Source organism: Flexivirga meconopsidis, from assembly GCF_026162425.1.
Taxonomy (GTDB): domain Bacteria; phylum Actinomycetota; class Actinomycetes; order Actinomycetales; family Dermatophilaceae; genus Flexivirga; species Flexivirga meconopsidis.
Genome location: NZ_JAOBQJ010000003.1, coordinates 1 through 57,499, shown reverse-complemented (window position 1 = coordinate 57,499; position 57,499 = coordinate 1). Strand labels below are relative to the sequence as shown.

The window sequence follows — 57,499 nt, the reverse complement described above, 5'->3', positions numbered from 1 at the left end:
GATCTCGTCGATCAGCGAGCCCTCGTGGTTGCTCTGGAAGAACTCGATGCCGACGCCGAGCTCGCCCGCGACCTGCTCGCACCGGTCCTGCGCCTCGGTGAGACCGGCTGCGCCATACAACTGCGGCTCGCGGGTGCCGAGCAGGTTGAGGTTGGGGCCGTTGAGGACGGTGAAGACCGGGCGCGTCATACCGGCAATTATGCGGCCGGGCCCTCGTCGCGCACGTCGTGCACCGCCGCGACCGCGTCCCGCAGCCGACCGATCCAGTCGTCCTCGTGCTGTCCGACCAGGCGCACGCACCAGGCCAGCGCCTCCGAGCGCGACCGAGCGACGCCCGCGTCGACCAAGGTGTCGAGCACCCGTCGCTCGGGCTGCCGCAGCCGGGTCATCACCGGCACCGCGAGGTTGGTGAACACCTCGCGGGTGTCACCGCACTGCGCACCCCAGGCCACCTTGCCGCCGAACTTGTGCTGCGCCTCGTCGGCGATGCGCATCCGCTCGCCACGGGTGTCCTCGCGCCAGCGCTTGATGCGGCCCGCCTCGGCTGCCCGGGCGGCAGCCTCGTCGCCGTCGACCTTCGGCGCGGCCAGGGTGCCGACGACGATGATCTCCTCGCGGTCGACGGTCACCTCCGGCGCACCTTCGAACCACTCGTCGGGCAGTCGCCCGGCGAACCAACCCTCGATTTCGCTCATGAATTGATTACACGCTTACATGATTACGTCGTCAAGGGTCAGACGCCGCGCAGGTCGAGGGCCAGCTCGGCGGGCGCACCTGCGGCCAACCGCACCGGGATGCCCCAGTCCTGCTGGTAGAGGTGGCACGCGGCATGCTCGGGCAGCTCGCCGGTGACCGGGTCACCGTCGCAGGCCGCGGCGCGCACCGAGATGTGCAGCACGCCGCCAGCGGCTTCCGGGGCGAGTGCGAGCGTCCGGGTCAGACCCGGCGCGGTGCCCTCGCCCGCGGCGAGCAGGTCCGGCGGGCTGGCCGAGATCATCAACTGCGTCGGGTCGCCATATCGGTAATCGAGCTTCTGCCCGGTCGGCGGAGCGAAATTGACTGTCAAATCAAGCCTTCCGGGTGCCAGCTCAGTCTCGGGCCGCCGAGTCTGGCGAGCATCGCCGGCGACCACCTGCGCATCCGCGGGTATGGCGACCCGGGTCACTCGATGCGCGGCCGACTCCACGACGAGCAGTCGCGCGGCGTCGCCGTCCTGCTCCACCAGCACGTCGCTCGGCTCGGCGAGACCCGTTGCGAGAGTGCTCATCTCGCCGGTAGCCGGGTCGTAACGGCGGACCGCGCCGTTGTAGGTGTCGGCGACCGCGACCGAACCGTCCGGCAGCTCGGTGACGCCGAGAGGGTGTTGCATCAGGGCGTCCGCGGCCGGACCGTCGACATGGCCGAAGTCGAAGAGGCCCTTGCCGACATACGTCTGCAGCCGGAAACCGCTGTCGTCCAAGGCGATCGACCGCAGCGCGGAGGTCTCGGAGTCGGCGATCCAGACCCGCGAGCCGTCGGCTGCGGTGGCCAGTCCGGACGGTTGCGCGAGCAGCGCGTCCTGCGCCGGCCCGTCCAGCAGGCCCTCACCGCTGGTGCCGGCCAGCACCGCGACCGAGTTGTCGGCCGTGTCCTGCGCGAGGTGCAACGCCCACAGCTGATGGGTGCCCGCCATGGCGATCACCACCCGGTCGATCCACCAGGCCAGATCCCATGGTGTCGAGAGCGGTTGCTTGAGGGCCGGTCCACTGCCGGAGCGCTCGCGTAACTGCTCGCCGGTGCCGGCCTGCACCCGAATCTCCCCGTCTGACAACCGGATCGAGGCGACCCGATGGTTGACACTGTCGGCGACGAGCACGTCGTAGCCAACCCGAGCAGCAGCCTCGTCGGGCAGCACCAGCAGCCCTTGTGGTTCGTTGAAGACCTCCGGTCCGCCGAACCGAGCCCGCTCGGTCTCCAGGTCGGCCTCCAGCTGCACCACCTGATGATGAGCCGTGTCGGACACCAGGTAGCTGCCGTCGCCGACGGCGGCGATCTTGCCGGGGAAGCGCAACGCGGTCTGCGCGGCGGCCGGCGGCACGTAAGGGCCGTCACCCGATCGGAGCGTGCCCTTGGCGCGGTGTTCTTCCAGGAGTTCGCGGATCAGCACCGTGAGCCCGTGCGCATGCCCTTCACCGGACAGTTGCGCCACGACATACCCCTCGGGGTCGATGACCACCAGCGTCGGCCAGGCCCGGGCCGTGTAGGCCCGCCAGGTCCTCAGCTCCGGGTCGTCGAGCACCGGGTGATGCACGGCGTAGCGCTCGACCGCGGCCACCAACGCGTCCGGATCGGCCTCGTGCTCGAACTTCGGCGAGTGCACCCCAATCAGCACGAGCTGGTCGGCGAATTCGCTTTCCAGCGAACGAAGTTCGTCCAGCACGTGCAGACAGTTGACGCAGCAGAAGGTCCAGAAGTCGAGCACCACCACCTTGCCGCGCAGGTCGGCAAGGCTGACCGTGCGGTCGCCGGTGTTCAGCCAGCCCCGACCGGCGAGTTCGGGTGCGCGCACCTTGGGGAAAGTCATAACTGGTGATTATTCGCTGCGTGGGACGTCGGTCGCGCGGCGGGGGCGGATCACCAGCATCGCGATCACCACCCCCAGCAGCACGACGGCGACGCTGACCGTGAAGGTCTGATGCATCGCATCGACAAACGCCTGCCGGGCCAGACCTGCGCCGGAATCGTGCCCGCGCATGCCGCGGGCGAGCAGGCTGCCGAGGCACGCCACACCGAGTGCGGCGCCGGTCTGCAGCATCGTGTCGTTGAGTGCCGACCCGACCCCTGCCTGGTCCGCAGGGATCGCACCGGTCAGCAGAGTCATTGCCGCGGGCTGCGCCATACCGGCCCCGACACCGAAACCGACGAAAGCGGGCGCGAGCGCCACGTAGGACGAGGCGACGCCAACCGTCAGCAGCAGCGCGAATGCCGCCGCAACGATCACGAGCCCGAGCGACAAGACTCCGCGTTGACCGATGCGAGCACCGAGCGAAGTCGCGATCGGTTGGACGAGGAGCATCGCCACCACCAGGGGCAGCAGCGAGATCGCAGCCTGCGCGGGCCGGTAGCCAAGGACGGACTGCAGATACTGCGTGAGCACCAGAAGGAATCCACCGAAGGTAAACATCACCAGCACGATTGCGAAGCAAGAGCCGCTGAAGTCCCGGTTTCGGAACAAGCTCAGCGGGACCATCGGGTGCTTGATCACGGACTCCCAGACGAGAAAGAGCACGAGCGCGACCAACCCGGCGAGCAACACCAGCCGCACCGGAGTGGTGAAACCCCGTGGGAGCTCGATGATCGCCCACACCAGACAACCGGTCCAGATCACCGATAACAGTGCGCCAACGGGGTCGAATTCGCCGACCGGTCCCCGTGATTCGGTCAACAAGAACAGTGCGGCCGCCAGGGCCAGGGCAGCGAGCGGCACATTCAGCAGGAAGATCGACCCCCACCAGAAATGCTCCAGGAGCAGGCCACCGACAACCGGGCCACCGACCAGGCCGAGCACCGACATGACCGCGAAGCTCGACATCGCCTTCCGGCGCTCCTGCTCGTCCGGGAAGTAGACAATGAGGATCGACATGGTGCTCGGCATCATCAACGCACCACCGAGACCCATCACAAACCGGGCCGCAATCAGCAATTCCGCCGAATCAACCCAGGCACCGGCCGCTGATGCAGCCGCGAAGAGCAAGAGTCCGATGATCAGCAACCGTTTACGGCCGAACCGGTCGGACAAGCTGCCCGCCAGCAACAGCAGCCCGGCGAACGGCACCATGTACGCAGTCAGCATCAACTGCAGTTGCTGATTGCTCGCGTCCAGGTCGGCCGCCAGGGTGGGCAGCGCAACGTTGAGGACCATGTTGTCCATCTGCAGCAGCAGCATCGCCAGACACATCGCAATGAGCACCCACCATCGGGCGCGGGTGGGCGGAGCAGCGGTCGGCACTTGAGTCGTCGAGGTCGTCATGCCGAGCACTGTGAATCCTTGCCGCAGCGTCAAGGTCAAGGCCAACGGCCGCCGCTGGACGTTGCCCCAACGTCAAGGTTCGATAGTGGGGATGGAAGGAGGCGCCATGCTCACCATTGGCCAGGTCGCCCGGCACCTCGCCATCACGACACGAACGATCCGCCACTACCACCGAATCGGGTTGCTCCCCGAGCCGGCACGCGACGCTTCCGGATACCGGCGGTATGACGCAAGCGCGGTCGTCGAGCTGATCAGGATCAAGACGCTCGCCGACTCCGGGGTGCCACTGTCGCGGATCCCCGAAGTGCTCGGCGCGGTTCCGCACGATTTCGCCGAGCAGGTCGACGAGATCGATCGACGGCTCACCGAGCAGATTCGGCTGCTCGAGCAACGCCGGAGGCGGCTGCGCGCCCTGCGAGCGGGTGACCGGTCCTACCTGAGCGACCAGCTGAGCGACTACCTCGAGGCGCTCCGCGCGCACGACATCAGCGATGCGACGGTGACCCTCGAGCGGGACAGCTGGTTGTTATGGACGACTGTCGCACCCGAGGCCGTGTCCTCGTGGCTGGCTCAGAAGCTGCATGCCCTCGACGACACTCGCTTCGTCGAGCTCTACCGCACATTCGACGCCGCAATCCACGGGGACACCGCGGCGAGGGATCGACTGTGGGAGGAGACAAGCAGCCGTGGTGCCGCCGCCTACCGGTCCGCCGACTGGGAGGAGCTGGCGAGCTCGCATCCGGTGGCTGTTCGCTTGACCCGCGAACTCTTCGAGCAGCACTACGCACCCCTCGGACTGCCGATCGAAGTCACCGGGTTCACCGCCCCGACGAACGCGGACGCAGCCGAGGCGCCTACGTCGGTAGTGCAACCACCGATGTGACCTTCCCCACGCGCTACTGCGCTGAACGGCGCCAATTGGCGGGCAGCGCAATCGTGGCGTGACCCCCGTCATACGCCTTTTCAGGTAGCCGCAGACGATCGTCCAGGACATTTGTCAGGGTCGACCTTGTCGGATGTCAGGGGCATCCGATCTCCGCGGGACCAACCCCTTACCGGACTGGCACCGCCGTGCACCGACACACGTCATGAGGAGGACTCTGCATGTCCGCAACACCCACCAATCCGAGCCGTCGCACCGTCGCCAAGGGCGCCGCTTGGACCGTCCCGGTCGTCGCCACCGCGCTTGCCGCACCCGCCGCGAGCGCCTCGACCGCCGGCCAGGACGTCGTGGTCAGCTCCAGCTGCTACGGCCTGACCATCCTGGGCGTCGGCGCGTCGTTCCCGCAATTCACGATCACCGCGGTCGGCGCGCCGATCGAGGCCGGCTCGACCTTCACCCTGACCGGCAGCGGCCTGGCCAACCTGACCCTGGGCGGGCCGACCGGCTTCTTCGACTTCAAGCTGCTGAACGGCGGCGCGATGCAGATCACCCTCAACCAGACCATCCCGGCCGGCGGCAGCCAGACCGTGCGGGTGACCGGCATCATCTCCAAGCAGGTGCTGAAGACCTACACGCTGAGCGCCACCAACATCATCGGCAACGCCAACTCGGTCAAGAGCAACGACACCGCGTCGGCGAACCTCACCGGGGTCAGCGTGCTCGGTCTCATCGTCGGCTACTGCGGCACCCAGGCCGCGGTCGCGGCTGCGCACCAGAGCAACCTGCAGAAGGTGGCGCAGATGTCCCCCGAGCAGCGCGCGAAGATCTCGGCCGCCGCCGCGAAGTGACGCCCGCCGCGTGCTGACCATCGGCCGGCCGACGCTCCTGGCGTCGGCCGGCCGAGCCGTCGCTCAGGCCGCCGGCGGGGAATAGCCCTGCGGTGCCTGCGGACCCACGCCTGGAGGCGCGATCCCGGAGCGGATCAGCTTGGCGATCTGGTCGATGCGTTCCTCCGAGGCGTTCCAGCCCTTGACCCGCTCGGTGTAGACCACCTCGCCCTGATCGTGTACTTCGATCGTCCACGGCTCACCGTGCAGCGCACGGACGAGCAGGACCACCGGCAGCAACACCAACAGCAGCAGGAACTCGCCGAAGAACACCACCAGGACGAGGATCACCGGCACGGCGACCACCGCGACGATGACCATCGAGATCGGGTCGTCACCGAGGTCCGGGACCCAGTCCAAGCCTTCGAGGCCGCCCTCCTTGCGCCGCCATGGCAGCCAGCGCCGTTTGACCTTGTAGGTCGTGCCCCACGGGCTCGCAGCCTTCTCCATCGCGTTGCTCCCCTCCGGTCCACGTGCTGCGGCACTGTATGGCGCAGGTGTTCCCCGGCGCGGGCGTCCGCGGCCAGGTTGTGGACAACCCCGCCGGCTGCGGGCTGCGCCGCCATACGATCTGCCGGTGGCGCAGTATCTGTCCTTCGTCGCGCTGGCCGTGGTGCTGGCGCTCGCCCCCGGCCCCGACTCCCTGCTGACCCTGCGCAGCACGCTGCTCGGCGGCCGCCGTCGCGGCGCCTGGACGATCGCCGGGATCACCGTGGCCAACATCGTGCAGGGCACGCTGGCCGCGTCCGGGCTGGGCGCGATCCTCGTGCACGCCGAGACGCTCTTCCGGGTCATCAAATGGGCCGGCGCGGCATACCTCGCCTATCTGGGTTTCCTCGCGATCCGTGCGGCGTGGCGGATGCGGTCGGTCGACGGGGTGGACGCGGCGCAGGCTGCCCGGCCGCGTCGCCCGTGGGCGGCGGCTCGGCAGGGCTTCCTGTGCAACATCACCAACCCGAAAGTGCTGGCCTTCAACATCGCGGTGCTGCCACAGTTCGTCGGCGAAAACGCTTCTGCCGCAACGCTGCTCACCTATGCGTTCACGCTGGCTGCGGTCGGCACGGTGGTGCTGGTCGCCCTCGTCGCGATCGCCGGCGTCGCCTCGCGGGTGCTGCAACGGCTGACCGTGCGGCGCAGCATCGAGGGCGCGACCGGCGCGGTGATGCTCGGTTTCGCGACCGCGCTGGCGGTCGAATCCAGCTGAGGTCGGCGCCAGCGACCGGGGCAAAGTAAGACCGGCGCAAAGTCCGACCGGCGCAAAAGTCACCGAATAGGTGGGCGACGCGCCGTGCGGGCCCGGATACTCGGCGCGTCAGCCACCTTTTCGGTGAGAAACGCCCGGTCCCAAACGCCCGCCCCCACGGACACAGGCACGTTTTCGGTGAGAAACGCCCGGTCCCAAACGCCCGCCCCCGCGGACACAGGCACCTTTTCGGTGAGAAACGCCCGGTCCCAAATGCCCGCCCCCGCGTAGGGCGCCGCCGGCCTCCTGACTCAGAGCCGGCGATCCGCGAGCACCGGGAAGTCGGCGCGGAACTGCCCGATCGACGTCACGTCGTAGTCCACACGCAGCATCTCCTGCTCGTCGCCCGCCTCGGCGAGCACCTCGCCGGTCGGTGCGACGACCGCGCTGTGGCCGCCCATCTGGGTGCCCGCGTGCGTGCCGGCGGTGTTGCAGCCGAGCACCAGGCACTGGTTCTCCACCGCACGCGCCCGCAGCAGCAGCTGCCAGGCGTCGACCCGCGCCATCGGCCACGCAGCAGGTATGACGAAGGCCGTCGCACCCTGGTCCAGTTGCGCCCGATAGAGCTCGGGGAAGCGCAGGTCGTAACACGTCGACAGCCCGGCGCGCAGCCCCTCCGCATCGAGAAAGACCAGGTCGGTGCCGGCCTCCATCAGCTTCGGCTCGCCGCCGGCGAAACCGAACCGGTGGATCTTGCGGTAGGTCGCGAGCAACTCGCCGGAGGGTGAGAACACCAGCGAGGTGTTCCACAACGACTTGCCCTCCGGGCCGGCCTCACCGGATGCCGGGTGTTCGGCGATCGACCCGCCGTGCAGCCAGACCTTGGTGTCCGCCGCCGCAGCCGCGAGCGCCTGCGCCACCTCGCCGGCGACGTCCTGCGACCGCTGCGGCCACTCCCGGTAGGCGAAGCCGCCCGCCGACCACAACTCAGGCAGCACCACCAGGTCCGCGCCGGCCTGCTCGCGGATCAGCCCGACGACCCGGCGGGTGCGTGCGGTGAGCGACTCGTTGTCGTCATACGCGAGTTGGATAAGGCAGATGCGCATCAGTCCTCCTTGTTGCCGGCGCCCTGGCGGGCACGCGAAGAGAGGTATTCGTTGTAGGCGCGAAGCTCGGCATCGCCGTCCCGGTCGGCCCGGCGCTCGGCCCGGCGACCCTCGGCCTCGTCCTGGCGGTACCACTCGTAGGCGATCAGCATCGCGAGCACGAAGCTGGGCAGCTCACCGGCACCCCAGGTGACCGTGCCGCCACGCTGCTGGTCGAGGATCGGGTCGGCCACCCAGGACAGGTCGAGCACCGAGAAGAAGTCGGGCGCGAGCAGCGTGGTGCCGGTCATCAGCGCCACCCCGAAGAAGGCGTGGAACGCGATCGTGACCAGCAGCACCAGCATGCGCAGCGGCGGCGACCATCGCGGCGGCCCGGGGTCGATGCCGACGAGCGAGTAGGCGTAGACGTAACCGCTGAGCAGGAAGTGCACGACCATCAGCACGTGCCCGGTGTGGGTGGTGAGCGACTGGTCGAACCACGGCGAGTAGTAGAAGCCGATCAGCGTGCCGAGCATGAAGACCGCCGCCACGATCGGGTTGGCGAAGACCGCGAAGACCCGGGAATGCACGACCGCAAGGATCAGCTCGCGCAGCCCGAGCGTGCCGTCGTGCCGCCGCGGCAGCGCACGCAGGGCCAGCGTGATCACCCCGCCGCGCACCAGCAGGATCGGCACGAACATCGCGATGCCCATGTGCATCAGCATGTGCGCCGAGAACATCACCCGGCCGTAGATCGCCGGGGCGCCGTCGATCAAGTAGAGGAACACCAGCCAGCCGGCCACCCAGCAGATCGTCCGGGCGATCGGCCAGCGGTCGCCGCGGCGGTGCAGGCGCCATACCCAATGCAGGTAGACGCCGATCGCGACGACCGCGAGCGTGGTGAAAAGCCACTCCACGCTCCACTGGGTGAACCAACGCGCGAGGTCCGGTCGCGGCGGGGTCGGGTAGCCGGTGAGCGAGAACACCCGGTCGGTGGTCTTGAGCTCGGACTCCCCACCCACCGGAGGTTCGGAGCGCGAGAGCGCGGCACCGAGCCCGACCGCAACGCCCATGACCAGCGCCTCGACGAGGGCGAGTCGCACGAACGCCGACCGGGCCGGGGTCGAGCCGCCGTCGGCGCGCAGCCGGTCGACCACCCGCTGCCGCTGGAACCAGCCAAAGACCCCGAGCCCGAGCAGCGCAACAATTTTGGCGAGTATGACGACGCCGTATTTACTGTCCAGCCCGCCGAATCCGCCCAGCCGGATCCACGCGTTGAGCAGCCCGGACAGCCCGACGGCGACGTAGCACCAGGTGGCAATTACCGAGAAGCGCGCGATCACGTCGGCGGCACCCTTGCCGAGCCGGGACCACATCAGGGTCAGCGCGAGCAGGCCGCCGACCCAGATCGCGACGCCGATCAGGTGGAAGAGCAGGGAGTTGACCGCCGCGTCGTGGTCGGTGCTGGTGGCCGCGTGGCCGATGAGCGCCATCGGGAAGAGCGCGACGACCGAGACGAAGAACAACCACGCCTGACCGCCTCGGCCCACCCCGGCGAAGGCGACGGCGGCGATGACGAGCGCGGCGATCGCGGTGATCGCCGGCGCCCGCAGCAGCTCGAGCTGCCACGTGGAGTCCCAGGCCCCGGACCAGTAACCAGCCGCTCCGAGGTGCACCCCGGAGATGTCGGAGTAGCTGAGCAGCACGCCGGCGATCCCGGCGAGGCCCCAAATGAGCGCGGCCCAGCCGGCATACCGGCCGGTGCGGAAACGCCGTGCCGACCGCTTTCCCTCCGGCATCAGCAGCCCGCCGAGCAGCAGCAACCCGATCGTGGTCGCGGCGGCGAACTGGAACACCGTGGTGGTCAGTGGGATGCCCCACCGCACCACGGCGCCGGGGTCGAGCAGTTGCAGCGGCTTGGTCGCGCCGGTGAACTGCAGCGTGACGGCGCACGCGGCGAGCCCCGTCACGACCGCGGCGGCGATGGCGAGCGGCCGAGAGTGCGGGGCTGCGGCGGGCTTGTCGGTCACGGCATGAGCGTATGTCGTGCGGGCGTGAATGCCGACTTTGGTTTGCCGGCCGTCCACACCGGTTACGTTGGGCGTATGCCGACGCGCTCGCTCCCGCCCGAGGGTCTCTCCGAACTCGTCGAGGCCTACGCCAACACCGCACAAGCCGTGCTCGACCTCGGATTCACCTGCCGCCCGGAGGATTTCGACAAGCCGACTCAGGCGCCGGGATGGACGGTGAAGGACCAGATTTCGCACGTCGTCGGGGTCGAGAGTGCGCTCGCCGGCAACCCGGATCCCGCGGTGGAGGTGCCCGACCACCCCTGGCTGCGGCACGACATGGGCCGCGCCATCGAGCAGTCGGTGCAGTTGCGGCGGGACCGGCCGGGCAGCGAGGTGGTGGCCGAGTGGAAGCACCTACTGCCCCGGCGGCTGCGCGCGCTGCGCGACCCGGAGCTCACGCTGGAGACCGAGATCGCCGGGCCGCTCGGCGGCACGACCACCCTCGGCGACCTGCTGGGGCTGCGCATCATCGACATCTGGGTGCACGAGCAGGACCTGCGCGAGGCGCTCGACCGGCCAGGCAACCTCGACTCCCCGGCCGCGGCCGAATTCGTCGCCAGAGTCCTACGTGGCTTCCCGCGCCGCGCCGCGCTCGCCGGACTGGAACCGGGCACCTCGGTGATCATCGAGAGCACCGGTCCCGTCCTTGCCCGGGAAGGGGTGCGGGTCACGCCCAAGGGCGACGGCTCCCTCTGGGGCGAGCCGCTCTTCTCCGGGCAGGCACACGTGGACGAGACCGACGAGAGCACCGGCGAGGTGATCGTCGTGCCACCTGGCTCGATCACCACCATTCGCCTAACCACCGAGGCGCTGACCCGCCGCGGCGCCGGACGGGTGGCGACCGCGCAGTTGCGCTACTCGGTCGAGGGTGACGAGACGATTGCCGCCAAGGTGCTGGACGAGCTCGCGATCACGCCCTGAGCCGCTGCGGCCGTCGATTTGGTGCATCGAGCACCGATACATATAGTTGTGTGCCGCAAGCAAATTCTGCTTGACTGGGCTGCTCCCTCTCTTACGGGTGTTCGTCAGCCGTTACCCGCCTCGCACGAAGGATCTGCAGCATGCCCATCGACCACGATGTCGCGATGGAGCTGTCGACCGAACTCATCCACATGGTGAAGAAGGTCGAGTCGCTGCGAGCGCACTCCCCGCGAGTGCACGCCGGGGCGGAGCCCTCGTCATACCCGCTGATCTTCGCGCTGACGAAGGGCCCGGCACGGGTGTCGGCGCTGGCCGAGCTGATCCACTCCGACGTGTCGACGGTGAGCCGGCAGGTGACCAACCTGGTCTCCCACGGGTTGGTCGCCAAGGTCTCCGACCCGGACGACCGCCGGGCGCAACGGGTGGCCCTCACCCCCGCCGGCGAGTCGCTCGTCGAGCGCCTGCAGGTCGGGCGCGGCATGTGGTTCCAGACCCTGCTGGAGAGCTGGGACAACGACGAGGCCCGCGACTTCGCAGCGCACCTGCGGCGGTTCGTCGACCAACTCGGCGCAGAACTGGGCCGGCTGCGCGCCGCCGGCGGCGAGCTCCCGGAATACCCACCAATCCCCGACTCCCGAAAGGATGTTTCGTGACCACCCAGACGGCGGCCGCCAAGGCCCCCACGGACGGTGAATACAGTCACCGGCAGATCCTGACAATCCTGTCAGGTCTGATGCTCGGCATGTTCCTGGCCGCGCTCGACCAGACGATCGTCAGCACGGCGATCCGGACGATCTCCGATGACCTGCACGGCCTGTCCGTGCAGGCATGGGTGACCACGGCCTACCTGATCACCTCGACGATCGCGACCCCGATCTACGGCAAGCTCGGCGACCTCTACGGCCGCAAGAAGCTCTTCCTCTTCGCGATCACCGTCTTCATCATCGGGTCGGCGCTGTGTTCGTTCGCCACCTCGATGTACATGCTCGCGGCGTTCCGCGCCATCCAGGGCATCGGCGCCGGCGGCCTGATGACGCTGGTGCTGGCGATCATCGGTGACCTGGTGCCGCCGCGTGAGCGCGCGAAGTACACCGGTTACTTCATGGCGACCTTCGGCACCTCCTCGGTGCTCGGCCCGGTCATCGGCGGCATCCTCGCCGAGACCAACACCTTCCTCGGGATCACCGGCTGGCGCTGGGTGTTCCTCGTGAACGTGCCGATCGGCATCATCGCGCTCTTCGTGGTCTCCGCGACCCTGCACCTGCCGCACAACCGCCGCGAGGCGCGCATCGACTGGTGGGGTGCCGCCGCGCTCGTGGTCTGCCTGGTGCCGCTGCTGACCGTCGCCGAGCAGGGTCGCTCCTGGGGCTGGGGCTCCGGCCGGGCGCTGCTGTGCTACGTGATCGGTGCGATCGGCCTGATTGCCTTCGTGCTCGTCGAGCGGATGATGAAGCAGGACGCGCTGATCCCGTTGCGCATCTTCCGGCTGCGCGCCGCCTCGGTGACCATCGTCGCCAGCGTGATCGTCGGCATGGGCATGTTCGGTGGCATCACTGTGCTGCCGCTCTACATGCAGATCGTGCACGGCGCCTCGCCGATCCAGTCCGGTCTGATGATGCTGCCGATGGTCGGCGGCCTGATGCTGGCCGCGATCATCTCCGGTCAGATCACCGCCCGCACCGGCAAGATCCGCATCTTCCCGATCATCGGCACGCTGGTCGCGACGATCGGCCTGCTGCTGCTGTGGCGGATCAGCGCGGACACCGCCCTGCCGCTGGTCATGGTCTTCATGTTCATCGTCGGCCTCGGCCTCGGTAACTGCATGCAGCCGCTGACGCTCATCGTGCAAAACGCCGTGCCGCCGCGCGAGATCGGCGTTGCCACCTCGGCGGCGACCTTCTTCCGCCAGGTCGGCGGCACGCTCGGCGTCGCGATCTTCCTGTCGATCCTGTTCAGCACGGTCGGCGACAAGATCAAGGATGCGCTGACCGCGGCGACCAAGGCCGACCCGTCGCTCGCCTCGCCGGAGAACCGCAAGATCATCGGCACGATCTCCTCGCAGGTCGAGGACAACTCCGACGTGCTGCAGCAGTACTCCGACAAGCTCACGCACCCGTTCAAGGTCGGCTTCGCCGACTCGATGGACATGATCTTCCTCTGCGCGGCAGTGGTGATGTTCATCGGCTTCCTGGTGCTGCAGCTCATGCCGCAGGTGGAGCTGCGGGCCCAGTCGGCGCAGGCCGCGGCCGCGTCGGAGTCGGCGGCCAACGCCGGGGCACCCGCCGCCACCGACGAGCCGGTCGCCGCTGGTGTGGCGGCCGCCGCCGGCCGGCACGAGGCCGCGGAGGACGCAGTCGCCGACGACGTCGACGAGACGCGGACCCCACGGCACGCCGCCGAGTAGCGGGCTGCGTCATACGAGCAAGGAGGGAGGTGTCGGACCGACACCTCCCTCCTTCAGGTATGACGGGGGCCGCGCATCAGTCGCCCCGCCGGCGGGTCTCGACCAACTCACGCATCCGCCGGGCACGGTTGCGGGCGCTGACCGACTTGTCCGGCACGTCGACAATCGCGAACGCGGGCGCCGGGCGCTCAGTCTTGTTCGGCCCGGGGACGGCACGCTGCTCGCCGACGCTCGGGTGGCGGCGCGACCACCACTCGTAGACCGCGAGGATCACCGCGAGTGTGACCAGGCTGAGCCAGAACTGCGAGCGGGTCTTGTCCATGAAGGCCATCGCCAGGATCACCACGGCCATGAGCGCGATCGTCAGGTAGCTCAGCCACGGGAAGAGCCACATCCGCAGGACCGGGCCGCCCGGCAGCTCCCGGTCGAGCCGACGGCGCAGCGCGACCTGGGACACCGCGATCGCCAGGTAGACGAACAGCGCGACCGCGCCGTAGGAGTTGACCAGGAAGTTGAAGACCTTGTCGGGCGAGACGTAGGCGGCAATCACCGAGACGTAGCCGACGAGCGTGCCGGCGAAGATCGCCCGGCGCGGGACACCGCTCTTGGACAGCTTGGTGAAGGCGAGCGGAGCGTCGTTGTTGCGGGTGAGCGCGAACAGCATCCGGGAGGAGGTGTAGAGCGCGGAGTTGAGGCAGCTCAGCACGGCGGTGAGCACGATGAGGTTCATGATCGTGCTCACCGCCGGGATGCCGAGCACGCCGAGCACCGCGGCATACGGGCTGACGCCGACATTTTCGGCGTTCCACGCCTGCACGGTGACCACGACGAAGATCGAACCGACATAGAAGGTGACGACCCGCACGATGATCGACCGCATCGCCTTGTGGATCGCCTGGGCCGGGTTCTCCGACTCGGCCGCGGCGATGGTGACGATCTCGGCGCCGGTGTAGAACGCCACGCACGGGACGACCGCGGCCAGCACCGCGCCCCAACCCATCGGCGCGAAGCCGCCGTGGTCGACCAGGTTGGAAAGGCCCGGGGTCGAGTCCGGCCAGAGGCCGGTGATCCACAGGATGCCGGCGAGCAGGAAGAGCGTGATCGCGACGACTTTGATCGAGGAGAACCAGTATTCGAATTCGCCGTAGGAGCGCGCGCTGACCATGTTGGTGGCGGTGAGCAGCAGCATCAGCCCCAGACTGAGCACCCAGAGCGGCACGCTCGGCACCCAGAGCTGCAGGATGCGCCCGCCGGCGACAGCCTCGACGGCCACGACGATCACGAAGAAGTACCAATACATCCAGCCGACCGCGAATCCGCCTCTGCGGCCTAGGCATTCGCGAGCGTAGACATAAAAAGAGCCGAGCGCCGGCTTGTTGACGGCCATCTCGGCGAGCATCCGCATGATCAGCACGGTGATCAGGCCGGCAATCAGGAACGACACGACCGCGGCCGGGCCGGCGTCCTCGATGACCACGCCACTGCCGACGAACAGACCCGCTCCGATCACCCCACCCAGGGCGATGAGGTTCATGTGGCGTTGTTTCAGGCCCTTACCCAGACCACTGTCCGTGGTCGTGTCATCAAGGTCACCCATAGGTCTTGCCTCCGTCTCCCGCCGACACCGTCTGCACCCAAAGATTGGTGAATATGTTTGCGGTTATTGGTGATTCGATTCAGCCATTAGACCGGCACCACGGCGGGGGCGGGAGTACCAACGAGCGCACCGATGGTGGTACCAGTTATGAGCCAGATCACATCCAGGACACCAGTGTCCGCCCACAAGCCGCGAAAGGCCCGCCCCGCGCCGGTATGACGCAAGGCGAGCCCCTCACTCCCCCGCCCCCGATGAGGTGGGAGCGCCGACACCTCACACGTAGTCGGCGTACTTCTTCAGCAGTCGCACCGGCTTGGACAGGGCATCCCGGCGGAACGGGTCGCCGAGCTCCCGGGTGCACATGATCTCGATGACCGTGGTGACGCCGTCCTCCAGCTGGGCCTTGACCGCCGCCTGCAGCGCCGGCCCGACGTCCTCGAGCTTGTCGACGGTGACGCCCTGCGCCCCCATCGATCGGGCGACCTCGGCGAAGCTCGGGTTGTCCAGCTCGCCGGCGACGAATCGCCGGTTGTAGAAGTCGACCTGGTTCTTCTTCTCCGCGCCCCACTGCCGGTTGTGGAAGACGATCGAGGTGACCGGGATGTGGTGCCGCACCGCGGTCATGATCTCGACCATGCTCATCGACCAGGCGCCGTCCCCGGCATACGAGATCGCGGGCCGGTCCATCGCGGCGGCCTTGGCGCCGATGATCGTCGGCAGGGCGTAACCGCAGTTGCCGAAGCTCATCGGGGCGAAGAACGACCGCGGCTCCTCAAAGCGCAGGTAGGAGTTGGCGACCGAGTTGATGTTGCCGATGTCGGTCGACACCATCGCGTGCGGCGGCATTGCCTTCTCAAGCTCACGCAGCACCTGGCGCGGGTGCAGCCAGTTGCCCTCCTCACCCTTCGCCTCCTCGATCATGTCGAGACTGAAGTCGTCGCGCTCGTGGGTCCACTCGTCGAGTTCCCGCTCCCAGTCAGCCTTTTCGGTCGCGATGCGGTCGGCCCGCTCGGCGCGGGTGGCGTCGCCGGCCAGTGTGCGGTCGGCCAGTCGCTCGATGAGCGCCTCGGCTGCGGCCTTGGCGTCGCCGCAGATGCCGACCGAGATCTTCTTGACCAGGCCGAGCATCTTGTGATCGGCATCGACCTGGATGATCTTGGCGTCCTTGGGCCAGTAGTCCATGCCGTGCTGCGGCAGGGTGCCGAACGGCCCGAGGCGGGAGCCGAGCGCCAGCACGACATCAGCCTGGCTGATCAGCTTCATCGCCGCCTTCGATCCCTGGTAGCCGAGGGGACCGCACCACAGCGGGTGGCTGGCCGGGAACGAGTCATTGTGCAGGTAGGAGTTGACCACCGGCGCGCCCAGACGCTCGGCGAGCGCCTTGCACTCCTCGACACCGTCGGCCATCACAACGCCGCCGCCGGACACGATCACCGGGAACTTCGCGGAGGCGAGCAGATCGGCCGCCTCGTCGAGCGAGCGCGCGCCGCCGGGGCCGCGGTCGAGCACCTGCGGCTGCGGGATCTCGCACTCGAGCTCGCCGTAGAAGTAGTCGCGGGGGATGTTCAGCTGGGTCGGGCCGATCTCGGAATGCGCCCGGTCGAAGCAGCGGGCGGTGATCTCCGCCATCCGCTTGGGGTTGTTGACGTGCCCCTGGTATTTGGTGAACTCGGCGAACATCGGCAGCTGGTTGGCCTCCTGGAAGCCACCCAGGCCCTGCCCCATCGTGCCGGTCTCCGGGGTGACGATGACGACCGGGCTGTGTGCCCAGAACGCGGCCGCGATCGCGGTGACACAGTTGCTGATGCCGGGGCCGTTCTGCCCGATGCAGACGCCGTGCCGGCCGCTGACCCGGGCGTAACCGTCGGCCATGTGTGCGGCGCCCTGCTCGTGGACGACGGGGACGAGACGGATGCCGGCCGGCGCAAAGATGTCCATCGCGTCCATGAAGGCCGAGCCCATGATCCCGAAGATCGTGTCCACCCCATTGGCGGCCATCGTCTCGACGAATGCCTCCGACGGCGTCATGCGTTGTACGCCGAACGCCTCGCCGCGGCCGGCGACCTGCGTCTCCAGCACCTGCTCCTCGATGTTTTCTGCCAGGTCGGTCATCGCCTCGACTCCTTCATGCTGATCGCCGATATGGTCCCGAAAAATGGAACCTCACGGTCGGTATTACTGAACACATTGGACAGTAGGAGGCGCCATCGTTTAGTGTCAAGGAAATCCCGTTTTTCGGACCATCACGTGCCGGTTTCCGGATCTCCCGACTGCCGGCACAACTCGGAGGTATGACGTGAGCAGCCCCGCCACCGACGCCAATCCCGTTCTGGCAACACAGCATTCGCTCACCGGCGAGACCCCGGCGCTGCGGTTGTTCGCACTGCTGGAGCTGATCGGCGGCAAGGATCATTTCGTCACGCTGCAGGGCCTGGTCGACGAGACCGGCCTGCCGAAGGCGACCGTGCACCGGATGCTGCAACAGCTCGAAACCGCCGGCCTCGTCGTACGCCAGGCCGACGGCCGGCACTACGGCACCGGCGCACGGCTGCGCAATTTCGCCGAGACGCTGATGCTCAACACCGTGCAGTTCGGCGCCCGGCACGCGGTGCTGCGCCATCTGGTGGACCAGACGGGTGAGACCTGCAACATCACCGCGCTGTCCGGCGACGAGGTGGTCTATCTCGACCGGGTCGAGACCGACGCCCCGTTGCGTTTCCTGCTGCACCCCGGATCACGGGTGCCGATGCACGCCTCCGCAAGCGGTAAGCGCATCCTTGCCCAGCTGGACCCCGATCAACGGCAACGGCTGCTCGGTCACGTCCCGCTGCAGCGCTACACCCCCAACACGATCACCGACCTCGCCGAGTTCGGCGCCGAGCTGGACCGCATCGCCGCACAGGGTTACGCGATCGACAACGAGGAGTACCTGCCCGGACTGGTGTGCGTCGCCGTGCTAGTGCCCGGCGGTCGGGAGCGGTCCAACCTGTGCGTCGCCGCCCAGGCACCGGTGCTGCGCGTCGCCCCCGACGCCGCCGCGGAGCAACTGCTGCCGCCACTGCGCAAGGCCGCCGAGGCACTCCGCGAGATCGAACGCGAGGGCAACAGATGAATGACGCACCCGAAACAGCCCAGGTGCGAGAGCTTTTCGGCATCGACACCTCGATGCGGGTGCCGGTGGCAACGCCGCCACCGGAGCTGGCCGAGCACGTGCCCCAGATCGATCCGGCATACGTCTTCGACCCCGATGTCACCCTGGCGATCCTCTCCGGCTTCGCACACAACCGGCGGGTGCTGGTGCAGGGCATGCACGGCACCGGCAAGTCGACGCACGTCGAGCAGGTCGCGGCGCGGCTCGGCTGGCCGTGCGTGCGGGTCAATCTCGACGGACACCTGTCCCGGCTCGACTTCGTCGGGCGCGACACGGTGGTGCTGCGCGACGGCGTGCAGGTGACCGAGTTCGCCGAGGGCATCCTGCCGTGGGCACTGCAGCGGCCGGTCGCGCTCCTGCTCGACGAGTATGACGCGGGCCGTCCCGAAGTGATGTTCGTGCTGCAGCGGGTGCTGGAGCGCGAAGGAAGTCTCACCCTGCTCGACCAGAGCCGGGTGCTGCATCCACACCCCGGCTTCCGGCTCTTCGGCACAGCCAACACCGTCGGGCTCGGCAACACCAGCGGGCTCTACCACGGGGTGCAACGCCTCAATCACGCTCAGCTCGACCGGTGGTCGGTCGTCGCCGCGCTCGACTACCTGCCCGCCGAGCGCGAGGCCGAGATCGTCGTGGGCCAGGTGCCGGGCCTGGTCGGTCGCGACGAATTGGTCAGCGGCATGGTGCAATTCGCCGCGCTGACCCGCTCCGCCTTCGCCGCCGGCGACCTGTCGACACTGATGTCGCCGCGGACCGTGATCGCCTGGGGTGAGAACGTCGAGATCTTCGGCGACGTCGCGCGGTCCCTCCGGTTGTCCTTCACCAACAAGTGCGCAGAGGACGAGCGAGCCCTGGTCGCGCAGCTCTTCCAGCGGTGTTTCGACGCCGATCTCGACGACGTGCTGCCAGCGACGGCATGACGGCGACGACCGGAGCAGGCGGGTCGTCACCCGACACGACAGCCGCTGCCGCGCGCGCCATGTCTCGGGTGCCACGGCTGGTCCGGCGCGGCGAGGTGCTGGTCACCGGCACCGGCAGCCCGGTGTCGGCCGCGCACGTGGCGACCGCGCCCGTCACCGACCCGAGGCTCGGGCCCGGTGTCGCCGATGCGGTCGCCGCCCGGCTACGCCACAGCAGCGCGCAGGTGCACGAGGAGTTGCTGCCGGCCGACCCGCTCGCCGCCGTCGTCGTCGAACTCGCCGAACAGCTGCGTTGCGAATCCCTCACTCCCGCAACACTTCCCGGCACCGTGCGCAACCTCAACGGATTGTTCGACGCCTGGCTCGACACCGCCCACGCGGCGGGCGCAGCCGACACCGAGCTCGGGCTGCACGTGCTCACGGTCGCGGTGCTGTTGCGATCGCGGCTGCTCGCCATACCGATCCCGGCGGCGCTGGAGGACGAGATCGAGGGGACGCGCTTCGCCCTTGCCGGCGAGATCGGCGCGCCATTGCGCTCGCTGCGCCGGTTGCGGCACGACCAGCGCGCGTTCGCGAAGCGGGCGCGGCTGATCGGTGCGGTCCTCGCCGCGCGATTCCCCGCCCCGCCGACCAAGCAGACCGGCGACCTGGTGCGGCAGTTGGGTTTCGTGCCGTTGGTCCAGCAGCAGCCGCCGCCCGCCGGCGACGAACCTGGCGGCGCGGCCGGCGAAACCGGCTGGGGGCGCCAGGTATTGGCCGACTACCGCGTGTTCACCACCGCGTACGACCGGGTCACGGACGCGACCACGATCGGTCGGGCCTACCAACGTGCCCGCTGGCAGGCCGAACTCGACAGGCGGCCCCGGCCGGTGGCACCGCAACGCATCGCCCGTGTGGTGACCGGCCGGCTGTCGGCGCCCACCGTCGATGACTGGCGCGGTGGAGCGGAAGAGGGCCTGCTGGATGCCGGTCGGCTCGGCGGTTTCATCGCCTCGGGCAGCACGGAAGGCATCTTCCGCACCCGGCACACCGTCGCGCGCCCTGACGCCGCCGTCACCCTGCTGCTGGACTGCTCTGGGTCGATGCGCACTCACGGCCGCGTTGTCGCGACGCTCGTCGACACCATCGGGCGCGGCCTCGATCTGGCCGGAATCCCGTTGACAGTGCTCGGTTTCAGCACCGTCGACTGGCACGGTGGAGCCGCAGCGCGTGACTGGAAGCTGGCTGGTGCGCCGGAGCATCCAGGCCGGCTGGGCGGCGTGCATCACCTCGTCCTGGTGCCGCCCGGCGCTTCGTGGGCCCGTGGACGCAGCGGCCTCACCGCGTTGCTGCGCCCGGAGCTCTTCGCCGAGGGCGTCGACGGCGAGGCGCTGCAGTGGGCGGCCGGTGTCGCCGCGCAGCAGGACGCGCGCCGGCGGACGCTCGTGGTGATCTCAGACGGTGGACCGATGTCGACGGCGACCCGGGACGCGGAGGGTTCGGCATACCTCGATGCCCACCTGACGGCTGTCGCGGACCGGATCGAGCAGGCCGGCGAGGTGCGGCTCGGCGCGATCGGCATCGGCGCCGACTTGAGTCCCTTCTATCGACGCACCCGGGTGGTCGACGAGGATGACGACCTACCTACCGGGCTGGTGCACGCGATGCTCGACCTCGTTCTCAGCTGACGGCGGCGACCTGCGCCCGCACGCTTGCCTGCAGCGCGCTGATCAGCGCCACGTTGACGACGTCCTCGGCGCTGCAGCCGCGGGACAGGTCGTTCATCGGGGCGCGAAGCCCCTGCAGGATCGGGCCGTATGCCGCTGCGCCGCCTATGCGTTCGGCGATCTTGTAGCCGATGTTGCCCGCAGCCAGGTTGGGAAAGACGAAGACGTTGGCGTGGCCGGCGACGCGGGATCCGGGGGCCTTGCTGGCTCCGACGGCGGGCGCGAACGCGGCGTCGAACTGCAGCTCGCCGTCGACGCGCAGGTCCGGCTCGCGGCCGCGGATCGCGGTCGTCGCGTCCCGCACCGTGCGGACGCTGGCGTGGTCGGCGCTGCCGCTGGTGCTGAAGGACAACATCGCGACGGCCGGCTCCTCCGCAGCAAGCGCGCGGAAGGTGCCGGCAGTGCCGATCGCGATCTCCGTCAGGCCCGCCACGTCGGGTTCGGGCACGACCGCACAGTCGCCGAATGCGACGAGTCGGCCGGTGGGCAGCCGCATCAGGAAGCAACTGGATAGCAGCGAATTGCCAGCCGTAAGACCGATGCCGGTGAGCGCGGCGCGGATCACGTCGCCCGACGCGTGGATCGCACCGGCAACGGCCGCGTCTGCTTCGCCGACCCCGACCGAGGCCGCCGCGAGCAGCAGCGGATCGGTCGAAGCGGCTCGCCTGCGGTCACCCGTCCACTTCTTACGGGCGGCGATCGCATCGAGACGGTCGGCCACCTCGCTGGTCTCGCACTCGTAGACCGACCGGCACTCCAGCGCACGCGGGAGGTCAGCTCGCCACGGACCGATCAGCAGCGGGCGGACGCCGTGCTCCAGGAGCTGGGTGGCCGCTCGCCGAACGCGCGGGTCATCACCTTCGGGCAGGAGCACCGTCGCCGGACCCGGTCGAAGCGACGCGAGCCGCTTGGACCAGGTCCGGCTCAGTGAGTCGGTCATTGTCGGTCCCTATCCGCCGATGACCTCGGCGATGGGCGTCCACGCCATACCGTGTGCCTGCGCGACCGCCTCGTTGGTGACCCGGCCCTCGAAGGTGTTCAGGCCACCGGCCAGGGCAGCGTCGGTGCGCATCGCCTGCTGCCAGCCCTGGTCGGCGAGCGCGACGGCGTAGGGCAGGGTGACATTGGTCAGTGCGTAGGTTGAGGTATTCGCGACGGCACCAGGCATATTCGCCACGCAATAGAACGTCGACTGGTGCACCTGGAAGGTCGGCTCGGCGTGCGTCGTCGGGCGGGAGTCCTCGAAGCAACCGCCCTGGTCGATCGCGATGTCGACCAGCACGCTGCCCGGACGCATCCGGCTCACCATCTCGTTGGTGACCAGTCGCGGAGCGCGTGCGCCGGCGACCAGCACCGCGCCGATGACCAGGTCGGCCTCGGTGACCGCCTTGTCGATGTCGAACCGGTTGGCGGCGAGCGTCTTGACCCGGCCGTTGTAGCGGCGGTCCAGAGCGCGCAGCTTGTCGACGTTGGTGTCGAAGACGGTGACGTCGGCCCACATGCCGACCGCCATCGCGATCGCGTTCATGCCGGACACGCCGGCTCCCAGCACGACGACCTTGGCGGGGCGGACTCCGGACACCCCGCCGAGCAGCACGCCGCGTCCACCCTGTGCCTTCATCAGGTGGTGCGCGCCCTCCTGCGGCGCCAGGCAGCCGGCTACCTCGCTCATCGGGTAGAGCAGCGGCAGTGCGCCGTTCCTCAACTGCACTGTCTCGTATGCGATTCCGGTGGTGCCGGCCGACACCAGCGCGTCGGTGCACTCCCCGCTGGCTGCGAGGTGCAGGTAGGTGAAGAGCGTCAGGTCCTTACGCAGCAGGTGGTATTCCGATGCGATCGGCTCCTTGACCTTCAGTACCATCTCGGCGATGCCCCAGGTCTCCTCGGCGGTCGGCACGAGCTGGGCACCCGCCGCTTCGAACTCGGTATCGGTGATCGACGATCCCTCACCGGCACCTTGCTGGACGTAGACGCTGTGTCCGTGCTCGGTCAGCTCATGGACGCCGGCTGGCGTTGCGGCAACTCGATATTCGTGGTTCTTCACCTCAGCGGGGACGCCGATGCGCATGGTTTTCTCGCTTTCTGGTCGATCAGATGTGGAAGATTCAGGACCGCACGTAGCTGTCGGTGGCGGTGAGCACGGAGTCGACGCACCGGAAGAGGTGATCGAGCACCTCGCGGTCGGCGATCAGCGGCGGGGAGAGCATCAGCATGGTCGCGCCGCGGTCGTCCGGGCGGGTGATCAGACCGACGTCACGCATGGCGGCTGGCATCACCTCGCGCACCAACGCACCCGCCTGGTCCGTGGTCAGCTCCCGGCCCGACTCCCGGTCACCGGTCAGCTCGAGTGCATAGAAGTACCCCGTGCCGCGCCACTCGGCGAGCGTCGGGTGTGCCTGCACCAACTGGTCGAGTTGTTGCTGGAAGTACGGCTCGTTGTCCCGCACTCCCGCCAGCACCTGCTCCTCGTCGAGCGCGTTGAGGTTGGTGAGGGCGACCGCGGTCGAGACCGGGTGACCGCCCCAGGTCGCACCGTGGGTGAACATGCCGGCCGACGGTGAGTCGAGCAGTGCCTGGGCGAGCGGTTCCCGGATCAGCACGCCACCGAGTGGTGCGTAGCCGGACGTCGACCCCTTCGCGAAGGTGATCAGGTCGGGCGTCACGCCATACTTGGCGGATCCGAACCACTCCCCGAGCCGGCCGTAGGCGCAGATCACCTCGTCCGCAACCAGCAGGATGCCGTATCTGTCTGCGATTGCTCGCAGTTCGCGCCAGTAGCCATCCGGCGGCACGAGCGCACCGCGGGAGTTCTGCACCGGCTCGGCGAAGATCGCGGCGATGGTGTGCGGGCCCTCCTCCTCGATGATGTCCACCAGCGCGCGCAGCGACGGCAGGTCGGCGGCGGTGCCGCCCTCCGGCACCTGCTCTCCGAGGGTGTTGGGGAAGTGCCGCACACCGGGCATGAGCGGCCCGAACGGCTCCTTGTACTTCGGGATCGCAGTGACGGCAAGGGCGCCGAGCGTCGTGCCGTGGTAGGCCATCTCGCGGGACAGGATCTTGGTGCGCTCCGGCTGCCCCTGGCTGCGCCAGTACTGCCGGGCGAACTTCACCGCCGACTCGACTGCCTCGGAGCCGGAGTTGACGAAGAAGACGGTATTCAAGTCACCCGGCGCATGACCGGCGATCGTCGCCGCGGCCTCGGCCGCCATCGGGTGTGCCGCGGACCAATTGGTCCAGTAGGCAAGGGTTTCCATCTGCTTGGCGGCTGCAGCAGGTATGTCGCTGCGACCGTGGCCGATGTTGACGCAGAAGAGACCGGCAAGGCCGTCGAGGAACTTGCGGCCCGAGTCGTCATACAGATAGCAGCCCTGGCCACGTTCGATGATGGGCAGGCTGTTGTCGCGCCACACCTGGCCACGGGTGAAGTGTGGGAACAGGTGGCTTTGCGCGAGCGCGCGGGTGTCAGCCATGACGACCTCCGTTGGACGCTTTTCGATTTGCGGTGCACCCACCACGATGGGGCGGGAGACTGGACCACAGAAGTCCCAGATCTGGTCCGGTTGCAGGACCCAGCAGGCGAGAGTTCGAATTCGCGGAACCTGCCCTCGCCGGACCGACCGGGTTGGTTTCATGGCCGAGGCCCGGGTCCGCGCGAAGGAGGTGATCAGGATGGCGCTCACGCTGTTGCAGCTCGACCGGGACAGCGCCGAACCGCTTTACCGCCAGGCCCGTCGCGCTCTCGAAAACGCAGTGACTACTGGGCTTTTCGACCTTGATCAACCTCTGCCCAGCTCGCGCGCGCTCGCCGATGAGCTGGGCGTCTCCCGCAACACGATCAAACTCGCCTACGAGGAGTTGATCGCCGAGGGCATCGTCATCAGTCACGAGCGCAAGGGGCTCTTCGTCAATCCCGACGTGCAGTCGGCGCTGATCAACGCGCCTGACCGCACGCCTGGCATCGACTGGTCGCGCCGCACGCGTGGCTTCCCGGACGCCCGGCTGCCGCACATCGAAAAGGTCGCCGACTGGTCGAGTTACCCCTATCCGTTCCTTGCCGGGCAGGTGGACGTGCGCAGTTTCCCGGTGCGCGCGTGGCAACGAGCGCTGCGGGAGTCGCTCTACCACCCGCACATCTACCCGTCGCTGCAGGACAGTCTGGGCTCGGACGACCCGATGCTCGTCGACGTCGTACGACGGCAGTTGCTGCCGGCGCGCGGCATCGAGGCCGAGCCCGAGGAAATCCTGATCACCGTCGGCTCGCAGCACGGCCTGGACCTGCTCGGGCGAAGCCTGCTGGGCAGCAGGAGCACGGTGGCCGTGGAGTCCCCGGGCTACCTTGATGCGCGGCACATCTTCGCCCGCACCGGGGCGGCGCTGCGACCGATGTCGGTCGACGGCGACGGGGCAGTGCCTCCAACGGATTTCGCCGGGATCGACCTGGCGTACGTGACCCCGAGCCACCAGTCGCCGACCAATGTCACGCTTCCGATGGAGCGACGGCTGCACTTCGTGCAGCGTGCGGCGGCCGCCGGGACAGTGCTGGTCGAGGACGACTACGACTCGGAGTTCCGCTACCAGGGCCGGCCGAGCCCGGCCCTGAAGGCCCTCGACAACAGCGGCGACGTGGTCTATCTGGGCACCTTCTCCAAATTCCTGTCGCCTGGCCTGCGGCTGGGCTACCTGGTGGCCCATCGCGACCTGGTGCGTGAGTTGGCCGAGATCCGGCGTTACGAATTGCGCCACCCTGCAGGGCAATTGCAGCGCGCGATGGCACTGTTCATCGGTAGTGGCGACTACCACCGCGCGCTGCGCAGGCAAAAGGCGAAGCTGCAGCAACGCTGGCTGACCATGACCGACGCCGTCGAGCGCCTCTTTCCCTTCCCGACCGGGGACTTCCCACCCGGCGGGGTCAGTCTCTGGATGCGCGGCCCGGAGGGTTTCGACGCTCGGGTGCTGGCCGAGCGGGCCCGCGGTGCGGGCGTGCTCATCGAGCCCGGGGATGTCTACTTCCCCGCAGCCGATGCGCACGCCCGCCGTCACTTCCGCCTCGGTTATGTGGCGATCCCGTTGCGGGCAATCGAGCCAGGGGTGCGGGTGCTTGCCGAGCTGATCCGCGAACTGCCCTGACCAGACCGCACCGACCGCTTGCTCGAGCGCTCTCCCGGCGTGCGGATGAGCAGGGTGCAGATCGCGGAGACGACTCCGGTGAGGAGGAAATAGCCGATCAGCAGCCCGGTGCCGCCGCCGGCCCTGTCGAGCAGCCAGGTCAGCACGAGTGGGGTCAGGCCGGAGGCGAAGATGCCGGACATCTGGTAGACCACCGAGATCCCCGAGTAGCGCACCCGCACCGGGAACAACTCCGCGAAGAACGCACCCTCCGGTCCGTACATCAGTGGATAGAGGACGCCGAGCGCGAGCACGATCCCGAGACCGGCGAGCCACGGATCACGCGTGTGCATCAACGGGAAGACCAGCAGCGGCGCGACGGCGGCGAGCACCGCGCCGGTCGCATAGACCCGCCGGCAGCCGAATCGGTCTGCGAGCGCGCCGCTGACCGGGATGAGCACCAGCAGCAGACCGGCCGCCGCCATCACCGCGAGCAGCGCGGGCTGCCGAGCCATGTCGAGTGTGCCGGTCGCGTAGCTGATCGAAAAGACCGCCCAGGCGTTGAACGCAACACCCTCGATCCAGCGAGCGCCCATGCCCAGCAACAGGTTTCGACGATTATCGGCATCGGCGAGCAGCTCCTTGGCGGGGATGACAGCTGCCCCGTCGCCCTGCTCCATGTCGCGAAAGGCCGGTGTCTCCATCACCCGGAGGCGCACGATCATGCCGACCACGACGAGCGCCAGACTCAGCCAGAAGGTGATCCGCCAACCCCAGGCGTTGAAGGCCGAGTCACTCATCACGGCTCCGGCGGCGGCGAAAACACCTGTGCCCAGGAGCAGCCCGAGTGCAAGGCCGGCCTGCGGCGTCGACCCGAACAACGCCTTCCTGCCCTTCGGCGCATACTCGACCGACATCAGCACGGCGCCGCCCCACTCCCCGCCGATCGCGATCCCCTGCAACAGGCGCAGCACGATCAGCAGCACTGGCGCAAAGAGGCCGATCTGGCTGTATGTCGGCAGGCAGCCGATCAGGAACGTCGCCCCGCCCATGATCAGCATCGTCATCACCAGCGTGCGTTTGCGGCCGACCCGGTCCCCGATATGACCGAAGATCAGCCCGCCCACCGGCCGGGCAACGAAGCCGAGCGCGAAGGTGGCGAACGCGAGCAGGGTGCTGACCGCCGGGTCGTCGGCCGGGAAGAACTGCTTGTTGAAGATGATCCCGGCGGCGACCCCGTAGAGGAAGAAGTCGTACCACTCGACGGTCGTCCCCATGATGCAGGAGGCCAGCACTGCGCGCACCTGCGATCGGCTGGGTCTCGGAACGGTCTGGTCACTCATAGCGAAGTCCTCACAAGGCGGCCCGGAAGATGTCCCCGAGCGCTTCGGCGGTCACCGGTCGCGGCACGACCGACAACTGGCGGGTCTGCTTCATCGCTCCGGCGACCAGGTTGTCGACGTCGCCCGCGCCATACCCGAATGACGTGAGGCGCGTGGGGATCCCGATGTCGGTCATCAGCTCGCTCAGCACACCGGCGAGCGCATCCGCACCGTCGACGCCGGTGAATGTGCGGCCGCTGAGCAGCTCGGCGGCCCGCAGGTGACGAGCCGGGTCTCCCGGGTAGGTCCAGCGGAACACGTGCGGCGCGGTGACCGAGACCGCCTGGCCGTGCGGCACCATGGGCATCTCGGGGTAGCCATCGGCCTTGTAGGCCTGGACGGCGCCCGCGATCGGGTAGGCATTCGCATGCGGCAGGTGAGTGCCGGCGTTGCCGAATCCCGTTCCGGCGTATGTCGATGCGAGCGCCATCTGGGTGCGCGCCTGCAGATCGCGGCCGTTCATCACCGCGCGCCGCAGATTGGCGCCGACCAGCTTCAACGCCATCTCGCACCAGACGTCGCTGATCGGATTGGCACCGCAGAAGGCCGGGCGCTTCATCGGGTCCTCCGGTGCGGGTTTGGAGTCGAACGGCACGCTGGTGTAGCTCTCCAGAGCGTGTGAGAGCACATCCATGCCGCTCGCCGCGGTCACCTCGGCAGGCATCGTCAAGGTGGTCGTCGGGTCGACGATCGCCAGGCACGGCCGCAGCGCCGGGTGACTGATCCCCGCCTTGAGGTGCAGGCGGAGCATGTCGATGACACAGATCGTGGTCGACTCCGAGCCGGTGCCCGCGGTGGTCGGGATCGCGATCAACGGCCGCAGCGGCTCGGTGGGCGTGCGCCCCGCGCCGATCGGCGGTGTCACGAAGTCCAGCAGCTCGCCGTCGTGCGTCGTCAACAGATTCACCGCCTTGGAGGTGTCGATGGCGGACCCGCCGCCGACCGCGACGTAGGCGTCGTACTCGCCGGCGCGCGCGAAGTCGATCGCCTCACCGATCGAGTCGTCCGTGGGCTCGACGCCAACCCGGTCGAACAGCGTGACGTCGAGTCCGGCCGCTTCCAGGGAGGCGACGACCTGAGCGGGCACACCTGAGGCAGCGACGCCCGGATCGGTGAGCACGAGCACGGACCGAGCTCCGCGGTTGCCGACCTCCGCGCCCACCTCCTGCAGCGCACCGATGCCGAACTTCAGCGGCGGCGCCGCCCAGGTGAAGACCGATTCGTTGTCCAGAGCCATGCTGACCTCCGTCATAATGTGGTGATTATCGCCACATTAAGCACATGTGTTCCAGGTCACAAGGATTTCCCGGAAAGCGGAACTTCTCCGCGGCCGGGCTAGAGTCGGCCGAGTGGTGAATGCAGCAGGCGGCGCGCCAACCGGAACCCAGGCGATCGAACGAGCGCTCGCCGTGCTCTCTGTGCTGGCCTCCGGTGGCGAACTCGCCATCGGTGAGATTGCTGACCGCACCGGTCTGACCGCCGGCACGGCGAGCCGCATCGCACGCGCACTGGCAATCGAAGGCATGATCCGCCGCAACCCGGCCACCGACCGCTACCACCTCGGCCCGCGATCGGTGGCGTTAGGCCGTGCCGCCGAGCGTGTCCTCGGCCTCGACAAGGCACTCCCTGAGCTCCGCAAACTCGGCGAATCCACCTGCGAATCGGTCAATCTCGCAGCGCGAGAGGGAGACGAGTCGGTCGTGCTGCTCAGAGTGCAGTCGACCCTCCCGCTGCGCTTCGAGCAGTATGTCGGGGCTCGCTTCCCGCTCTACAGCACCGCGTCAGGCAAGGCCATGCTCGCCTTCGGCGAGGCCGGCGACGACTATGTATCCCGTCTACCGACGACGCTCGAGCCGATAGCACCGGGCACCCTCGCGACCCGCTCTCAGCTGGCCCGGCAACTTGAGCAGATCCGCGAACGCGGCTACGCCATCGACATCGAGGAAAACGTCGAGGGCGTCCGGTGCGTCGGGGCACCAGTGCTGGACGACGAAGGGGTGGCGCGGGCGGCCGTCGTCCTCCAGGCGCCCGCAGTGCGCATGCGCAAGGAGCGGATCGAAGAGCTCGGCCCGGCAGTGGTCGCGACCGCCCGCGAGATCTCCCATGTCATACCCGATCCGGCGGCACTGCGCGCCCAGGGCTGAGCACCTCATTCGTCCTCGTCGACCAGCCGATCCCACGCGGCCCACGCCTCGTCGTCGCCGTCGTCGAAGGCCTGCTGCACCAAGAGCCGGCCGGTCGCGATCAGGTGACGCCGCATCGACATCGCGGCCCGTGCGCCGTCGCCTGCCGCGATCGCGGCGACGAACGGCTCGTGCTCGTCGAGGATCTCCGAAAGCGAACGAGACCGACCAGCGGTCGACGCGCCCAGCAGCCTGGTCGCGTCACGCAGATCGGCGATCAGAGCGGTCATCCGGGCGTTGCCCACGGCCTCCAGGATCGCCGCGTGCAACCGTTGATCCGCCGACGCAAACCGTGCCGAATCCCCTTTGGCAGCAGCAGTTCTCATCGTTTCGAGTGCCAAGGTCGCCGTGGGGTTCCGCACGTCGGCAGACGCCGGGAGAGCCGCCGCGCGCGCAGCACCCAACGGCTCCAGTGCGAGACGCAACGCGAAGATCTCGGCGATGTCGTGCCCGGATGGGCGCACCGCGCGGAAGCCGCGGTTGGGCACGAACTCGATCAACCCGGCACCGGCAAGGCTGAGCAGACCCTCCCGCACGGGCGACCGGGACATTCCGAGCAGATCGGCCATCTGCGGCACCGAGTAGAAGGCGTCGCGCTCGATGGTCCCGTCATACAGCCAACCGCGGACCCGCTCCGCTGCCTGTCCCGCCAGAGTCATGAGTAACATGTTACCCATGACTCTGCTTGCCAACCTGCGCGCCGCCGGGCTCGAGGTGCGTGACGACTCCACGACGCGCGCGGCCTACAGCGCCGACGCCTCGCTCTACCGGGTGCCACCGGTCGCCGTCGTGTTCCCGCGCTCGGCCGAGGAGATCGCCGCCGCACACGCGACGGCGCGCGCCGAGGGCATCCCGCTCGCCGTGCGCGGGGCGGGCACCTCCGTGGCCGGCAATGCGGTTGGGCCCGGCATCGTGCTGGATCTGTCACGGCATTACGCGCGGGTGCTCGAGCTCGACGCAGAGGCTCGCACCGCGCGGGTGCAGCCAGGTGTTGTGCAGGAGCAGCTCCAACGCGCAGCGGCGCCGCACGGCCTGCGCTTCGGCCCCGACCCGTCGACCTCGACCCGCTGCACGATCGGCGGGATGATCGGCAACAACGCGTGCGGGTCGCGCTCCCTCGGCTACGGGCGCACCGTCGACAACGTCGTGGCGCTGCACGGGTTGTGGGGCACGGGAAGCGAATTCGCGCTCACCTCGGGCGTGGTGGAGTCGGACGCGACCCGCGAGGCCGCCGCGCTGCGCGACCTCGCCGGTGGCGAGTTGGCCCACATCCGCACGCAATTCGGCCGATTCGGCCGTCAGGTGTCGGGCTACTCGATGGAGCATCTGCTGCCAGAGCACGAGCGGGACGTCGCGCGCTTCCTGGTCGGCAGCGAAGGCACCCTCGCCGTGGTCACCGAGGCCACCGTCCGATTGGTGCCGGACCCTGCGCACCGCCGGATGATCGCACTGGGCTTCCCCGACATCGCCGCCGCGGGCGATGCCGCACCGGCCGTGCTTGCGCACCGACCGACCGCGTGCGAGGGTCTGGACGCCCGGCTCACCGACGTGCTGCGAGCCCGACGGGGTGACGGTGCGGTGCCCGACCTGCCCCGTGGTGGTGCCTGGCTCTTCGTCGAGGTGAGCGGTGACGACCTCGCCGAGGTCGAGGCGAGAGCTGCTGCGGTTGCTGGAGATTCGTCACTCGGCGCTGTCGATTCGCGAGTCGTGACCTCCCCCACCGAGACGGCGGCGCTCTGGCGGATCCGCGCGGACGGCGCGGGGTTGGCGGGACGCTCGCCTGCCGGCAGGCCGGCCTGGCCGGGCTGGGAGGATGCCGCCGTGCCGCCGGACCAACTGGGCCGCTATCTGCGCGACTTCGACGCGTTAGTGTCCGAGCACGGGCTGACCTCGGCACCCTTCGGACACTTCGGCGACGGCTGCATGCACGTGCGGCTCGATCTGCCGCTGCAGCGCCCGGACGCCCGAAACGTGCTGCGATCCTTCATGATCGACGCCGCGAAGCTGGTCGGCAACTACGGCGGGTCGTTGTCCGGCGAGCACGGAGACGGCCGTGCGCGCAGTGAGCTGCTCCCCCACATGTATGACGCGAAGTCACTCGCGCTCTTCGGCGCCGCGAAGCAGCTCTGCGACCCCGACAACCTGCTCAACCCCGGCGTGCTCGTCGACCCGGCGCCGCTGGACGCCGACCTGCGCTTCCCGGCTCCGGCCGCACCCCGCGGCCGCGGTGACCGCCCGGCACCACTGGCCCTCGCGTGGGCCGCCGACGGCGGCGACTTCTCCCAGTCGGTGCACCGCTGCACCGGCGTCGGCAAGTGCCGCGCCGACAACACCGGCAGCGGCGGCGTGATGTGCCCGTCCTACGGCGCGACGCGCGAGGAGAAGGACTCCACTCGCGGTCGCTCCCGGGTGCTGCAGGAGATGATCAACGGCTCTGTGGTGCAAGCGGATTGGGCGGCGCCGGAGGTGCACGAAGCGCTCGACCTGTGCCTGTCCTGCAAGGGGTGCCTGTCGGACTGTCCGACCGGCATCGACATGGCGTCGATGAAGTCCGAGGTGCTGCACCAGACCTACCGTGGCCGGCGCCGGCCGATCTCGCACTACTCCCTCGGCCGGCTGCCGCAGTGGCTGCGGCTGGCTGGTCGTGTCCCGCGCCTGTCGCGCGCCGCGATGCGGGTCGCCGACCGGGTCGGCGTCTTCAAGACCGCCGGTGGGGTGGACGCTCGGCGTTCGATCCCGGTCATCGCGCCGGTGTCCTTCGCGCGGTGGGCAGCCGGTGCGGGGCTCCCGTCATACACACCGGAAGTGGAGCGACCGGTGCTGCTGTGGGTCGACACCTTCACCGACTCCTTCACCCCCGAGGTCGGCGAGGCGATGGTGCGGGTGCTGCGCGATGCCGGTTATCAACCGGTGCTGCCACCCGCCCGTGGCTGCTGCGGCCTGACGCTGATCTCGACCGGCCAGCTGGATGCCGCGAAATCGACTCTGCGCAAACTGGTTTCGACGCTCGCACCCGCTGCGCGCGCCGGTGCGCCGATCGTGGGCGTCGAGCCCTCGTGCACCGCCGTGCTGCGCCATGACCTGACCGAGCTGCTGCCCGATGACCCAGACGCCGCGGTGGTGAGCGCCGCGACCGTCACCCTCGCCGAGTTGCTGCAACGCACCGACGGCTGGACACCACCGGACCTGACCGGCACCCGCGTCATCGCCCAGCCGCACTGCCATCACCACGCGGTGATGAGCTGGGACGCCGATGCCGCGTTGCTCGGCCGGGCCGGTGCCGAAGTGCGCAGGATCGGCGGATGCTGCGGCCTGGCGGGCAATTTCGGCGTCGAGCGCGGGCACTACGACGTCTCGGTCGCGGTCGCCGAGACCAACCTGCTGCCCGCGGTGCGCGACGCCCGGCCGGGTGACGTGATCCTGGCCGACGGATTCTCCTGCCGCACCCAGCTGCGCGACCTCGCCGGGGCCGACGGCATACACCTGGCGCAGTTGCTCGACGGGCGACGCAGCTCGTAAGCAGGTGTGACGTGAGGCACACGGCCGCTTACGGGATGCTGCAGCCATGCCCTTCCTCGACCTGCCGCTCGCCCGCGTCCACTACCTCGACCTCCCGCCGGCCGCCGCACCGGTCGGCACGCTCGTCCTGCTGCACGGCTTCACCTGCGACCACCGGCTGATGAGCGGCGCCTTCGAACCGGTGCTCGAGCGGCACCCGGGCTGGCGCCGGGTCTACCTCGACCTGCCGGGTCATGGGCGGAGCACCGCGACGGCCGCGTTGCGCGGCACCGACGACGTTTTCGCCGTCGTACAGGAGGCGGTGCGGCAGCTCGTGCCCGAGGGTCCGCTCGCTCTCGCCGGCGAATCGTACGGCGGTTACCTCACGCAGGGCCTACTCACCGCCGACTCAGGGCGGTATGCCGGGGCGTGCCTTGTCGCACCGGCCGTTCTGGCTGCGTTCGCCGAGCGCAAGGTCCCGGAACATCAAGTGATCGCCCGGCAACTCGACGAAATCGAGATCGATCCGGAGTCGGCCCACGCGCTCGGGGTGGTGCAGACACCCGAGACGTTCCGCCGCACCGCGATCGAGGTGCAAACCGGCATCGACAGCGCCGATCCGGCCGTCATCGCCCGGATCTCGGCCGACTACCGGGGCGCATGGGAGGGCTCGGTGCCGCTGTTCGACCGCCCCGGCCTGGTCGTCACCGGGCGCCAGGACGCGGCGGTGGGGTACGCCGACCAGTTCGCGCTGACCGCCGGCTGGCCGCGCACCACCTACGCCGCCCTCGACCGGGCCGGACACAACGTGCAGATCGATCAGGCCGCAGTCTTCGATGCGCTGGTGGGAGACTGGCTGGCCCGCGTCACCGAATCCCTCGACGTGGCAACGGGTTCCACGGGCGACTCCTCTCGTAACCGACAGTGACGCGACGCGCACTGTCGGTTACGAGAGGGCGATTATCCCCAGACGAGTGCGCGCGCCGGGTCCTCGAGCAGCGCGGCGATGTCGGCCAGGAAGCGCGAGCCGAGGTCGCCGTCGATCAGCCGGTGGTCGAAGGACAGCGACAGCTGCGTCACCTGCCGCGGCACGATCTGGTCGACGCCCTGCTCGTCGGTCACCACCCACGGCATCTTGCGCACCGCGCCGAAGCACAGGATCGCCGACTCGCCAGGGTTGATGATCGGGGTGCCGTTGTCGACGCCGAAGACACCGACGTTGGTGATCGTGATCGTCCCGCCGGACATGTCGGCCGGCGGCGTGCGTCCCTCGCGGGCGGTGCCGACCAGCTCACCGAGCGCGGTGCCGAGCTCGAGCATCGACATACGGTCGGCGTCCTTGATGTTGGGCACGACCAGGCCCCGAGGCGTCGCCGCGGCGATGCCGAGGTTGACGAAGTGCTTGAGCACGATCTCCTGAGCTGCCTCGTCCCAGGTCGCGTTGACCTCCGGATTGCGTTTGATCGCAACGAGAAGCGCCTTGGCGAGGATCAGCAGCGGGGTGACCTTGACGTCGCGGAAGTCCCGGTCGCTCTTCAGCCGGTCGACCAGCTCCATCGTGCGCGTCATGTCGACGGTGATGAACTCGGTGACGTGCGGCGCGGTGAACGCAGACCCGACCATCGCCTGCGCGGTCATCTTGCGCACGCCCTTGACCGGGATGCGGGTCTCCCGCTCCCCGTCGTATGACGCAGGCCCCGCAAATCCGGCGCGCTGGGCAGCCCCGGCCGGCGACGCAGCAGCGCCGCCGGCGATGAACGCCTCGACGTCGGCGCGGCTGATCACGCCGTCTTCACGCGACGAGGTGATCTGCGACAGGTCGATCCCGTTGTCCTTGGCGAACTTTCGCACCGGCGGCTTCGCGAGCACCTTGCCCGAGGCAGCGGCGGTGGGCGTCGCCGGGGCAGCGCCCCGCGCGGACCTGCTGGGTGCGCCATCCTGCGCGGGACGAGTGGGCGCGGTCGGCACCGAGTCGGTGGCGACGTGCGCGTGCAGGTCGGGCGGGGGCAGCGGGTCACTGGTCGCGACGTGCTCGTGGTGTCCGTGCAGGGCGCGGCGGGCGCGGCGCTTCGTCGAGCCCTCGACCGCGCCGTAGCCGACCAGGTTGGCGACGCGCTCGCCCGAATCCGCCTCTGGGGCAGGCGTTTGCGCCGGTGCTGCCGCATCACCTGCGCCAGCCGGCGCCGGATCGTCCTCAGCGCCGGCGACGTCGATCGACACGATCGGCGCACCGACGTCGACGGTCGTGCCCTCGTCGACGAGCAGCTCGACGACCGTGCCCTCCCACGGGATCGGCAGCTCGACCAGCGACTTCGCGGTCTCGATCTCGACCACGATGTCGTTGACCTTCACCGCGTCGCCCGGCTTGATCTTCCAGGTGACGATCTCGGCCTCGACCAGACCCTCACCGGGGTCAGGCAGCTTGAACTGCTTCACGCCCATGAAATGTGTTCTCCTTCAAGTATTTTCGCCGGGCTGGCCTGGGAACCCGTGCACAAGTCGAAACGGTTGCGGGTTACGCACGCCGCAGCCCCGTCGCGCGTGCACAAGTCGAAACGGTTGCGGGTTACGCACGCCACAGCCCGGTCGCGCGTGCACAAGTCGAAACGGTTGCGGGTTACGCACGCCACAGCCCGGTCGCGCGTGCACAAGTCGAAACGGTTGCGGGTTACGCACGCCACAGCCCCGGAACCCGTGCACAACTCGAAACGGTTGCGGGTTACGCACGCGCCCATCAGTAGCTGAGCGCCTGGTCGACGCTGTCGAGGATGCGGTCGAGGTCGGGCAGAAAGTCTTCCTCGAAACGCGACGGCGGGTAGGGGATGTTGTAGCCGCCGACCCGCATGACCGGCGCCTCCAGGGAGTAGAAGCACTCGCGCTGGATCTGCGCCGCGAGCTCGGCACCCATGCCGAGGAAGGTCGACGCTTCGTGCACCACGACCGCGCGGCCGGTCTTGCGCACCGACGCCATGATCGTGTCGGTGTCGAGCGGCGACAGCGAGCGCAGGTCGATCACCTCCAGCGACTTGCCCTCGCCCTCCGCCGCGGCCGCGGTGTCGAGCGCGGTCTTGACCATCGGGCCGTAGGCGATCAGCGTCAGGTCGCTGCCTTCGCGGGCGACACGCGCTGCGTGCAGCGAAAGCGGTGCGCCGGCTTCCTCGTCGATCACGACCTCCGCGCGCTCGTGGTAGCGCCGCTTCGGCTCGTAGAACATCACCGGGTCGTCCGACGAAATCGCCTGCTGGATCATCCAATAGGCGTCCGCCGGGTCGGCGCAGGTGACGACCCGCAGACCGGCGGTGTGCGCGAAATAGGCCTCGTTGGACTCCGAGTGGTGCTCGACGGCGCCGATGCCACCGCCATACGGCACGCGGATCACCATCGGCACCCGCAGGTGCCCGAGCGAGCGGGCGTGCATCTTGGCGACCTGGCTGATGATCTGGTCGAACGCCGGGTAGATGAACCCGTCGAACTGGATCTCGACCACCGGGCGGTAACCGCGCAGCGCGAGGCCGACCGCGGTGCCGACGATGCCGGACTCGGCGAGCGGGGTGTCGATGACCCGGTCCTCGCCGAAGTCCTTCTGCAGGCCCTCGGTGATGCGGAAGACGCCGCCGAGCTTGCCGACGTCCTCACCCATCAGCACGACCTTGGGGTCGTCCTCCATCGCCTTGCGCAGACCGGCGTTGAGACCCTTCGCCAATGACAGTTTCTGGATCGCCGGTTCGTTCCTCACCGCCGATCCTGAATTCATGCCTTCTGGCCGTCCTTCGGTCGGTCCTGCTGCGGCCATCAGTGAGCTCCCTCGGTCGCGTCGGCGAATGACGCCAGATAGTCGACGTATTCGGCCTTCTCCCGCTCCACCATCGGGTGCGGATCGACGTAGATGTCGTCGAACATCGTCGGCTTCTCGGGGTCGGGCATCGTCTGCGCGGCGGTGCGGATGCGGGCAGCCAGCTCGTCGGCCTCCGCGTCGACCGCGTCGAAGAACGCGTCGTCCGCGTGACCCTTGCTGGCGAGGAAGCCGCGCATGCGCTTGATCGGGTCCTTCTCCCGCCAGATGTCGACCTCGGCGGCGATGCGGTATTTGGTCGGGTCGTCGGAGGTGGTGTGCGCGCCCATCCGGTAGGTGAACGCCTCGATGAGCGTCGGCCCCTGCCCGGCGCGGGCCGCGTCGAGCGCGGCCTTGGTTACGGCATACACCGCGAGCACGTCGTTGCCGTCGACCCGCACGCCGGGGAAGCCGAAGCCGCGGGCGCGCTGGTAGGGCGGGATCCGGAACTGCTTGTAGTTGGGCTCGCTGATCGCCCACTGGTTGTTCTGCACGAAGAAGACCATCGGCGCGTTCGCGACACCCGCGAAGACCATCGCCTCGTTGTAGTCGCCCTGCGCGGTGCCGCCGTCGCCGGTGAAGGCCATCACGGCGGCGTCCCGTGCCTCGTCGCCGGTGCCGACGTCGCCGTCGCGCTGGATGCCCATCGCGTAACCGGTCGCGTGCAGCATCTGGTTGCCGATCACGATCGTGTAGAGGTGGAAGTTGTTGGCGTTGCTGTCCCAGCCGCCGTGATTGACGCCGCGGAACATGCCGAGGAGGTTCTCCGGCGGGACACCCTTGCACCAGGCGACACCGTGCTCGCGGTAGCCGGGGAAGGCGTAGTCCTGCGGGCGCATCGCGCGGCCGGCGCCGACCTGCGCGGCCTCCTGGCCGAGCAGCGAGGGCCAGAGTCCGAGCTCGCCCTGCCGCTGCAAAGCGTGCCCTTCGGCGTCCATCCGGCGCACCAGCACCAGGTCGCGGTACATCGAGCGGCCGTCTTCGGCAGTGAGGTCCTCGACGATCTGCGCGTAGTCGCGGTTGGCGTCGGTCGTGGCCAGCCGGTTGCCGTCGCCGTCCACGAACTGGACCATGTCTGGCCCGCCGTCGGTGATGTCGTGTTCCATGGGCGAACTGACCACCGTTTCGTGATGTTGCACGGAGTTCGGCTCCCCCACGGGCGCCGAATCCATTGCGTCGTCGTGCATGTCCACTCCTTCGTGGGCCGCCGCGGGCGGGTGAGCCGCGACTGCGTACGTGCCTGGTGCCACGGGGTCTCCGGGCGGGCGCGAAGCCCGTCGTCATACCTCTGTCCGGGTATGACGGGGCTCACACTTGGTTACGTTCGAAGGCTACCCGGGCAACTTCCCCCGCCCGAATCGGGGAGCGTTACCCGCCGGTATGACGGGAGTCGCGCTCGGCGCGCTCCTCAGCGTCGACCAGCGGCGCATCGACCGGCGCGACCACGACGCCGTCGTGCTCGACCGGTGTCGGGGTCTGCCCGTTCTCGCTCCCGGAGCGCGCGATGCGGGTCTCGGCGGCGGCACCGGCCAGTGTCACGGTGACGATCGAGCCCATCACCGTGAGCATTCCTCGCCTGGTGACCATCGTGGGCGCTCTCCCTCGCTCCCGGTATCCGCCCTCAAGGCTCCTCCCGGTCGCGGGTCGTGGCCAGCACCGACACGCGCTCCGGCAGGACATCAGCGACCGGCGAACTCCTTGGCGACCTCGAGCAGTCGGTCGGTCGCCTCCACCTCACCGACCGTGCACCGCACGCCGTCGCCGGCGAACGGCCGGACGACGACCCCGGCGGCCTCCGCAGCCGCCGCGAAGTCGAGCGCCTTGGGCCCGAGCGGCAGCCAGACGAAGTTGGCCTGGGTGTCCGGCACCGGATAGCCAAGGTCGCGCAGCCCGATCAGCAGGCGGTCCCGCTCGGCAACGATGTCCTGGACCCGCTGGTCGAGCTCGTCGTAGGCGTCGAGGCTGGCGATCGCGGCGCGCTGGGCGATGTCGGACACCCCGAACGGCACGGCGGCCTTGCGCAGCGCCTCGGCCACCGGCTCGTGCGCGATGCAGTAACCGACCCGGAGGCCGGCAAGGCCGTAGGCCTTCGAAAATGTCCGCAGCACAGCGACATTCGGGTGTTTGCGCCAAACGTTGAGCGCGTCGGGCACGTCGTCCGCGCGCACGAACTCCAGGTAGGCCTCGTCGAGCACGACCAGCACGTGCGGCGGCACCCGCTGCAGGAACTCGTCGAGCTCGTCGGCACGCACCGCCGGTCCGGTCGGGTTGTTGGGGCTGCAGACGATGACCAGCCGGGTGCGTTCGGTGATCGCGTCCGCCATCGCCGCGAGATCATGACGCGACTCCTGCGTGAGCGGCACCTGCACCGACGTCGCACCAGACAGACCGACCACGATCGGGTAGGCCTCGAAGGACCGCCACGCGTAGACGACCTCGTCACCCGGCTCGCAGGTGATCTGCAACAGCGAGCCGAGGATCCCGACACTGCCGGTGCCGGTGGCGACCTGCTCGGGCTTGACCTCGAAGCGCCGCGCGATCGCGTCACGCAGCTCGGCAACGCCCATGTCGGGGTAGCGGTTCATCGACAGCGTGGCGTCCTGCACCACCTTGACCACCGAAGGCAATGGCGGATAAGGGTTTTCGTTGCTGCTGATCTTGTAGGTGGTGCGCCCGGGCTGCTCCGCGGCGGGCTTGCCGGGCACATATCCCGGGATCGCCGAGAGGCTCGCGCGCAGCCGGACTTCTGGTGGTGTGGCCTCCGTCATACGGCTCAGCTTAAGCGGTGACGCCGCGCGGCAAACGGGGCCTGGCCCCGGCCGTTGTGCCAAGCTGAGCGCATGCAGAACTTCCTCATCAAGACCGGTGTCAACGCGGTCGCCCTGTGGATCGCGGCGCTCGTCGTGCCGGGCATCACGCTGGCGCAGTCGGGTGAGTCGACCGGTGCGAAGGTGCTCACGGTCATCATCGCGGCGCTGATCTTCGGGGTGATCAACGCGATCGTGAAGCCGATCGCGACGTTCTTCTCGTTCCCGCTGATCATCCTGACGCTCGGGCTGTTCACCTTCGTGGTGAACGCGCTGATGCTGCAGATCCTGTCGTGGTTGTCCGACCCGTTGGGGCTGGCCTTCCACGTCGACAAGTTCTTCTGGGACGCCATCCTCGGCGCGCTGGTCGTGTCGTTCGTGAGCCTGCTGATCAACATGCTGCTGCCCGACCAGCTCGAGACGCGGTAGAGCACCTCGGGCGAGCAGTCACCAGGCGACGGGGCGCCCGTCCTCGAGGTAGGCCGTGCCGGTCCCGGCGTCGAGCGCGGCGATGGCCTCCCGCACCACCCGCACCGTGTAGTCGGCGGCGTGCTCCTCCAGCAGCTCCTCGTCACACCAATGTATGGCGCGAATCTCTCGTGGTTGCAATCTCGCTTCGGCGATCGCCGACGGGTCTGCCTCGACCTCGAAGAGGAAGAGCGTCGCGTCGTCCCAGCCGCGCCAGCTGGGCAGCCAGCTGACCGCGGCCAGCGATCGGATGCGCCCGGTGATGCCGAGCTCCTCGGACAACTCCCGCAGCACCGCGGTCGCCGGCGACTCGAAGGGGTCGACGACGCCGCCGGGCAGATCCCATGGCTTCTTGTAGACCAGCTCGCAGGCCAGCACCCGCCCGTCGGCGTCGCGGATCAGGGCCTGCGCGATCGCCCGCTTGGTGGGCAGTGAGCTGTTGAGCCATGCGGTGAACGCGTCGCGGGTCGACGGCAGCGCGTCGGTGGCCAGGCGGCTGAGCAGGACGGCGTCATACCAGCCGTCGGCGTCCTCGGCGTAGTCGCGGACCACGCCCTCCTTGCGCATGCCGGCGCGGGCCGCTGACCGGATCGCGTGCCGGTGCCGCCGGTCCACATGGGCCTCGACGCGGCGCAGCCCGAGGGTGTCGAAGGCTTGCTCGATCACCAGCTGCAGAGCCTGATGACCAAGACCGCGGCCCCGGAAGTCGGGCGCGATCTGCCAGGAGACGTGCCCGGTGCTGTTCCGGTGGTCGCAGACCTGCAACTCGACCCTCCCGGCGTCCCGCCCGTCGACCTCGACGGTGAAGGCACGCACCGACGGCGTCCCGGAGCGCGGCCGCAGGACGAAGCCGTCGCCGCTGAGGATCGACTGATCGGGTGCGACGTCCGGCATGAAGCCCAGCCTAGTGAGGCAGGCGGCGCGGATCAGCGGGCGATGTCCACCGGCGTGCCGAGCGGCATCCGGTGGAACACGTCGAGGGTCGCCTGTGGCACCCGCACGCAGCCGTGCGACACCGCACCGACCCGGCCGGACGCGGTCGGCCATCCGTGCACCGCCACCGTGCCAGGACCCCCGCCATACGTGTCGAGGGTGTCGGAGTGCACGCCGAGCACGAACGTCGACGGCGTGTAGGAACCGGGCGGGCTGTCGAATTTGGTGAGCAAGAACGTCTGCCCGACCGGTGTCGGGGTCGCGGGCAGTCCCTTGCCGGCGGGCCAGCTGCCGACGCGGCGCGTCCCGTCATACACCGTGATGGTGTTCGCCGACAGAGACACTGTCGCCCGCCAGTTGGTATGGCGCAGAGTCACTTTCGAGGACGGCACCCACGCAACGGCGCCATTGGGTCGCGTCGGCAAGCGCACCTGCACCCAGCCGGGCTGCTTGCCGATCACCGGCAGCCAGGTGGCCAGGCCGAGCTGCGTCGCGGGGATCCGCGCGATGGCCGGCCCGCCGGGAGAGCGGTAGGCGACGGTGCTGCTCGCGAAGCCGGCGACGTTGCCGTTGCTCGGCGTGCCGAGGTCGACCGGGGCGCCGTCGATGCGTCCGAAGGTGTCAGCGCTCGGCAGCCCGGCGGGTGCTGCGGCGGGTTTCGGCGGGGTCCGCTGAGCCGGGGTCTTCGCCGGTGTCGTGGTCCGCGTCGTGCTCGGCGTCGTGCTCGGCGTCTTGGCGGTCCAGCTGCGCGCGGGGGTGGCGCTCGGCAACGCGGACGCGGTCGAGGACTCCCGAGCGGTCGGGGTCGGCGGCTGCGGGGCCGGATCCCCCGGCAACGAGGTCCCCGCGGAGGACGTGGCGGACGCCGTTGACGGCACGGCGCGGTCGGTGGCCGAGCTGCCACAGGCGGTGAGCAGCAGCAGCCCGCCGGTGAGCAGGAAGGCCGATCGGCCGGGCTTGGTCATGGCGACTCCGGGAGGTGCGGGCGGGAAGTGGTTGCGCCCCCGACCTCGCGTGGGCGGGGTCGGGGGCGCAACCGGCCGTGACGGGGCCGAACGTCAGCCGGTGACGGGCAGCGTCGTCGTGGTGGCCGTCGGGGTCGGCGGCTCGGTCGGGCTACCGGTCGGCGAACCCGTCGGGCTGCCGGTGGGCGACCCGGTCGGCGTGCCGGTGTCGGTCGGCGTGCCCGTGCCGGTCGGCGAACCCGTGGGGCTGCCGGTCGGCGAGGTCGGGCCGGTCGTCGGGCTCGTCGGGCCGGTGGTCGGCGAGGTCGGGCCTGTGGTCGGGCTCGTCGGGCCGGTGGTCGGCGACGTCGGGCCCGTGGTCGGGCTCGTCGGGCCGGTGGTCGGGCTCGTCGGGCCGGTCGTCGGGCTCGTCGGCGACGTCGGAGGCGTGGTGCCGGCCTCACAGTCGGCACCGGCCAACGCGACGAAGGTGCCGTCGCCGAACGCCTTGCTCATGTCGATGTAGGCGCCGGCGGTGTGACCACCGACCTTGACCGAGCCGAAGGTGACGGTGTCGATCGCACCCGGGGAGTTGGCGAACTTGGCCAGGCTGACCGCCTGGCCCGCCTGGTAGGTGCCCGGCGCGCCGCCACCGGTGACGGTGGTGACCGGCTTGCCGTCCGCGCAGGTGACCTTCACGGTGACGGGCGCTCCACCCATCAGCGAGAACGTGCCCGAGCCCACCGCGGCGGTCCCGGCGAAGGTGCCGTAGGAGTCGGCGTAGCTACCGGTCTTCCAACCGCCGCTCGCCTCGGCGCTGGTGCTCGCGGCCCAGTTCACGCCGTAGTACGCGCTCGCCGCGGAGCTGCTGTTACTGGTGGCCACCAGGGCCCCTGCCGCCGCGACGCCTGCCACGAGCGACGCGCTGAAGAGCGCTGTGTTGCGCTTCATTGTGTTGTCCCTTCCCTCTGACTTATGCAGTGATATCTATCGGTGTGCCCGTGGGCAGCTTTGCGAAGGCGTCCAACGTGGCCTGCGGCACGCGCACGCAACCGTGCGAGACCTTGCCGAGTCGGCCCTTTTCCGTTGGCCACCCATGGACGGCGACCGTGCCCGGCCCCCCGCCGTAGGTGTCGAGCGTGTCGGAGTGCGTGCCCAGGGCGTAGATCACCGGCGAGAAGTTTTGCTTCGGGTCCACGAAGCTGCCGAGCAGGAAGGTCTGACCGACCGGAGTCGGCGTGTCCGCCATACCCTGGCCGATCGGCCAACTGCCGACCTTCTTGCCCGCCTTGCTGATGGTGATCGTCTCCGCACCGAGCGCAACCTTGACCGACCACGTCGTCTGCGCCATACCCAGGCCGGCTTCCGGCACCCAGGCAGTGCCGCCGTTGGGTTTGGCCGGCAGCCGCACCTGCGCCCAGCCGGACGTGGTGCGCAGCACCGGCAGCCAGGTGGCCGCACCGAACTGCGACTTCGGGATGACGGTGATCGGGTCGGCACCGGGCCTGGCGAAGCCGGGCATGTCGCGGGCGATGTTGATCGTGCGCCCGTTGCTCTGGGTCTGCAGGTCGACCGGCGCCTTGGGCACGGTGCCCTCCGTCGTGGCTCGCGGAAGTTTGGCGAGCACGTCGGCCGGCACGTTCGGCACCGGTATGGCGGGAGCCGCGGACGGGGTGCCGCTCGCCGACGAGGCGGCGGTCTGACCGTGCCCGCCGAAGAACTTCACGCCGACGAAGACGGCCAGGGCGACGACAAGGAAGCCCGCGAGGACGCCGACCACCGACGTCACCAGACGTCGTGTCGTGCCGTCGTCCGCACCGGCCCCGTGCTTGCCCTTTTGCGCCATCAGCTCTCTTTGTCAAACCCTGGTCGAGGGTGCGGCGTGCCCGTTGCTCACGGGCACGCCGCACCGTTCACTCCGACAAACGCGCTCAGCCGCCGAGCCCGGTCAGGAACGCCTGACCGGCAGGCTCACCGACACCGGTGATGTTGTCCCAGCCGGCCGCGGTGCGCAGCGAGTCGGGCTGCGAACTCACGCCGACGATGGCCTGGCCACTGCCGTCGTTGTACTCACCGAGCCAGGCGCCGTAGCGGTTCTGCGGACCGACGACGTCCAGCAGACCGGCCTTGCCCTTCAGCTTGTAGATCGCCGGCGCGACGTTGCCAATGCTGCGCTTGGTCAGCGCCTTGGACGCACCGACCATCGCCGCGACGAGCGGAGCCGCCTGGCTGGTGCCGCCACCGCTGGAGAAGGCGCTGGTGGAGGTGCCGGTCGAAATGGTCATCGCGGTCGCCGGGTCGGCGAGCGCGGCGATGTCCGGCACCGCTCGCTTGGTGGTGGACCCGGTCACGACGCCCTTCTGCCAAGCCGGCTGGGCGAACTGCGTGCTCACGCCACCACCGGCACCGACACCGTTGTGCGGCGCGGGCGTCTCCTGGATGCCGTTCAGCGAGTTCGGGTCGGGCTGGGCCCACCAGTTGGTGGCCCAACCGACGGTGAACTGGCGACCGCCGCCCTGCTTCAGACCGATCGCGGTGCCACCGACGGCGGTCACGAACGGCGACGACGACGGGAACTGCACCGCCTTCGGGCCGTCAGCAGTGTTGTCGCCCATGTCACCGGACGACACCAGGATGCTCATGCCGGTCAGGCTGGCCTGCTGCGCGATCCGGTTGAACTGCGCGTAGACCGACGCACCGCCGGCCTCCTCCGGGGCACCGAACGACATCGACAGCGCGGACACCTTGTGCGCGTTGACCGCGTCGGCGAACTTCTTGTTGATCGCGTCGAACGAGCAGCTGGCCGCGCCGTAGTAGGTGATCGACGCCTTCGGCGCGACCGCGTGCTGCGACTGGATGTCGAGGTTCTGCTCGGTGTAGTCGTTGCCGCACTCGGCAGCACCGGTGTAGGGGTCCGACGACGAGGTGTAGTTGGTCAGCTGCGGGTACTTGTAGTAGCTGGCCAGGTAGTTCGCGTTGGCCTTGGCATTCTTGTCGTCACCCCAGAGCAGGATGCCGAGCGAGGGCGCCACGGTGGCCGCGCTCTGCACGCCGTAGGTCGAGACGATCTGCTGCGGCGACATGGTGCACTGCACGTTGGACATGTCCGGGTACTTCTTGGCGGTCACGTAGAGGTTCTGACCCCAGTAGGTCGAACAGTTGGTGTTGCGCGCCGGTGCGGCGGCAACCGCGTTCGGCCGGGTCACCGTGGAACCGGTCTTCGGCAGCTGCGCCTTCGCCTTGGGCGGGGTGCCCTTCGCCCGGGCCAGGGTGCTCAGGCCCGAGACACCGGTGACGCCGAGCGATGCGGGCACGGTCGGGTCGGTGTTCGGTGCGACACCGTTGACGCCGAACAGGCTGGCCCGGCGGATCTGCACGCCGAAGGCCGAGTTGACCTTGTTGGCCGCACCGGTCACGTAAACGGCGCCGGCGGTGGTGTCGGAGGAGCTGACCTTCAGGCCCTTGCTCTTGGCCCAGTCCGCGACCTTCTTGACCGACGCGGGTGACGCCGCGAACAGCCGCTTGTACTCGGCCGGGCTGATCACGGTGCCCTTCGCGACGAACGAGTCGAGAAGAGCCTGGTTGCGCAGCGGCACAGTCAGCGTCAGGTTCATCGCGGTGGCTGCCGGTGCGGCGGCCCCGAACTGAATCTTGCTGTGCGCCTTGATCGACGCCGGACCGGAGTTGGTCAGCTTGATGTTCTTGCCGTTGTCGGCAGCGTGCGCCATACCGGCACCTGCTCCCGCCATACCAACCGCAGTCGTGACTGCGACGAAACCTGCCGCGAGGTGACGGCGTTTCATGTGTGTGCCTCCCTATGAGTTGGGCGATTGACCGAGCTTGAGCCGGGTGATGCGGGATGGTGTTGAGGGGTCTCAACCGGCGATGAGGGTGCGCCTGGGCACGCCGAAGCCACAGCACATCGCGAAGCGACTGCTGGCACGGGCATGTAGCTCTCCCCTCGACTGACACGCCATCTCGCGATCGCCCTCCCCCTTGGACTGCCGACCGCGCAACGGCACCGCGGTCTTTCTACCGCACAGTGCGTTGATAGGGAAGTCGATCAGCGAATATTCACCGCCCGTCCAGTTTTGCGCCGGCGAGTTCGTACCAGCGAGTAGGGGCACCGCTCGGCCGAATCCGGCGGCGCCGTCGGCAGTCAGGTGGCAGCATGCCCCTCATGAGCGAGCAGTTGGACCACGTCATGGCGATGTGGCGGTCCGATGACGCGTCCGCGGCACTTGGCATCGAACTGCTCGACGTCGGCGTCGACGACGGCCTCGGTTACGCCCGCACCCGGATGACGCTGACCGCGCGCCAGGTCAACGGGCACAATCTCGCGCACGGCGGTTTCATCTTCGCGCTCGCCGACTCGACATTCGCGCTCGCCTGCAATGCGCCCGGACGGCCGACGGTCGCCTCCGGCGCCGAGATCAACTTCGTCACCCCTGGATACCTGGGTGACGTGCTGGTCGCGGACGCCCACGAGCGCACCAGCTACGGCCGGTCGGGCATCACCGACGTGACCGTGCGGCGGGAAGCGGACGGGGAGATCGTCGCGGAGTTCCGCGGCCGGTCCAGGTCGCTGCAGTCATGACCGCGACCACCGACCGGTATGACGCAGCCGAGTCCTGGTCCCTCGACGCACTGCGGGCGCACCAACTCGCCCGCCTGCAGGAGACGGTCGCGCACGCCTACGCGAACGTGCCGCACTATCGCAACGCGCTGAGCTCGGCGGGAGTGGGACCTGAGGACATCCGGTCGCTGGAGGACGTGCGGCTGCTGCCGTTCACCGGCAAGGCGCAGTTGCGCGACAACTATCCGTTCGGCATGTTCGCCGTGCCTCGCTCGGAGGTGGTGCGGGTACACGCCTCGAGCGGCACCACCGGGACCCCGACCGTCGTCGGCTACACCCGCGAGGACATCGACACCTGGGCCGGCTTGGTCGCCCGGTCGCTGTTCGCGGCCGGCGTCCGGCCCGGTGACGTGGTGCAGGTCGCCTACGGCTACGGCCTGTTCACCGGTGGCCTTGGAGCGCATTACGGAGCCGAGCGGCTCGGCTGCACGGTCGTGCCGATGTCCGGCGGGCAGACCGCCAAGCAGGTGCAGCTCCTGCGCGACTTCGGCGCGCGAGCGATCATGGTGACGCCGTCATACTTCCTGTCGATCCTCGACGAGATGACCACACAAGGCATCGACCCCGCCGAACTCCCTTTGTCGACAGGCGTTTTCGGCGCCGAGCCGTGGACCGACGCGATGCGGGCCGAGATCGAGCAGCGTGCCGGGATCGACGCGGTCGACATCTACGGGCTGTCCGAGGTGATGGGTCCGGGTGTCGCGCAGGAGTGCGTGGAGACCAAGGACGGCCCGACGATCTGGGAGGACCACTTCCTGCCCGAGATCGTCGACCCATTCACCGGCGAGCCGGTGCCGGACGGCGAGGAGGGCGAGTTGGTCTTCACCTCACTCACCAAGCAGGCGATGCCGGTGCTGCGCTATCGCACCCGCGACCTGACCCGGCTGCTGCCCGGGACCGCACGGCCGAGCTTTCGCCGGATGGCGAAGATCACCGGCCGCAGCGACGACCTGATGATCGTGCGCGGGGTCAATGTGTTCCCGACCCAGATCGAAGAGCTGGCCCTGGCCCACGAGGGGCTCTCGCCATACTTTCAGTGCGTGCTGACCCGGCCCGGCCGGATGGACGAGTTAACCGTGAATGTCGAAGCGGCAGAAGGATTCTCGTCCGACGGGTGGGTGGAGGTCGAGCGGACACTCGCGGCACAGATCAAGGACCGGATCGGCACCACCGCCACCGTCACGGTGCTGCCGCCCGGCGGGATCGAGCGGTCGGTCGGCAAGGCGCGGCGCATCGTCGATCGGAGACCGCGCTGATCCTTCCTGACCGCACTCGCCCTACAGTGCGCGCTGTGGGAGGGCGACTGACGGGTGCACGCTGGGCGGTCGCCGTGGGTGTGCTCGTCTGCATTCCCCTTGTCAGCTGGTCGATCTGGTGGATCGCACTCGGCTGGCTGCCACAGGGCGACGAGGGCATCATCGCGATGAAGGTGCACGACGTCTTCAGCGCCAACCCACCCCTGCTCGGCATGCGCTCGACGAGCGACATCAGCGCGCCCGGTGTGTGGGCCCACCACCCGGGGCCGATGGAGTTCTACCTGCTCGCCATCCCGTATGCCGTCAGCGGCTGGCACCCGGCCGGGCTGCTGATCGGCTGCCTGCTGTTGGCGATCCTGGTCGTGGCGCTCACGATCTGGCAGGCGTGGACCGCTGCCGGCACCCGCGGCGTCTGGCTCGCCGGGGTCTCGATCCTCGGTGCCGAGGTCATCGTCGGACCACCCATTGTGCTGCCGTGGAACCCCTGGCCGCCGGTGCTGGCGACCGCCGCGCTCATGGTGCTGTCCTGGCGGGTGCTGCGCGGACGGCTGTCCGCACTGCCGTGGCTCGCGGTGATCGCCAGTTACGTGCTGCAGTCGAACCTCGCCCTCATCCCGATGGTTGCCCCGCTGCTCCTGCTGTTGAGCGGCGTCGGCCTGGTGCGCTGGCGGGAGGAGCGCGGTGCCTTGTGGCCGCTGCCGGGCACTGGCGGGCCGGCTCGCCATACGGTCTGGTGGAAGCGCCCGGGTGTGCGCGCCACCGCGCTGACGTTGCTGTGCTGGGCGCCGCCGATCCTGGAGATCGGACTGATCAGCCCGAACAACCCGTCGCAGGTCGGCAAGCTGGTGGTGCATTCACTCGCCTCCCCTGTCGCGATGGTCGGTGCCGTCGTGCTGCTCGCCGCCATCGGGTGCGCGTCATGGAAGCTCGGGCAGCGTCGGTCGATCCCGAATGTCGTTGCAGTGCGGTGGATCTCGGGAGCGCTCTGGGTCGGCGTGGTCGCCGCGTTCATCGCCGGCGGAGCCGGCCGTTCGGTCTACCTGTTGTTGGCCGTCGGCGGCCTGTGTTTCGCGATCGCCGCTTGGGTGTACCCGCGCCTGCCCGAACGCGCCATGCCTCCGGCGGTGACCTGTGCGACGGGGGCCGCCGTCATCGTCCTGGCGCTGCTGCTGCCCTACGCCGAACGCCAGTCGGTCCCATACGTCCGCACCGAGACCGACACCGCCAACGCCAAGAGCGCCGTCTCCCAGTCGTTGGCGGCCCTGCGGTCGCACGGCGTGCGTGGCGCCGCGGTCGTGGTGCGGGCCGACGGCTTCTACAGCGTGGTCAGCTATCAGACCGCGGTCGCGGCCGCGCTGTATGCCGAGGGCTATCGCCCCTACTACGACTCCGCCTGGCCCAACCGTGAGGACGACTCGTTCCGCCGGGTCAAACATGCACCGCGCAGTGCCGTGACGCTCACGCTCACCGACGGGGATCCGGTGACGGTGGGATTTCACCCCTCAGGGTGAGGCGCGCCCGAGATACATTGGACTACTTTCGAACGTGTCAGGGAGGCACTCGGTTTCGCGTGAAAGCGCTTGACGGGCAATGTGTTTGGCGTGTCATGGCACTGTCGTGTCGACTTTCGGTGCTGCACTGACAGTCCTGGCTGCGTGCGCTGGTTGCGCCGCCGGTTTGGTCACTGCGGGTGGGGTGTTGAGCACCGCGCCGGTCGCGGATGCTGCGACGAGTGTGTCGCCGGTGTTGACCGGGGCGCGGGGTTCGGCCACGAGGGTGCCGTTCCAGGTCAGCCCGCAGGTGTCGGCGTCGGTGGATGTTGGACACGGGGAACTTGATGGTGACCACGAAGGATCGGAGCCTGGCCGGGGTGAACGGCCAGTTGCAGCCTCTCGGCTTGGTGTTCAATTCCCTCACGCTGGGGTCGGGCTCCGCGGTGAGTAAGAGCCAGGGTGGGCGGGGGTTCTTCATGCCGTTCGGCTCCGACACTCGGCTGATCACGAACGACGATGGGTCGGTGCTGTTCGTGGGCATAGACTCCCAACAGGGCGTGTTCAAGCCGGTCAGTGGTGGCGGATACGCGCTGGCGGCGACGATGAACAAAACGTTGACGAAGAACAGTGACGGCACCTACACGGTGCTCGATGTGCCGTCGGGACTATCGACCCCGCAGGACGAGATGTATGGGACGTTGTGACCGGGGTCGCGTCCTGGGGATTGAGACTTGGCACCGACTACGCAGGTGGAATACTAGCTGCCGATGTCGCTGCTGCAGCATGTGCCGTTGGAGGAATCAGCGAACCTCTCGTGCCAACATGTTATGAAACAGGTTTTGTTGTTGGGGCAACTGTGACAGACATGCTCCAGCAGAAAGGCTACAATCCCCTACTCACCGGATGACGCGAGATCAGTCATGAACACTCGCAGAGCGACTCTGAGTTTGCGTATCGCCGCTTTGATAGTATTTCTCTGTGGCGTCGCGTCCGGCGCTATCTATAAAGCTTTTGGAGTTTCGCACGGTCGAACATTCTACCTTGGAACTCTCTCTGCCGCCTTGCTGTTAGCCCTTTTCCTTCAGAGAGCAGCGAATAAGAGTTCCCGCATGGAGCACACCGATTAATTGAGTTCGATCATGCGTGGCGGCGACGCCCGCTTTGGGTAGCCTGGTCTTGAGAAGATCTCTTATCAAACCGCTGCCGGAGGCAGCGGAGATCGGTCGAAATAGCCACAGATGAGCCGCCGTCTCGTGAGAACGGAAACCAACTTTCCTGTAAATTGGTACCTATCGGTGCAGTCACGACGTAGTGAAAGACCAGTCACCCTCGGTGCTCGGCCGACGAGCTCGGGCATCACCGAGCATCGCTCATGGCTCGGACGGGCCTCCCCCGTGACAGCGACACGGTGGCCGGGACGCGAAGCACGGCCCGGCTACTCCGCCGGCCGCAAGCGGGTGAGCTGGTCGAGGAAGTGGTCGACCGCCACCGAGTCGTAGCCGGATCGGCCGAGGCGCGACATGTAGAACTTGGCCGACTGCACGTCGGGCAGTTCTTCGCCCTTGGCCATCGCGACTAGCACCCGGTCGAGGAAGTCGTCGACTTCGCCCACCTCGTAGGCACTGCGGCGGGTCGATGGGAATTGCATCTCGCGCACCCAAACCTGTTGCTGCCTGGTCCAATTCAGCCGCCGGTCGGCGGGTGACGGCTCGGGGGAGGTCGACCGCGCGACGACCGCCGCGTGCGCGGCCTCGTCGAACTGCCGCTGCCACTCACCGACGTGCGAGAAGAGCGCCTCCACGGGCTCGGGCGCATAGCCCTCCCGCAGATACGAGCGGCGCAGTGCGGTGGTCGCGATCGGCGGCACCGGTCGTCCCCCGCGCATCAGCGCGACGATGCGGTCGAGCTGCCGTTGCACGTCGGCCACGACATACCCACCTCGCGGCTGCATCGGCAGGGCCGGGTTCTCGACGCGGGCGATGTGATCGGCGGTCCACGGAGTCCTGGTCACGGCACCATCGTCGCACCCGTACCCTGAGCCCCATGCGTGTACTCGTCTCCGGCGGCGCCGGTTACATCGGCTCCCACACCGTGCTCGCCCTTCTCGACCGGGGTCACGACGTCGTCATCGTCGACGATTTCGCCAACAGCAAGCCGACCGTGCTCGGCCGCCTGGAAGCGTTGTCCGGCAAGCAGATTCCGTTGCACTCCTTCGACCTGACCGACGCCGACAAGACCGAGCGGCTCTTCGCGCAGGAGCAGTTCGATGCGGTGATCCATTTCGCCGGTTACAAGGCCGTCGGCGAGAGCGTCGACAAGCCGCTGGAGTATTACCGCAACAACCTCGACAGCACGTTCTCCCTCGCCCGCGCGATGACCAAGCACGGCGTCGACAAGCTCGTCTTCTCCTCCTCCGCCACCGTGTATGGCGACAATGCGCCGGTCCCCTATAGCGAGGACTACCAGCCGCTTTCGGCTGCCTCGCCATACGGCCGGACGAAGGTGATGATCGAGCAGGTGCTCACCGACATCGCCGCGATCAGCGAGGGCTGGAAGGTCGCGCTGCTGCGCTACTTCAACCCGGTCGGCGCGCACCCGTCGGGTCAGATCGGCGAGGATCCGCAGGGCGTGCCGAATAACCTGATGCCTTTCATCGCCCAGGTCGCGGTCGGGCGGCGCGACAAGCTCAACGTCTTCGGGGACGACTACCCGACCAAGGACGGCACCGCCGAGCGCGACTACATCCACGTCATGGACCTCGCCGAAGGACACGTCGCCGCCCTGGAGCACCTCGACGCGATGACCGAGCCGGTGCGGCCGTTCAACCTCGGCACCGGCACCGGCACCTCGGTGCTGGAGATGCTGCACGCGTTCGAGCGCGCGGTCGGCCGGGAGCTGCCCTACGAGGTCGGCCCTCGGCGGGCCGGTGACCTGCCGGCGTACTGGGCCGACGCGACCCGGGCCCACCAAGAGCTGGGCTGGGAGGCGACGCGCACGATCGACGACATGTGCGCCGACACCTGGCGCTGGCAGTCGCAGAACCCGCAGGGCTTTCCGGACGCCTGACCGCGGGCGAGGTAGCGATCCGCCGGTCGAGTAGCGGCGAGCACCCTTGATCCGCCGGTCGAGTAGCGGCGAGGAACGAGCCGCGTATCGAGACCGCGGCCGCTGTCAGTTCGTGGCGCGCTCGGGCAGTGGCCAGCTCGTGGCCGGCACCCCCGTGGGGTGCTTCTCGCCACGGTGCCGCTCGACATACGCCTCGCACTGCTGCAGCGTGCCGGGACCGAATGCGACCTGCCAGTCGGCCGGAATCGACGAGCCGACGGGCCAGATCGTCAATCGCTCGACGCGACCGACGAGCACGAAATACAAACCCGAATACGACGGGCCGGACATGACTTCCTCCAGGTAGCCGGTGGTCCCCCGAGTCACCGTGCCCGCATGGGGCATGTGACAAGTGTGGCCCCATTCGTCCGACGTTCGCAGCCGAATACCCACATCCGGTCGCCGTTCGGAACCGGTCGCTGCGTTGCGCACGTCAATCACGGCGACCCGTTAGCAGGCTCCCAAGGAGTTCCACGATGAACCGCCGCCCCGTCCGCCTCGCCTCCCTCGGCGCCGCATCCGCGCTGCTCGCCACCTCCGGTGCCGTGTATGCCGGGGCGACCGCCGACGCTGCGGCCCCGGCCGCCGGCGGCCTCTCGCCGAACGGCGCCAACCTGACGAAGTACACCTCGCAGCAACTCGACTGGAGCGCGGCAACCTGTCCCAAGGAGGTTCGCACTCTCGGCAAGGCCGCCGCGCGCAGCCAGTGCACGAAAGTAGTTGCGCCCAAGGACTATTCGGACCCCAGCAAGGGTGACATCTCGCTGATGGTGACCAGGACGACGGGCGAGCAGCCGGCAAAGAACCCGCGCTATGTCTTCACCAACCCGGGCGGCCCGGGCGGTCCCGCCGCCCGCTTTTCGGTGCTGGTGTCGGCCCTGTCTCCGTTGGGTAAGAACGAGACGGTCATCGGGGTCGACCCGCGGGGCACCGGCGAGAGCACGCCGGTCAGCTGCAAGCCTGCCCGGTCCAATGTGACCGACAACCGCAAGCTGACCGACGCCAACGTGCGCGAGCTGCAGGCCGCGACAAAGAAGATGGTCGACGACTGCGTCGCGGCGCATGGTGACTACTTGCCCTACATCACCACCGACAACACCGCTCGTGACCAGGACCTGGTGCGGCAGCTGGTCGGCGCGAAAACCATTGACTACTACGGCGTCTCGGCCGGCACCTGGCTCGGCGCGCACTACGCGACGCTCTTTCCGCAGCAGGTCGGCCGGTTCGTGCTCGACAGCAACACCGCCTTCACCGACAGTTTCCAGACCAGCTTCGGTTACCAGCCGATGGGCTTCCAGCGCCGCTTCGGCGGCCAGTTCGTCCCGTGGGCGGCCCGGCACGACTCCACCTACCGGCTCGGCTCAACCCCGAAGGATGTCCAGGCGACCTTCGACAAGGTGCGCACCGCGGCCGGTGAGGGCAAGCTCGGCGTCTTCACCCCTAACGTCATCGACAATGTGATGGCGCAGGAGATGTACTCCGACAAGAGCTTCGCCACGGCCGCGAAATTTCTCGGCTTCCTCGACGAGGCGGCAGACGGCGATCGGGCGGCGCTCTACCAGGCGTTCATGCTGCTGCAGGGCGGGTCGGACAGCTACACCGACAACCGCGAGAGCACTACCTTCATGGCGACCACCTGCAACGACACGGACTGGAGCAAGGACCCCAATTCGTATGTCGCTGCGGCACGTTCGACCGGCCCGAAGTTCCCGCTCACGGGCTATCACCAGGTCGTCAACCCCTGTGCGTACTGGCCCTACAAGGCGACCAACACCAAGATCGACCTGTCGAAGGCGCCGAAGCTTATGATGGTGAATACGACGGTCGACCCGGCCACGCCATACGAGGGCGCGGTCAAGGCGCACGAGGCATCGCCGAACACCGTGCTGTTGAGCGTCTCCGATCAGGGCGCGCATGGCGCTGTCCTGGGCAGCAAGAACACCTGCGTCACCGACGCGGCATACGGGTTTCTGACCGATGGCATTGCGCTGAAACAGGATTCGGTCTGCCCCGGCATCCCGCTGCCGGGCGACGACAAGGTCTACCCGGTCGGCCCGAAGGTGTCCGGACCGCGACCGGATGCCACGCAACCCCCGACGAAGAAGCCTGAGGAGAAGAAGTCCCCGGACCTCGCCGACGCGTTGATCAAGCTGCTGGAGAAGTTCGTCGGCGACATCCTCGGCGGCCCGCACAAGTGACGGCCGGAGCCGGGCGCGGCCTCACATCTGCTCGGGTGCTTCGATGCCGAGCAGGTCGAGGCCGCGCACCAGCACCCGAAGGGTGAGGGCGCACAACGCGATCCGGCTGTCTCGCACCTGCGCCGGCTCGGCCTTGAGCACCGGGCAGTGCTCGTAGAAGGTCGTGAACGCCGACGCCAGCTCGTAAAGGTATGCCGCCAGCCGGTGCGGCTCGAGAGTCACACCGACCTGGGCGACGACGGCACCGAACTCCAACAGCCGCAGGGCAAGTGCGCGCTCGGCCGGCTCGGTCAGGACGATCGGTCCCTTCGGGTCGGCCGTGTCTGCCCTGCCCAGGATCGAGCGCAGTCGGGCCGTCGCGTACTGCAGATAGGGACCGGTGTTGCCCTGCAGCGCGAGCATCCGGTCCAGGTCGAAGGTGTAGCCGGAGTCGTGCGAGACCGACAGGTCGGCATACTTGATCGCGCCGACGCCGACCTGGTGGGCGATGGTCGCCCTCGTCTGCTCGTCGAGGTCGGGACGCGACTCGGCAACGACCTCGGCGGCCCGCTCCAACGCCGAGTCGACCAGCGACTGGAGCGACACGACATCGCCGGAGCGGGTGCGCAGGATCTTGCCGTCGGCGCCCACGACATTGCCGATCTGCACGTGGATCGGCTCGGTGCCCTTGATCCAGCCGGCCTTGTCGGCGGCCGACCAGACCATCTGGAAGTGCAGGTGCTGCGGCGCGCCCACGACATACAACGCGCGGTCGGCATGCAGGTCGAGCGAACGATGCCGGATCGTCGCCAAATCCGTTGTGGCATAACCATATCCGCCATCGGACTTACGAATGATCAGCGGCACCGGCTTGTCGTCGCGACCGATGAACTCGTCCTGGAAGATGCAGAGGGCGCCGTCGCTGATGACCGCAATGCCCTTGGCTTCCAATGAGTCACAGACCTCGGCAAGCTCGTCGTTGTATGACGACTCGCCGCGGATGTCGTCGTCGGTGAGCGTGATGCCGAGCTCGGCATACACCCGATTGATGTACGTGCGGGTGAACGCCATGATCTCGTCCCAGAGCCGCAGGCTGTCTGCGTCGCCGCTCTGCAACGTCGCCACCCGCCTGCGGGCACGAGTCGCGAAATCGCCTGCAGATCCTGCCGGTTCGGCCTTGTCGGAAGCATCGAACTTCGCCCGGGCGGCTTGATAGAAGGCGTTGGGGTCGGTCTCGAGCAGCTTCGCCTCGTCGCTGTCCTCACCGACCTCGAGCAGGTGCTCGATCAGCATGCCGAAGGCGGTGCCCCAGTCACCGAGGTGGTTTTGCCGGATCACGTTGTGCCCCAACGCTTCCAGCGTGCGCACGAGAGAGTCGCCGACGACGGTCGTGCGCAGGTGATGGACCAGCATCTCCTTGGCCGCGTTGACCGAGGAGTAGTCGACGACGACGATCTCCTGCTCCGGGGTCGGGATCCCGAGCCGGTCGTCGCCGAGCTCACTGGTCGCGGCCGCCGCGATCCAGTCGGTGCGCAACCAGATGTTGAGGAAGCCGGGGCCGGCGATCTCGACCTTGTCGATCAGGTCGTCGTCGGTGGGCAACGCGTCGACGATCGCCTGCGCCACCTCCCTCGGGGGCTTGCCAACCTGCTTGGCGAGGGCCATCGCCGCGTTCGCCTGGAAGTCGGCGTCCGACTGGCGCGGGTTCGCCGGACGGATCACCGGGTCGGCCTCTCGCCACTGCGCGCCGAAGGCGGTGGCGATCGCCTCCTGGACGCGCGCGGTCAGGGCAAGAGTGGGATCGATCATGCCCCCAAGATTAAGGCGTGGCGGCGCGGAGTCGTGACGTCGTCCGTCCGGAGCTGCACTCGCGGGCGAATTCGATGCCGTGAGCCAAGGTGACGCCCAAGAATTTTCCTCGGACATATGTACCAAACCGGTAATTCGCGGTATCATGACAACACGACGAAAACCACTGCAGCGGAAGGAGATTCGAGCCCATGTCTCTCGATTCTGCCCTGTCGCTGCCGGATCGTCCGGAGGTGCCGGACGGGGCATCGCGGGTGCCGGTTGAGCCGGGTCGTGGGCCGGAGGTTTTGGCGCAGTTGCAGGCGGTCGCGGCCATAGCCGGTGAGGTGCCGGGTGTGCTGCACCAGCTCGGGGAGGAGCAGTTGGAGGCGCTGACCGAAACACTGCTGGGTCTGTCCGGCCGGTTCGCCCAGCTTGCGACCGTCGCGACCGCGGAGGCGGTCGACCGGGGCACGGTCGCGGGCTCGACGGCGGCGAACACCACCCAGTGGGTGGCCCGGCACGCCGCGGCGGCTGGGGTGCCGGTTGAACCGGTGGAGGCGAAGTCGATCGCGGTGGTGGCGGAGGCGTGCCGGGAACCGGAGAACGCGGTGATCGCGGCAGCAGTCGCGCAGGGCAGCTGCACGGTGTCGACGGCGCGGGCCGCGTTGACCAACGCGGACAAGGTGGCACCGGTGGTGCCGTCCGCGGACCGGGGTGAAGTGTTGTCGTGGTTCCTGCAACTCGATCCGTCGCTCGGGGTCAAGGGTGTGCAGGCGTTGACCCGGAAGATCCTGGCTACCTTCGCATCGGAGGCGTTGTCGGCGCAGGACGCGAAGCTCGAACAGGTCGAGACGTTGACCTGGGGCACCACGGCCACGGGGATGACCCGGTTGGTGGCCGAGTTGGCGCCGGCGAATGCGGCGGTGGTGAAGGCGGCGATCACCGCCGGCTCCGCACCCCGACCCGCCACCGCAGACCAGACGCCCGGTGCCGGTGACCCGACCGTGGCCACCGGTGCCAGTAAGACCGTGCGGGATGACCGCACCCCGGGCAAACGCCGTGCCGACGCGTTG

At 68.7% G+C, this 57,499-nt stretch carries 49 protein-coding genes (1 of these 49 cut by a window edge); 21 read left to right on the top strand and 28 right to left on the bottom strand.

Annotated elements, in window-relative coordinates:
• The 4 genes in view from aroQ to N2M23_RS09985 are tightly spaced (at most 38 nt apart) and all read right to left on the bottom strand, a layout consistent with a single transcriptional unit that may run on beyond the window.
• Nucleotides 1-189: the start of a type II 3-dehydroquinate dehydratase gene (gene aroQ, locus N2M23_RS10000; protein WP_265445225.1), read on the bottom strand. It extends 252 nt beyond the left edge of the window; only the first 189 of its 441 coding nucleotides appear in the window; its start codon is at nt 187-189; the stop codon falls past the left edge of the window.
• Between the two features lie 8 nt (nt 190-197).
• Nucleotides 198-695: a hypothetical protein gene (locus N2M23_RS09995; protein ID WP_265445223.1), complete on the bottom strand. Its 498-nt coding sequence runs from the start codon at nt 693-695 to the stop codon at nt 198-200.
• A 38-nt stretch (nt 696-733) separates the two neighbouring features.
• Complete coding sequence (locus N2M23_RS09990) at nt 734-2,563, bottom strand: NHL domain-containing thioredoxin family protein (protein ID WP_265445221.1); 1,830 nt, start codon at nt 2,561-2,563, stop codon at nt 734-736.
• A gap of 9 nt (nt 2,564-2,572) precedes the next feature.
• Entirely contained in the window at nt 2,573-4,009 is a 1,437-nt protein-coding gene (locus tag N2M23_RS09985; protein ID WP_265445219.1) for an MFS transporter, read from the bottom strand.
• 106 nt (nt 4,010-4,115) lie between these two features.
• Here N2M23_RS09985 and N2M23_RS09980 point away from each other — a divergent pair, with 106 nt between their 5' ends.
• Together N2M23_RS09980 and N2M23_RS09975 are read left to right on the top strand one after the other, a co-directional pair.
• Nucleotides 4,116-4,892 (top strand): MerR family transcriptional regulator, encoded by a 777-nt coding sequence (locus tag N2M23_RS09980; RefSeq protein ID WP_265445217.1) that lies wholly within the window; start codon nt 4,116-4,118, stop codon nt 4,890-4,892.
• A gap of 221 nt (nt 4,893-5,113) precedes the next feature.
• A complete protein-coding gene (locus tag N2M23_RS09975; RefSeq protein WP_265445216.1) occupies nt 5,114-5,740 on the top strand; it encodes a hypothetical protein in 627 nt (208 codons plus the stop codon).
• Nucleotides 5,741-5,803: 63 nt separating this feature from the next.
• Here N2M23_RS09975 and N2M23_RS09970 read toward each other — a convergent pair whose 3' ends face one another.
• Nucleotides 5,804-6,229 carry a hypothetical protein gene (locus tag N2M23_RS09970; protein WP_265445215.1) on the bottom strand — a complete coding sequence of 142 codons (426 nt, stop codon included), beginning with the start codon at nt 6,227-6,229 and terminating at the stop codon, nt 5,804-5,806.
• A 127-nt stretch (nt 6,230-6,356) separates the two neighbouring features.
• Here N2M23_RS09970 and N2M23_RS09965 point away from each other — a divergent pair, with 127 nt between their 5' ends.
• Nucleotides 6,357-6,983, top strand: coding sequence for a LysE family translocator (locus N2M23_RS09965; protein WP_265445214.1), 627 nt, complete (start codon nt 6,357-6,359; stop codon nt 6,981-6,983).
• A 290-nt stretch (nt 6,984-7,273) separates the two neighbouring features.
• On the opposite strand, the gene N2M23_RS09960 is transcribed toward N2M23_RS09965, so the two are convergent.
• Nucleotides 7,274-8,068, bottom strand: coding sequence for a carbon-nitrogen family hydrolase (locus N2M23_RS09960; RefSeq protein WP_265445213.1), 795 nt, complete (start codon nt 8,066-8,068; stop codon nt 7,274-7,276).
• Nucleotides 8,068-10,077, bottom strand: a complete 2,010-nt coding sequence (locus tag N2M23_RS09955) for a bifunctional copper resistance protein CopD/cytochrome c oxidase assembly protein (protein WP_265445212.1) — start codon at nt 10,075-10,077, stop codon at nt 8,068-8,070. The genes N2M23_RS09960 and N2M23_RS09955 overlap by 1 nt, the downstream gene beginning before the upstream one ends.
• A gap of 75 nt (nt 10,078-10,152) precedes the next feature.
• On the opposite strand from N2M23_RS09955, the gene N2M23_RS09950 reads away from it, so the two are divergent.
• The 3 genes from N2M23_RS09950 to N2M23_RS09940 all read left to right on the top strand — a co-directional run bounded on the left by N2M23_RS09950 (nt 10,153) and on the right by N2M23_RS09940 (nt 13,444).
• The gene (locus N2M23_RS09950) at nt 10,153-11,040 is read left to right on the top strand and encodes a maleylpyruvate isomerase family mycothiol-dependent enzyme (RefSeq protein ID WP_265445210.1); all 888 of its coding nucleotides are present in this window, start codon (nt 10,153-10,155) and stop codon (nt 11,038-11,040) included.
• Nucleotides 11,041-11,180: 140 nt separating this feature from the next.
• Nucleotides 11,181-11,693, top strand: a complete 513-nt coding sequence (locus N2M23_RS09945) for a MarR family winged helix-turn-helix transcriptional regulator (protein ID WP_265445208.1) — start codon at nt 11,181-11,183, stop codon at nt 11,691-11,693.
• Complete coding sequence (locus tag N2M23_RS09940; RefSeq protein ID WP_265445207.1) at nt 11,690-13,444, top strand: MDR family MFS transporter; 1,755 nt, start codon at nt 11,690-11,692, stop codon at nt 13,442-13,444. The genes N2M23_RS09945 and N2M23_RS09940 overlap by 4 nt, the downstream gene beginning before the upstream one ends.
• 76 nt (nt 13,445-13,520) lie before the next feature.
• Here N2M23_RS09940 and N2M23_RS09935 read toward each other — a convergent pair whose 3' ends face one another.
• Nucleotides 13,521-15,041: an amino acid permease gene (locus N2M23_RS09935; RefSeq protein ID WP_265445206.1), complete on the bottom strand. Its 1,521-nt coding sequence runs from the start codon at nt 15,039-15,041 to the stop codon at nt 13,521-13,523.
• A gap of 273 nt (nt 15,042-15,314) precedes the next feature.
• Complete coding sequence (gene xsc, locus N2M23_RS09930) at nt 15,315-17,153, bottom strand: sulfoacetaldehyde acetyltransferase (protein ID WP_265445204.1); 1,839 nt, start codon at nt 17,151-17,153, stop codon at nt 15,315-15,317.
• A 184-nt stretch (nt 17,154-17,337) separates the two neighbouring features.
• Here xsc and N2M23_RS09925 point away from each other — a divergent pair, with 184 nt between their 5' ends.
• Genes N2M23_RS09925 through N2M23_RS09915 form a run of 3 tightly spaced genes read left to right on the top strand, consistent with a single transcriptional unit; the run spans nt 17,338 to nt 20,776 of the window.
• The gene (locus tag N2M23_RS09925; protein WP_265445202.1) at nt 17,338-18,153 is read left to right on the top strand and encodes an IclR family transcriptional regulator; all 816 of its coding nucleotides are present in this window, start codon (nt 17,338-17,340) and stop codon (nt 18,151-18,153) included.
• Nucleotides 18,150-19,109, top strand: a complete 960-nt coding sequence (locus N2M23_RS09920) for an AAA family ATPase (RefSeq protein ID WP_265445200.1) — start codon at nt 18,150-18,152, stop codon at nt 19,107-19,109. The genes N2M23_RS09925 and N2M23_RS09920 overlap by 4 nt, the downstream gene beginning before the upstream one ends.
• Nucleotides 19,106-20,776: a cobaltochelatase CobT-related protein gene (locus N2M23_RS09915; protein ID WP_265445199.1), complete on the top strand. Its 1,671-nt coding sequence runs from the start codon at nt 19,106-19,108 to the stop codon at nt 20,774-20,776. The genes N2M23_RS09920 and N2M23_RS09915 overlap by 4 nt, the downstream gene beginning before the upstream one ends.
• Here N2M23_RS09915 and N2M23_RS09910 read toward each other — a convergent pair.
• From N2M23_RS09910 to N2M23_RS09900, 3 genes are read right to left on the bottom strand one after another with little or no spacing between them, the layout of a single operon-like run.
• Nucleotides 20,769-21,755, bottom strand: a complete 987-nt coding sequence (locus tag N2M23_RS09910) for a phosphotransacetylase (RefSeq protein WP_265445198.1) — start codon at nt 21,753-21,755, stop codon at nt 20,769-20,771. The two genes, N2M23_RS09915 and N2M23_RS09910, sit on opposite strands and share 8 nt — an antisense overlap.
• Nucleotides 21,756-21,764: 9 nt before the next feature.
• On the bottom strand, nt 21,765-22,883 hold the full coding sequence (gene ald, locus N2M23_RS09905; protein ID WP_265445197.1) for an alanine dehydrogenase: 1,119 nt from the start codon (nt 22,881-22,883) through the stop codon (nt 21,765-21,767).
• Between the two features lie 37 nt (nt 22,884-22,920).
• On the bottom strand, nt 22,921-24,285 hold the full coding sequence (locus N2M23_RS09900; RefSeq protein WP_265445196.1) for an aspartate aminotransferase family protein: 1,365 nt from the start codon (nt 24,283-24,285) through the stop codon (nt 22,921-22,923).
• 160 nt (nt 24,286-24,445) lie between these two features.
• On the opposite strand from N2M23_RS09900, the gene pdxR reads away from it, so the two are divergent.
• Nucleotides 24,446-25,942 carry a MocR-like pyridoxine biosynthesis transcription factor PdxR gene (gene pdxR, locus N2M23_RS09895; RefSeq protein ID WP_265445195.1) on the top strand — a complete coding sequence of 499 codons (1,497 nt, stop codon included), beginning with the start codon at nt 24,446-24,448 and terminating at the stop codon, nt 25,940-25,942.
• Here the strand turns inward: pdxR and N2M23_RS09890 are convergent.
• Together N2M23_RS09890 and N2M23_RS09885 are read right to left on the bottom strand one after the other, a co-directional pair.
• Nucleotides 25,867-27,264, bottom strand: coding sequence for an MFS transporter (locus N2M23_RS09890; RefSeq protein WP_265445194.1), 1,398 nt, complete (start codon nt 27,262-27,264; stop codon nt 25,867-25,869). The genes pdxR and N2M23_RS09890 overlap by 76 nt on opposite strands.
• A gap of 10 nt (nt 27,265-27,274) precedes the next feature.
• Complete coding sequence (locus tag N2M23_RS09885; RefSeq protein ID WP_265445193.1) at nt 27,275-28,540, bottom strand: hydroxyacid-oxoacid transhydrogenase; 1,266 nt, start codon at nt 28,538-28,540, stop codon at nt 27,275-27,277.
• A gap of 112 nt (nt 28,541-28,652) precedes the next feature.
• On the opposite strand from N2M23_RS09885, the gene N2M23_RS09880 reads away from it, so the two are divergent.
• Nucleotides 28,653-29,447, top strand: a complete 795-nt coding sequence (locus N2M23_RS09880; protein WP_265445192.1) for an IclR family transcriptional regulator — start codon at nt 28,653-28,655, stop codon at nt 29,445-29,447.
• Nucleotides 29,448-29,452: 5 nt separating this feature from the next.
• Here N2M23_RS09880 and N2M23_RS09875 read toward each other — a convergent pair whose 3' ends face one another.
• On the bottom strand, nt 29,453-30,145 hold the full coding sequence (locus N2M23_RS09875; RefSeq protein WP_265445191.1) for a GntR family transcriptional regulator: 693 nt from the start codon (nt 30,143-30,145) through the stop codon (nt 29,453-29,455).
• Nucleotides 30,146-30,161: 16 nt separating this feature from the next.
• Between N2M23_RS09875 and N2M23_RS09870 the strand changes: the two genes are divergently transcribed.
• On the top strand, nt 30,162-33,005 hold the full coding sequence (locus tag N2M23_RS09870) for an FAD-binding and (Fe-S)-binding domain-containing protein (protein WP_265445190.1): 2,844 nt from the start codon (nt 30,162-30,164) through the stop codon (nt 33,003-33,005).
• Nucleotides 33,006-33,051: 46 nt separating this feature from the next.
• Nucleotides 33,052-33,912 (top strand): alpha/beta fold hydrolase, encoded by an 861-nt coding sequence (locus tag N2M23_RS09865; RefSeq protein ID WP_265445189.1) that lies wholly within the window; start codon nt 33,052-33,054, stop codon nt 33,910-33,912.
• Between the two features lie 32 nt (nt 33,913-33,944).
• Here the strand turns inward: N2M23_RS09865 and N2M23_RS09860 are convergent, their stop codons facing one another.
• The 5 genes from N2M23_RS09860 to hisC all read right to left on the bottom strand — a co-directional run bounded on the left by N2M23_RS09860 (nt 33,945) and on the right by hisC (nt 39,584).
• Entirely contained in the window at nt 33,945-35,426 is a 1,482-nt protein-coding gene (locus N2M23_RS09860; RefSeq protein ID WP_265445187.1) for a dihydrolipoamide acetyltransferase family protein, read from the bottom strand.
• 292 nt (nt 35,427-35,718) lie between these two features.
• Nucleotides 35,719-36,738: an alpha-ketoacid dehydrogenase subunit beta gene (locus N2M23_RS09855; protein WP_425270234.1), complete on the bottom strand. Its 1,020-nt coding sequence runs from the start codon at nt 36,736-36,738 to the stop codon at nt 35,719-35,721.
• 38 nt (nt 36,739-36,776) lie between these two features.
• The gene (pdhA, locus tag N2M23_RS09850) at nt 36,777-38,003 is read right to left on the bottom strand and encodes a pyruvate dehydrogenase (acetyl-transferring) E1 component subunit alpha (RefSeq protein WP_265445184.1); all 1,227 of its coding nucleotides are present in this window, start codon (nt 38,001-38,003) and stop codon (nt 36,777-36,779) included.
• Between the two features lie 181 nt (nt 38,004-38,184).
• Nucleotides 38,185-38,403, bottom strand: coding sequence for a hypothetical protein (locus tag N2M23_RS09845; RefSeq protein ID WP_265445182.1), 219 nt, complete (start codon nt 38,401-38,403; stop codon nt 38,185-38,187).
• Nucleotides 38,404-38,495: 92 nt separating this feature from the next.
• Nucleotides 38,496-39,584, bottom strand: coding sequence for a histidinol-phosphate transaminase (gene hisC / locus N2M23_RS09840; RefSeq protein ID WP_265445180.1), 1,089 nt, complete (start codon nt 39,582-39,584; stop codon nt 38,496-38,498).
• Nucleotides 39,585-39,656: 72 nt separating this feature from the next.
• Here hisC and N2M23_RS09835 point away from each other — a divergent pair, with 72 nt between their 5' ends.
• The gene (locus N2M23_RS09835) at nt 39,657-40,052 is read left to right on the top strand and encodes a phage holin family protein (RefSeq protein WP_265445179.1); all 396 of its coding nucleotides are present in this window, start codon (nt 39,657-39,659) and stop codon (nt 40,050-40,052) included.
• An 18-nt stretch (nt 40,053-40,070) separates the two neighbouring features.
• On the opposite strand, the gene N2M23_RS09830 is transcribed toward N2M23_RS09835, so the two are convergent.
• The 5 genes from N2M23_RS09830 to N2M23_RS09810 form a co-directional block, all read right to left on the bottom strand.
• On the bottom strand, nt 40,071-40,985 hold the full coding sequence (locus N2M23_RS09830; protein WP_265445177.1) for an NUDIX hydrolase: 915 nt from the start codon (nt 40,983-40,985) through the stop codon (nt 40,071-40,073).
• A 32-nt stretch (nt 40,986-41,017) separates the two neighbouring features.
• Nucleotides 41,018-41,989: a L,D-transpeptidase gene (locus N2M23_RS09825; protein WP_265445175.1), complete on the bottom strand. Its 972-nt coding sequence runs from the start codon at nt 41,987-41,989 to the stop codon at nt 41,018-41,020.
• Between the two features lie 93 nt (nt 41,990-42,082).
• Nucleotides 42,083-42,919 carry a hypothetical protein gene (locus tag N2M23_RS09820; RefSeq protein WP_265445174.1) on the bottom strand — a complete coding sequence of 279 codons (837 nt, stop codon included), beginning with the start codon at nt 42,917-42,919 and terminating at the stop codon, nt 42,083-42,085.
• Nucleotides 42,920-42,941: 22 nt separating this feature from the next.
• Nucleotides 42,942-43,814, bottom strand: coding sequence for a L,D-transpeptidase (locus N2M23_RS09815; protein ID WP_265445172.1), 873 nt, complete (start codon nt 43,812-43,814; stop codon nt 42,942-42,944).
• Nucleotides 43,815-43,899: 85 nt separating this feature from the next.
• On the bottom strand, nt 43,900-45,771 hold the full coding sequence (locus tag N2M23_RS09810; protein ID WP_265445170.1) for a S53 family peptidase: 1,872 nt from the start codon (nt 45,769-45,771) through the stop codon (nt 43,900-43,902).
• 377 nt (nt 45,772-46,148) lie between these two features.
• Between N2M23_RS09810 and paaI the strand changes: the two genes are divergently transcribed.
• From paaI to N2M23_RS09790, 4 genes are all read left to right on the top strand, one after another.
• Nucleotides 46,149-46,565, top strand: a complete 417-nt coding sequence (gene paaI, locus N2M23_RS09805) for a hydroxyphenylacetyl-CoA thioesterase PaaI (RefSeq protein WP_265445168.1) — start codon at nt 46,149-46,151, stop codon at nt 46,563-46,565.
• Complete coding sequence (locus tag N2M23_RS09800) at nt 46,562-47,860, top strand: phenylacetate--CoA ligase family protein (RefSeq protein ID WP_265445166.1); 1,299 nt, start codon at nt 46,562-46,564, stop codon at nt 47,858-47,860. Before paaI ends, N2M23_RS09800 begins: the two co-directional genes overlap by 4 nt.
• 35 nt (nt 47,861-47,895) lie before the next feature.
• Nucleotides 47,896-49,371 (top strand): hypothetical protein, encoded by a 1,476-nt coding sequence (locus tag N2M23_RS09795; RefSeq protein WP_265445164.1) that lies wholly within the window; start codon nt 47,896-47,898, stop codon nt 49,369-49,371.
• Between the two features lie 326 nt (nt 49,372-49,697).
• Nucleotides 49,698-50,057, top strand: coding sequence for a hypothetical protein (locus tag N2M23_RS09790; protein WP_265445162.1), 360 nt, complete (start codon nt 49,698-49,700; stop codon nt 50,055-50,057).
• A gap of 731 nt (nt 50,058-50,788) precedes the next feature.
• Here N2M23_RS09790 and N2M23_RS09785 read toward each other — a convergent pair.
• Entirely contained in the window at nt 50,789-51,364 is a 576-nt protein-coding gene (locus N2M23_RS09785; RefSeq protein ID WP_265445160.1) for a hypothetical protein, read from the bottom strand.
• A 32-nt stretch (nt 51,365-51,396) separates the two neighbouring features.
• On the opposite strand from N2M23_RS09785, the gene galE reads away from it, so the two are divergent.
• Complete coding sequence (gene galE / locus N2M23_RS09780; protein WP_265445158.1) at nt 51,397-52,419, top strand: UDP-glucose 4-epimerase GalE; 1,023 nt, start codon at nt 51,397-51,399, stop codon at nt 52,417-52,419.
• Nucleotides 52,420-52,524: 105 nt separating this feature from the next.
• Here the strand turns inward: galE and N2M23_RS09775 are convergent, their stop codons facing one another.
• Nucleotides 52,525-52,803: an MbtH family NRPS accessory protein gene (locus tag N2M23_RS09775; RefSeq protein ID WP_265445156.1), complete on the bottom strand. Its 279-nt coding sequence runs from the start codon at nt 52,801-52,803 to the stop codon at nt 52,525-52,527.
• Between the two features lie 131 nt (nt 52,804-52,934).
• Between N2M23_RS09775 and N2M23_RS09770 the strand changes: the two genes are divergently transcribed.
• A complete protein-coding gene (locus N2M23_RS09770) occupies nt 52,935-54,656 on the top strand; it encodes an alpha/beta fold hydrolase (protein WP_265445154.1) in 1,722 nt (573 codons plus the stop codon).
• 21 nt (nt 54,657-54,677) lie between these two features.
• On the opposite strand, the gene argS is transcribed toward N2M23_RS09770, so the two are convergent.
• On the bottom strand, nt 54,678-56,444 hold the full coding sequence (gene argS, locus N2M23_RS09765; protein WP_265445152.1) for an arginine--tRNA ligase: 1,767 nt from the start codon (nt 56,442-56,444) through the stop codon (nt 54,678-54,680).
• A 191-nt stretch (nt 56,445-56,635) separates the two neighbouring features.
• Here argS and N2M23_RS09760 point away from each other — a divergent pair.
• On the top strand, nt 56,636-57,499 hold an 864-nt coding region (locus tag N2M23_RS09760), incomplete at its 3' end, for a DUF222 domain-containing protein (RefSeq protein ID WP_425270214.1).

Coding starts and splice junctions, on each gene's coding strand:
- N2M23_RS09770 (WP_265445154.1), top strand. CDS start 52,935: ATGAACCGCCGCCCCGTCCGCCTCGCCTCCCTCGGCGCCGCATCCGCG.
- N2M23_RS09935 (WP_265445206.1), bottom strand. CDS start 15,041: ATGGGTGACCTTGATGACACGACCACGGACAGTGGTCTGGGTAAGGGC.
- N2M23_RS09990 (WP_265445221.1), bottom strand. CDS start 2,563: ATGACTTTCCCCAAGGTGCGCGCACCCGAACTCGCCGGTCGGGGCTGG.
- N2M23_RS09985 (WP_265445219.1), bottom strand. CDS start 4,009: ATGACGACCTCGACGACTCAAGTGCCGACCGCTGCTCCGCCCACCCGC.
- N2M23_RS09875 (WP_265445191.1), bottom strand. CDS start 30,145: ATGACTCTGGCGGGACAGGCAGCGGAGCGGGTCCGCGGTTGGCTGTAT.
- N2M23_RS09960 (WP_265445213.1), bottom strand. CDS start 8,068: ATGCGCATCTGCCTTATCCAACTCGCGTATGACGACAACGAGTCGCTC.
- N2M23_RS09915 (WP_265445199.1), top strand. CDS start 19,106: ATGACGGCGACGACCGGAGCAGGCGGGTCGTCACCCGACACGACAGCC.
- N2M23_RS09870 (WP_265445190.1), top strand. CDS start 30,162: ATGACTCTGCTTGCCAACCTGCGCGCCGCCGGGCTCGAGGTGCGTGAC.
- N2M23_RS09775 (WP_265445156.1), bottom strand. CDS start 52,803: ATGCCCCATGCGGGCACGGTGACTCGGGGGACCACCGGCTACCTGGAG.
- N2M23_RS09980 (WP_265445217.1), top strand. CDS start 4,116: ATGCTCACCATTGGCCAGGTCGCCCGGCACCTCGCCATCACGACACGA.
- N2M23_RS09845 (WP_265445182.1), bottom strand. CDS start 38,403: ATGGTCACCAGGCGAGGAATGCTCACGGTGATGGGCTCGATCGTCACC.
- N2M23_RS09950 (WP_265445210.1), top strand. CDS start 10,153: ATGCCGACGCGCTCGCTCCCGCCCGAGGGTCTCTCCGAACTCGTCGAG.
- pdhA (WP_265445184.1), bottom strand. CDS start 38,003: ATGCACGACGACGCAATGGATTCGGCGCCCGTGGGGGAGCCGAACTCC.
- N2M23_RS09825 (WP_265445175.1), bottom strand. CDS start 41,989: ATGACCAAGCCCGGCCGATCGGCCTTCCTGCTCACCGGCGGGCTGCTG.
- N2M23_RS09810 (WP_265445170.1), bottom strand. CDS start 45,771: ATGAAACGCCGTCACCTCGCGGCAGGTTTCGTCGCAGTCACGACTGCG.
- N2M23_RS09900 (WP_265445196.1), bottom strand. CDS start 24,285: ATGGCTGACACCCGCGCGCTCGCGCAAAGCCACCTGTTCCCACACTTC.
- N2M23_RS09830 (WP_265445177.1), bottom strand. CDS start 40,985: ATGCCGGACGTCGCACCCGATCAGTCGATCCTCAGCGGCGACGGCTTC.
- paaI (WP_265445168.1), top strand. CDS start 46,149: ATGAGCGAGCAGTTGGACCACGTCATGGCGATGTGGCGGTCCGATGAC.
- N2M23_RS09815 (WP_265445172.1), bottom strand. CDS start 43,814: ATGGCGCAAAAGGGCAAGCACGGGGCCGGTGCGGACGACGGCACGACA.
- N2M23_RS09855 (WP_425270234.1), bottom strand. CDS start 36,738: ATGAATTCAGGATCGGCGGTGAGGAACGAACCGGCGATCCAGAAACTG.
- N2M23_RS09800 (WP_265445166.1), top strand. CDS start 46,562: ATGACCGCGACCACCGACCGGTATGACGCAGCCGAGTCCTGGTCCCTC.
- hisC (WP_265445180.1), bottom strand. CDS start 39,584: ATGACGGAGGCCACACCACCAGAAGTCCGGCTGCGCGCGAGCCTCTCG.
- pdxR (WP_265445195.1), top strand. CDS start 24,446: ATGGCCGAGGCCCGGGTCCGCGCGAAGGAGGTGATCAGGATGGCGCTC.
- N2M23_RS09790 (WP_265445162.1), top strand. CDS start 49,698: ATGGTGACCACGAAGGATCGGAGCCTGGCCGGGGTGAACGGCCAGTTG.
- N2M23_RS09835 (WP_265445179.1), top strand. CDS start 39,657: ATGCAGAACTTCCTCATCAAGACCGGTGTCAACGCGGTCGCCCTGTGG.
- N2M23_RS09865 (WP_265445189.1), top strand. CDS start 33,052: ATGCCCTTCCTCGACCTGCCGCTCGCCCGCGTCCACTACCTCGACCTC.
- N2M23_RS09945 (WP_265445208.1), top strand. CDS start 11,181: ATGCCCATCGACCACGATGTCGCGATGGAGCTGTCGACCGAACTCATC.
- N2M23_RS09820 (WP_265445174.1), bottom strand. CDS start 42,919: ATGAAGCGCAACACAGCGCTCTTCAGCGCGTCGCTCGTGGCAGGCGTC.
- N2M23_RS09860 (WP_265445187.1), bottom strand. CDS start 35,426: ATGGGCGTGAAGCAGTTCAAGCTGCCTGACCCCGGTGAGGGTCTGGTC.
- argS (WP_265445152.1), bottom strand. CDS start 56,444: ATGATCGATCCCACTCTTGCCCTGACCGCGCGCGTCCAGGAGGCGATC.
- ald (WP_265445197.1), bottom strand. CDS start 22,883: ATGCGCATCGGCGTCCCCGCTGAGGTGAAGAACCACGAATATCGAGTT.
- N2M23_RS09995 (WP_265445223.1), bottom strand. CDS start 695: ATGAGCGAAATCGAGGGTTGGTTCGCCGGGCGACTGCCCGACGAGTGG.
- N2M23_RS09890 (WP_265445194.1), bottom strand. CDS start 27,264: ATGAGTGACCAGACCGTTCCGAGACCCAGCCGATCGCAGGTGCGCGCA.
- N2M23_RS09975 (WP_265445216.1), top strand. CDS start 5,114: ATGTCCGCAACACCCACCAATCCGAGCCGTCGCACCGTCGCCAAGGGC.
- N2M23_RS09885 (WP_265445193.1), bottom strand. CDS start 28,540: ATGGCTCTGGACAACGAATCGGTCTTCACCTGGGCGGCGCCGCCGCTG.
- xsc (WP_265445204.1), bottom strand. CDS start 17,153: ATGACCGACCTGGCAGAAAACATCGAGGAGCAGGTGCTGGAGACGCAG.
- N2M23_RS09970 (WP_265445215.1), bottom strand. CDS start 6,229: ATGGAGAAGGCTGCGAGCCCGTGGGGCACGACCTACAAGGTCAAACGG.
- galE (WP_265445158.1), top strand. CDS start 51,397: ATGCGTGTACTCGTCTCCGGCGGCGCCGGTTACATCGGCTCCCACACC.
- N2M23_RS09920 (WP_265445200.1), top strand. CDS start 18,150: ATGAATGACGCACCCGAAACAGCCCAGGTGCGAGAGCTTTTCGGCATC.
- N2M23_RS09910 (WP_265445198.1), bottom strand. CDS start 21,755: ATGACCGACTCACTGAGCCGGACCTGGTCCAAGCGGCTCGCGTCGCTT.